Here is a 55,373-nt window from a genome sequence, read left to right as displayed (position 1 = left end):
TCCAGGACTCCACCGTGCCGCAGACCTCGCCCACCCATGAGCTCCGCAGCTACCCGCGCGACCTCCTCTCCACGCCGCGTGGAGACACCACGGCGCGGTTCACCGCGCTCCAGGGCGGCCGGACGGCGGGCGCCCCGCCCGGCAGCACTCCGGAGGCGGGACTCGGCGACGGTCTCACCGGCCGCGTCGAAGCACTGTCGCAGCACCTCACGTCGATGGCCGGGGCCCGCGACCTCACCCTCCCGATCGGCCTGCTGGCCGTACTGCTCTCCCTCGTCCTGGGCGCGGGTCACGCGCTGCTGCCCGGCCACGGCAAGACGGTGATGGCGGCCTACCTCGCGGGCCGCCGCGGCAGCGTACGGGACGCGGTCACCGTCGGAGCGACCGTGACCGTCACCCACACCGCGGGCGTCATCGTCATCGGCCTCTGTCTCACCACCTTCTCTTCCCTGGCCGGCGACACGGTCCTGAACTGGCTCGGAGTCATCAGCGGCGCACTCGTCGCTCTGGTCGGCGCCACGCTCCTCACCGACGCCGTCCGCCGCACCCGCCGCATCCGCCGCAAGGCAGGCGCCGGCGCCGCACACCCGGCCGAGGTGTCCCCACTGGCACTGACCGGCGCGGGCACCCACGGCCATGGCCACGCCTCCACGACCACCGAGTCGCCCCACACCCACGACCACGCGAACCACGCGCACCCGCCGTACGAGCACCCCCATGAGCACGACGACAAACACGAACACGACCACGACCACGACCACGAAAAGCCCCACGGCCACGGCCTGTTCGGGCACCACACGCACGCACACACGCACGCACACGCACCGGCCGACGACGGCACACAGCCGTTCACCACCCGCGGCCTCATCGGCCTTGGCGTCGCCGGAGGCCTGGTGCCCAGCCCCTCCGCACTCGTCGTGCTCCTCGGCGCCATCGCGCTGGGCCGCACCGCCTTCGGCGCGGCACTCGTCCTCGCCTACGGCATCGGCATGGCCGCCACCCTCACCGCCGTCGGGGTCCTCCTCGTCAAGCTCGGCAACCGCGCCGAATCCCTCACCGCACGACCGGCGTTCGCACTCATCCGCAGGATCGCCCCCTGCACCGCCGTCCTGACCGCGGCACTCGTCCTCGTCGTCGGAATCAGCCTGGTGGCACGCAGCCTGCCCCTCGCCCTTTGACCGGTGGCCATGTAGCCATGTGGGCATGCCGGTATGAGCCCGGTGCCCGCAGGGTACGGATACGGCTGCTGCGTGGCCGTTCGGATCTGCAGGCGCCGGGACTCTGCGGCCGGGCGCCCCAGGGGGAGGCGAGCGGTGCGGGCTGATCAAGGAATTCTCGCGTTGATGGGCTCGGGCGAGACCAGCCCCACCATGGTCACGTTGCACCGGGAACTGGTCGCGCACCTGGGTGCCGATCCGGGGGCGGCGATCCTGGAGACGCCGTACGGGTTCCAGGTGAACCGTGACGACATCTCCTCACGTGCCAGGGACTACTTCCGGCGCAGCGTCGGTCTCGCCACCGCGGTCGTGTCCGACGCCGTCGCGGAGACCGTTTCGGAGGACGCGCTCGACGGCATACGCGATCAGGTCCGCAGGGCGGCCTGGGTGTTCTCCGGTCCGGGCAGCCCCTCCTACGCGCTGGGCCGGTGGCGGGAACAGGGACTGGGGCAGGTCCTGGCCGACCGGGTGCGCCGCGGCCACGGGGTGACGGTGATGGCCTCGGCGGCCGCGTGCACCGTCGGGTTCGCCGCGCTCCCCGTCTACGAGGTCTACAAGGCGGGCCACGCCCCGGTCTGGCTGGAGGGCCTGGATCTGCTCGGTGTCCTCGGCCTGCCGGTCGTGGTGATTCCGCACTACGACAACGCGGAGGGCGGCACGCACGACACCCGCTTCTGCTACCTCGGCGAAACCCGCCTGGCCTCCATGGAACGGCAGTTGCCGGACACGGCCGCCGTCCTGGGCATCGACGAGCACACCGCACTCGTCATCGACCTCGATGCCGCTGTCGCGCGGGTGTGGGGGCGCGGTGTGCTGACCATTCGCCGACGCGGCGTCAGCACCCTCGTCCCCTCGGGCACCACCCTGACGCTGGAACGGCTGCGCGCCCTCGTGGCCGGTACGGACGAGGGCGAGACCCCCGCCCCCCGGCAGCCGTCCGCCTGCCCCGGCGCGGCCGCGCGTCCCACCGGTCAACCGGTCACCCTCCAGGAAGCCGTGACCACCGCGGAAGCGCGCTTCGACGCCGCCCGCACCGCGCAGGACGCGGGAGCCATGGTCGACGCGGTCCTCGCCCTGGAGACGGTGATCGCCGCATGGGCCACGGACACCGAGGAGGATCTCGGCGCGGACTGGGCCCGTACCGTCCTGCGCGGCATGATCCGCCAGCTCACCCGGCCCGCTCAGCAAGGCATGCGGGAACCGGACTTGACCATCGGGCTCATCGCCGGCCCCCTGCTCGAACTGCGCCGGCGGCTCCGCACCCAGGGCGCCTACGATCTCGCCGACGTCGTGCGCGACGCCCTCGCCGCGGCCCGCGTCCACATCAGCGACACCCCCGACGGCAGCCGGTGGCACTTCACCCCGGGCGAAGCGCCCCGGCCGGCCGGCCCCGACGGCCCCGTCCCGCCGCAGGCGTAGCGGCGGGAACACACCGTGACCTCGACATGCAGGTGCGAACGAGTCGCAATAGGGTCGGCGAGATCCGGGCCAGAGCCCGCCCTGCCGACCTTGGAGCCGCCATATGGGTGCTGCCGCACATACCGCTCGTGGGGCACGCCCCTCCAGCCCCTGCGAAACGGGCAGCCCCTCGCGGTCGCGGGCGCAGGACGCACCCCCCACGACGGGACGCGACAGCGTGGATCCCGCGCGGGACGCCACGCCTCCGCCCGTCATGATCGAAGCGCTGCTCCTGCGGCACGACGCGGCCCACGGCTTCGCCTACCGCAGCCGGACCACACCGCTCGAACGGCACACGAACCCCGACCGCACGGCCCGCCGCCTCGCGGGCCTCGTGGATGACGACGATCGCCACCTCGTGCACTCGACCAGCTGGCGCGCCACCGAGGACGGCCACATCGTTCTGACCTACCTCGTCCACCCCGACCCCGATCCGGCACAGCCGGCACACCCGCTGGCGGATCCGCACGGCATCGCCCACGGCGCCCGGCCCGCCCACCCCGCGCCTGCCGCCCTCGCACTGGAGCACGTGGCGGCCCACGCGGTCAGGCACCTCGCGTTTCTCGGACGCACCGACCCCACCATCACCGCGTACCTCGCGGATCGACCCCACACCCAGCAGGCGCTCAGCGCCCTCCCGCCGCTCCCCGCAGGCCAGTTCCAGGAGGTTGTCCTCGCGTCGAGCGCCCGCGAGGCCTGAGGCCCGTCAGCGCCCGGTGCGGCGAACGCGGGAAGCCGGGGCCGCCGCCCCCGGGGCGGAAGGCCCCTCAGCCCCGGACGCGTGCGCGTCGCGAGACCGCCGCGCGCAGCACGCGCCGGCCCTCGGTCGACACGTCCATCACCTGGCGCAGCCCGGCTCCGGTGGGGGCCTCGTCCACGATCTCGGCCAGCATCTCCAGGATGCGGATCTGGCGCGCGGTCTCCCCGGCGAGCAGCGGTCCCGCCTCCCGCGGGTCGCCCGCCCGGCAGCGCTCGACCAGGTCCACCCGGTCGGCGCGTTCGGCGTCGTGCCCGAGGTGGACCTCCAGGGCGAGCCGTGAGCAGGCGTCGGCCCAGTCGCGCAGTTCCGCGCCCGCCCGGTCCGCGGGTGCCTCGCCGAGCAGCTTCCGGATTCGCTGGACGGCCGGCTCCTCGCCGGGCAGGGCGTCCAGCGCCGCGCGTGCCTCGGCGAGGCGGTCCGGCCAGGCCGACCCGTCCGCGCAGCCGGCCCAGAGCGGGCGCAGCGGATCGGGGCCGTCCCCCTCGGCGGGCTGCGGCAGGCAGCGGTCGAGGCAAGCGGCCCCGCTCGCGGTCAGTCCCCGCTCGTCAGCGGCGGCGATCAGTTCCAGCAGGCTCATCGGCTTCTCCCGTCGGCCCCCCCTCCCCATGCCAGGGCGCATGGGGACGCAGCGCTTCCTGTTACCGCGTTCAGCGCCGAATGGCCGAAAATCGTCACTGCGTGCGGCCGAAACCGCTTGCTGTCGACGGGCCCTAAGGCCGGGCGCCGAGCGGGTACGGGCCGAGGGCGGCCCGCTCGCCCTGCATCCGGGTCAGCTTGCGCACGAACAGGACCGCGAAGACCGCGGCCACGACATCGAGCAGGTCGGCCACCACCATCTGCGAGGCGGCGCTCGCGATCTCCTGCGCCGACTCGGCCCGGTCGTACTTGCCGGAGGCGTACCGGCCGACCAGCAGCGAGAGCAGCCAGGCGCCCCACCACAGGTTCATCGGGGTCCGGGAGACGTCGCGCCAGGTGCCGTCGGCGTTGGTCCCGCCACTCGCGGCCCAGATGCCGCCCGCGATCCGGCGGGGCAGCCACAGTCCGGCGACCGGCACGAACCAGCCACCGATGGTCCAGCCGGGCCGCATCGGCTGGACGCTCGCGTCGAAGATCTCGGCGTTCGCCCGGACCCGCCAGAACCACATGAGGAACGCGACGGCCGTGGCGACGGTCGTGAGGATCTGGAGGACGCCGGCGCCCGCGTAGAACATGTCGGCGCGGTCGGCCTCCGCCTCCTCGACCGCCACGAAGCCCTTGTCGGGAACGCCGTCGAACAGGCTTCGGATGTTGAGGTCCGCGGCCACCGCCAGCAGGTCCGCCACGGCGACGACCGCCAGCAGGACGACGACGGTCTTCGCGAGCGTGTCGGGCGAACGCAGCCACTGCTGCGGAGCGGTGAAGGCCGGGGCATGCGGTGCCGGGGCCCCGGCCGGTCCGGCCGACTGCGCGCAGAGCGCGCAGCGTCCGTCGGCGGTGACCGGTGGTCTCGTACGGCAGATGGAGCACAGCATGAAGGAACCCCCCAGGGTTATGGGCGCGAAGTCATTCCGGGCGCGGATGAGAGAAAGCCGCGCGCTCCTCCCCAGGGGCGCGCGGCATCCGGAACATAGCCCCAGGTCACCGCCCTGTCCACAGCGATTTCCGGGGCTCCCCCGGGTGCGGGCCGCCGTGCGGTGCTCAGCCCTTGTCGATCTCTCCCGCCAGCTTCCGGAAACCGTCCCAGCTCAGCTTCGGCTTCCCCGGGTCCCACAGCTTCTGGGACGTCGCCCGCAGCGGCATCCGGATGCCCTGCGCCACCTGCGCCGTGGTCTGGGCCTGCGGCAGGTCGCCCCAGACGGCGAACCGGCCGCCGAGGATCTGGTCGGAGTAGCGCGCCGGTACGGGGGTGGCGCCGCGCAGGACGAGAGGGGTCCACTGCTCGTAGATGCGCTTGCCGGTGGGGTAGACGAAGTCGTTGGGCTGGCCGAGCACGTAGTAGAGGAACTCGTCGTTGAGGTTCATCAGCTTGCGGCCCTCGTTCAGGTACTCCTCCGGCTGCCGGGCCCCGTACTCCTTGCCCGTCCAGTACTCGACCTGGATGTCCTTGTCCGCCTTGACGATGCCGTCGCGGAAGAGGCCGTCGTTCCACGCCTTGGGCTGTTTGCCGTGCGGGCGGACCACCGCCACGCGGTCGTTGAGCCAGCCGGTGGCGAGGTCGCCGATCCCGGCCTGCGGCCCGTACTTCTGTACGGCGGCGCGCTGGAGCTGGGGATAGGAGGCGGCGGGGTCCCGGGCCATCAGCGCGAGGTACTCGTCGGCGCCCAGTTGCCAGTACGTGCCGGGGAAGAGCTCCGTGAACTCGCCGAGGAGTTCGTCGATGAGTTTCGCCGAGCCGGGCTTGGAGATGTCGATCGATCCGGCCGAGGCCACGCCCGACACATTGCGCAGCTGGAGGTCGGTGTGGGCGCGCAGGACCGCGCCGAGGTGGCCCGGGGAGTCGATCTCCGGCACGATCTGGATGTGCAGCCGGTCGGCCAGGGCGATGATCCGCCGCACCTGCGCCTTGGTCAGGTGCTCGGGCGACACCACCTCGGGGTGGGTGTCGGACTGGATGCGGAAGGCCTGGTCGTCGGAGAAGTGCAGGCCGAACTGGTTGAGCTTGAGGTCGGCCATGTCGCGCAGCCGGTCCTCGATCCAGGCGACGCTGTAGAACTTGCGCGCGATGTCGAGGTTGAACCCGCGCTGCGGGCGGTCGGGGCGGTCGCGCACCTCGCCCTCGGGCATGACGCCGTCGACCCGTACCGACTGCTTGAGGGTGCGGGTCCCGTAGAAGACTCCCGCCTCGCCGGGTCCGCTGATCGTGACGCGGCCGTCGCGGGCCTTGAGGGTGTACGACTCGGGCCCGCCCCTGGCCGTCGGGGTCAGGGCCAGCTCGACGTCGCCGGCGCGGGCGGGCACCTCACCCCGGTAGCCGATCTTCAGCTCGCCCGCGAGCAGCCGCCCCTCGTCGGCGAGTCCCTCGCTGCCCTCGGCGATCACCACCGCGCTGTCCTTGCCCGGCCGCCAGCCGGGGCCGTGGGCGGCGGTGTGTTCGCGTACGGCGGGGATGGTGCGGGGCGTCGTCGAGAGCGGGTAGCTCCTGGTCGGGGACGGTGTGGGGGCGGCGGACGAGGCACCGGGCGAGGTCTGGGCCCCGGACCGGCGTGCGGAGTCGGAGCTGTCGGGCCACAGGACGACGGTGAGCGTCACCGCGGCAGCCGCGGTGACGGCCGCTCCGGCCGCGAGGGCGCCGCGTGAGAGCGACATCGGTCAGAAACCTCCGGTTTTCAGCGGGAAAGAGAGCAGAAGCAAGGAGATAGCCGGGCATTCTCCTCGCAATTTCGTCCGTCAGTCATCCCGAAACTCTCCCGTCCGGGTGAAATTCGCGCATCCGTCGGACGGCCGTTGCCCGGCCTCGCTAGCTTTGAGGCACATTCGTCTCTCCCTTCACTCTGCATCCACCTGGTCTCTCCGGTTTCCCCCCACTCCAGGTTCACAGATGCCGCTGATTCGAGGAGCCAACGCTGTCCAGGTCCAGCGAGTCCCACGCCGGCCTCCCCGAGCAACCGCACCGGTCCGTCCGGCAGACCGCCGTGCCTTTGCAGAACTGCGGAACCGTACCCGACCGGACCGGTCCGCACGGCTTCGGCCTGCACCGTCTCAACACCGCGGCCGCCGCCGACGTCGAGGCCGCGTTGCTGGACTGCTTCGGCAGCCACCGCTGGGCCCAGCGGCTGACCGCCCACCGCCCCTACCCGGATCTGGACGCGCTGCTCGCCGCCGCCGACGAGGCGGGCTACGACCTCTCCCTCACCGACCGCGCGGAGGCGCTCGCCGCCGAGGTCTCCCCGGTGCTGCCGCCCGACGCGGCTCCCTCCGCGCACCTCGCGCTGGCCGCCGCGCATGCCGCGTACGAGTCGAAGTTCGGGCATGTCTTCGTCATCTGCCTCGACGGTGTCCGGCCCGCCGAGCACCCCGACGAGGTGCTGGCCGGCATCCGGGCCAGGCTGGGCCACGACCCCGACCAGGAGCGGGTGGTGACGGCCGACGAGATGCGGCGACTCGCCCGGGGCCGCATCACCGGGCTGGTCTCGAGTCAGTAACGGGTTACCGCCGGGTCGGGAGGGCCCCGGCCCTCCGGCAACGCCGCGAGCGTGCGTGCCCAGCCCCGTGACGCCGCGGGACAGCCCGATACCGGCCCTAGTCCGTCCGTGCCTGATTGATTGCCACTTTGATCACACCAGAGGCCCCGGCGCGAACGAACCGACAAACCGTCGCTACGATGGCCGGGGCCGGTGGACCGTACCTGGCCGGGTCAGACCGACAGTCAAGCCGGCCGACCCCAATCCCCGCTCCCGGAGGGTTCTTCCGTGCCGGCTGGAACGCTGTACCGCGGCCGGGAAGGCATGTGGTCCTGGGTGGCTCATCGAGTCACCGGTGTCCTCATTTTCTTCTTCCTGTTCGTACACGTCCTGGACACCGCTCTCGTCCGTGTCTCCCCCGAGGCCTACGACGAAGTCGTGGCCACGTACAAGACATGGCCTGTCGCGCTCCTCGAATACGGCCTCGTGGCCGCGATTCTCTTTCACGCGCTGAACGGTCTCCGCATCATCGCTGTGGACTTCTGGGCCAAGGGCCCGCGTCTCCAGAAGCAGATGCTCTGGACCGTGCTGGGCATCTGGATCGTGCTCATGGTCGGGGCCCTGTACCCCGTCCTCGGCCACGCCGTCCGTTCCATCTTCGGGAGCTGAGGCCCATGTCCACCGAGACTTCCGCGATCGGCGCAGTCGAAGGCGTCAGCCTGTACGACGCCGACAATCCGGCCCCCGTGATCGAGCCCCCGCGTACGCGGACCGGCAAGACCCCCAAGGGTTCGCGCACCAACTTCGAGATGTACGCCTGGCTCTTCATGCGCCTGTCGGGCGTCGTGCTGGTCGTCCTGGTCATCGGCCACCTGCTGATCCAGCTGGTGCTGGACGGCGGCGTGTCCAAGGTCGGCTTCGCCTTCGTGGCCGGCCGCTGGGCCTCACCGTTCTGGCAGATGTGGGACCTGGCGATGCTGTGGCTCGCCATGCTGCACGGCGCCAACGGTCTCCGTACGGTCATCAACGACTACGCCGAACGGGACAACACCCGCTTCTGGCTGAAGATGCTGCTGTACACCGCCACGGTGTTCACCGTCCTGCTGGGCACGCTGGTGATCTTCACCTTCGACCCGAACATCCGCTAGGCGCCGGGCCCGAGGGACCAGAGGTAAACCATGCAGATCCACAAGTACGACACCGTCATCGTCGGCGCCGGCGGCGCCGGCATGCGCGCGGCCATCGAGTCGACCAAGCGCAGCCGCACCGCCGTGCTGACCAAGCTCTACCCCACCCGCTCCCACACGGGCGCCGCGCAGGGCGGCATGGCCGCCGCGCTCGCCAACGTGGAAGAGGACAACTGGGAGTGGCACACCTTCGACACGATCAAGGGCGGCGACTACCTGGTCGACCAGGACGCCGCCGAGATCCTGGCGAAGGAGGCCATCGACTCCGTTCTCGACCTGGAGAAGATGGGCCTGCCGTTCAACCGCACGCCCGAGGGCAAGATCGACCAGCGACGCTTCGGCGGGCACAGCCGTAACCACGGCGAGGCCCCCGTCCGCCGGTCCTGCTACGCCTCGGACCGCACCGGCCACATGATCCTCCAGACGCTGTACCAGAACTGCGTCAAGGAGGGTGTGGAGTTCTTCAACGAGTTCTACGTCCTGGACCTGCTGCTCCAGGAGGACCCCGAGACCGGGGTCAAGAAGTCCGCGGGCGTCGTCGCGTACGAGCTGGCGACCGGCGAGATCCACGTCTTCCAGGCGAAGGCGATCATCTTCGCCTCCGGCGGCACCGGCAAGTTCTTCAAGGTGACGTCGAACGCGCACACCCTGACCGGTGACGGCCAGGCCGCCGCGTACCGCCGCGGTCTGCCGCTGGAGGACATGGAGTTCTTCCAGTTCCACCCGACGGGCATCTGGCGCATGGGCATCCTGCTGACGGAGGGCGCCCGCGGTGAGGGCGGCATCCTCCGCAACAAGGACGGCGAGCGCTTCATGGAGAAGTACGCGCCCGTCATGAAGGACCTCGCGTCCCGTGACGTCGTCTCCCGCTCCATCTACACGGAGATCCGCGAGGGCCGCGGCTGCGGCCCCGAGGGCGACCACGTCTACCTGGACCTGACGCACCTGCCGCCGGAGCAGCTGGACGCCAAGCTCCCGGACATCACGGAGTTCGCGCGTACGTACCTCGGCATCGAGCCCTACACGGACCCGATCCCGATCCAGCCGACCGCGCACTACGCCATGGGCGGCATCCCGACGAACGTCCAGGGCGAGGTGCTGGCCGACAACACCACCGTCGTCCCCGGCCTGTACGCCGCGGGCGAGGTCGCCTGTGTCTCCGTGCACGGCGCCAACCGCCTCGGCACCAACTCGCTGCTCGACATCAACGTCTTCGGCAAGCGGTCGGGCATCGCCGCCGCCGAGTACTCCGCGAAGAACGACTACGTCGAGCTTCCCGAGAACCCGGCGCAGCTGGTCATCGACCAGGTCGAGCGGCTGCGCAACTCCACCGGCACCGAGCGGGTCTCGGCGATCCGTCTGGAGCTGCAGGAGTGCATGGACGCCAACGTGATGGTGTTCCGCACCGAGCAGACGATCAAGACGGCGGTCGACAAGATCGCGGAGCTGCGCAAGCGGTACCTCGACGTGTCCATCCAGGACAAGGGCAAGCGGTTCAACACGGATCTGCTCGAAGCGGTCGAGCTGGGCAACCTGCTCGACCTCGCCGAGGTCATGGCGACCTCCGCGCTGGCCCGCAAGGAGTCCCGCGGCGGTCACTACCGCGAGGACTACCCGACCCGCGACGACGTCAACTTCATGCGCCACACCATGGCGTACCGCGAGGTCGCCGACGACGGCACCGAGTCGATCCGGCTGGACTACAAGCCGGTCGTCCAGACCCGCTACCAGCCGATGGAGCGTAAGTACTGATGGCTACCCCCACGATGGAAAAGGCCGACCAGGTCCCGGAGCCCGAGGCCGGCTTCGCCGACTCCCCGTACATCACCGCCACGTTCCGGATCCGCCGGTTCAACCCGGAGGTCTCCGAGGAGTCCCAGTGGCAGGACTTCCAGATCGAGATCGACCCGAAGGAGCGTGTCCTCGACGCCCTTCACAAGATCAAGTGGGAGACCGACGGAACGCTGACCTTCCGCCGCTCCTGCGCGCACGGCATCTGCGGCTCCGACGCGATGCGGATCAACGGCAAGAACAGGCTCGCCTGCAAGACGCTGATCAAGGACCTGAGCCCGGAGAAGCCGATCACGGTCGAGGCCATCAAGGGCCTCACGGTCCTCAAGGACCTCGTGGTCGACATGGACCCGTTCTTCCAGGCCTACCGCGACGTCATGCCCTTCCTCATCACCAAGGGGAACGAGCCGACCCGCGAGCGTCTTCAGTCCGCGGAGGACCGCGAGCGCTTCGACGACACCACCAAGTGCATCCTGTGCGCCGCGTGCACGTCCTCGTGCCCGGTGTTCTGGAACGACGGGCAGTACTTCGGCCCGGCGGCGATCGTCAACGCGCACCGCTTCATCTTCGACTCGCGCGACGAGGGCGGCGAGCAGCGGCTGGAGATCCTCAACGACCGTGACGGGGTGTGGCGTTGCCGCACCACCTTCAACTGCACGGACGCCTGCCCGCGTGGCATCGAGGTCACCAAGGCGATCCAGGAGGTCAAGCGCGCGCTGATCACGCGTCGCTTCTGATCCGTCCGGCGTAGACCTCAGGGGCCCCGGCCCGCGCGAACACCGCGCGGACCGGGGCCCCTTGCCGTACGCCCCGCTCCGCCGGTCCGCCGGTCCGCCGGTCCCTCAGTCCCAGGCCGCGCCGCCCCGGTCCTCCGCGACCACCATGATGCGCCGCAGCATGGAGTTGAGCAGCTCGCGCTCGTCCTTGCCCAGGACGCCGAGCAGCCGCTCCTCCTCGTTGCCGAGGACGTCCATCGCGCCGAGCCACGTCGAGCGGCCCCGGTCGGTCAACTCCACGTCCACGCGCCGCCGGTCGGTGACGGAGGGCGTACGGCGGACGAATCCGCGCCGCTCCAGCGCGTCCAGCCGGCCGGTGACGGAGGCGGGCGCGAGGTCGAGGTCGGCGGCCAGATCGGACGGGGCCGCCTCGCCGCCGCGGCCGGCGAGCTTGTGCAGGGTGTCGAACTCCTGGCGGTCCAGGTCGAAGTCGACCAGGGACTGTTCACGCACCCGGCGCAGATGGACGGAGAGCTTCTTCATCCGGGTCACCGCACCCTCGACGTCCGGGTCGAGTTCCGGAAGCACCGGCTTCCACCGCTCCACGTGTCCGTCGGTCCAGTCCCGTTGCTCCATGGCCCTCAGCCTACGCCGAAGCCGCGACTTGAACATGTTCAAAGTCAGGTCTACAGTCCATGACAACAGCATTTGAACGCGTTCAAGGGAGGGTGGGGCATGGACCTCACTGTTGTCGCGTACGTCATCTACCTGCTCATCAGCGTGGCGCTCACCATCTGGGTGGCCCGCACGCTCAGCCGCAACGGCAGGGTGTTCATCGCCGATGTGCTGCACGGGAACGAGAAGCTCGCCGATGCCGTCAACCACCTGCTGGTGGTCGGCTTCTACCTGGTCAACCTGGGCTTCGTGACGCTCTATCTGAAGAACTCCGACAAGGTCACCGACGCCCGCGAGCTCTTCGACGCACTCTCGGTGAAGATCGGTGTGGTGCTGCTCGTCCTCGGGATCATGCACCTGGGCAACGTCTATGTGCTCAACAAGATGCGCCGCCGGGGTCTGATGGAGCGTGAGCAGACCCCGCCCGTACCGCCGCAGGGCTGGACGGGTCCGGGCGCCGGTCCGTGGGCCCCGCCCGCCACCAAGGCGTGAGGGCCGGCCATGGCGGCCCGGACCGGTGGGCGGCGGCTGTCCGTCGAACGGCTCACCGTGCTCTACGACGCACAGTGCTCGCTCTGCGTCCACCTGCGGCAGTGGCTGATGAGGCAGCGTCAGCTGGTCCCGCTCGACCTCGTCCCGGCGGACTCCGCGGAGGCGCACCGCCGCTTCCCCGGTCTCGACCACTCGGGCACCCTGGAGGAGATCACGGTGATCGGTGACGGGGGCCAGGTCTACCGGGGCACGTCCGCGTGGATCGTCTGCCTCTGGGCGCTGGCCGAGCACCGGCCCCGGGCCCACTGGCTGACGACGCCGGCCGGCCGGCCGTTCGCCAGGGCGACCGTCCTCGCCGCCGCGAAGTACCGCTCGCTGACTGCGGCGCCCTGCCGGGCGGACGGGGACGGGGAGTGCGCGGTGCGGGGGCCGGAGCCCGGCACGCGGTGATCCCGGATACCCTCGGGACCGTGGTGAAGGAAGAGAAGGACGTGAAGGAAGTCAAGGCTCCCAAGAGCGAGCAGACCCGAACGGTCATCCTCGAAACCGCGCTCCGGCTCTTCCAGGAACGCGGTTACGACAAGACGACGATGCGGGCCATCGCCCAGGAGGCCGGGGTCTCCGTAGGGAACGCGTACTACTACTTCTCGTCCAAGGAACACCTCGTCCAGGGCTTCTACGACCGGATCGCCGCCGAGCACGAGGCGGCGGTCCAGCCGGTTCTGGCCGGCGACAAGGACCTCGCGGTACGCATCCGCGGGGTCCTGCTCTGCTGGCTGGACGTGGCGGAGCCGTACCACCGCTTCGCCGCCCAGTTCTTCAAGAACGCCGCCGATCCGGAGAGCCCGCTCAGCCCCTTCTCGAAGGACTCCGTCGCGGCCCGCGACGCGGCGATCTCCATCCACGAGCGCTGCCTGGCGGGCGCTGGCACCAAGGTCGACCCCGAGCTGGCCGAGCTGCTGCCGCAGTTGATGTGGCTGAACCAGATGGGCCTGGTCCTGTACTGGGTGTACGACCGGACGGACGACGCCGAACGCAGCCGCCGGCTCGTCGAGCGCACCGCCCCGATCGTCGCGCGGGCCATCGCCCTGTCCCGGTTCCGGGTGCTGCGGCCGCTCGTGCGCCAGGTCCACGGGGTGCTGGAGGAGTTCCTGCCCGGAGCGGCGGGGCGCGCGGCGGACCGGCCGGGCCCGCGCGCCGCCGAGTAACGGCGTACTGAACCGAGGAGCGGCCGCCCCGTTGACGCCGGGACGGCCGCTCCTTGGTGTCACCGCGCCACTGGTCCGTGGCGGCCGGTCAGATCCAGCCGAGTTCCCACAGCCGCCAGATGCCGGTGCCGTCCGAGAGGTACTGCGAACCGGCCACGTCGGGCTTGGCGACGACGTAGTCCTTCTTCTGCCACAGCGGCACCAGCGGCACGTCCTCGCCCACCAGCTTCTGGAGCTCCTTGAAGTCGGCCGAGGTGCGGCTGCGGTCGCTGAACTGGAGCGTGTTGCTGATCAGCGAGTCCATCTTCTTGCTGCTGTAGCCGTTGTGGAGGCTGGTGTCACGGCCGACGAGCGGCTGGCTGAAGGTGTCGGGGTCCGGGTAGTCGGGGAGCCAGCCGACGGTGTACGCGTCGTACTGACCGGCCGCGTAGCCCTTCTGGAACGCCTGCCACTCCACGGCCTTCACCGTGACCTTGAACAGCCCGTCCTCCTCCAGCTGACGCCGGAGCTCCCGGGTCTCCTTCGTGTACGCGTCGTCGTCGCGGTAGGCGAAGGTGATGTGGAGCGGCAGCTGGACGCCCGCTTCCTCCATGAGCTTCTTGGCGCGCTTGGGATCGGGCGCGGGGTACTCGTCGAAGAACGGGGTGCTGTGCCCGATGTAGCCCTGCGGGATCAGCGAGTAGAGCGGTTCGACGGTGCCCTTGTAGACGTCGGTCACCAGCGGCGCGCGGTCGATGATCGACGCGATGGCCTGCCGGACCCGCTTGTCGGCGAGCGGTGCCCCGTCACGGACGTTGAAGACGAGGTTGCGGATCTCGGCGCTGTCCGCCTCGGTGATCCGCTGGTCCGCGTCGCCGGGGTTCAGCTCGGCGAGCGTGGACGGCGGGAGCTGCCGGTGCGTGACGTCGACCTTCCCCGACTTCCAGGCCGCCAGCAGTTCGTCCGACTGCTTGTAGTAGCGCACGGTGACCGGCCCGCCGGTCTTGTTCAGCGCACCCTTGTACCTGGTGTTCGGCACCAGTTCGGCGCTGACGCCCGGCTTGTACGACTTCAGCACGTACGGCCCCGAGCCGCTGACCTTGTCGTCGTCGCGCAGCTTGTGCTCCGAGTAGGCCTCGCTGTCGACGATCGACCCGGCCCCGGTGGCGAGCTTCTGCGGGAAGGTCGCATCGCGCGAGGAGAGGTTGAACGTGATCGTCCGGCCCTCGGCCACCACGCTCTTGAGACTCGGGTACAGCACCGACGGACCGACGTCCGTCTTGATGTTGATCATGCGATCGAAGGAGTACTTGACGTCCTTGGCGGTGATCTTCCGGCCGTTGGAGAACGACAGGTCGTCACGGAGCTTGCACTGGTACGTCTGGAGCTTCCCGCCGATGAAGCCGCAGCTCTCGGCCGCGTCCGGCTCGGGGACGATCGCCCCGGACTTGAACGTCATCAGCGACTGGTAGATGTTGCTGTACATCGCCCAGGAGCCGGCGTCGTAGGCTCCGGCCGGGTCGAGCGAGGTCACCTCGTCGGTCGTGCCGACGGTGACAGGGTCGTCCTTCGCTCCGTCCGAGGGAAGCAACTGCCAGGCGCCGACGCCTGCGATGACCAAAACCGCGAGAATCGCGAGAATCCGTAGTCGGATCGACCGCATTGCCGTGCTCTCCCTTAACAGCCCCACCTCGGCGTCGCGCTCAGATACGCAGATCGCCGCACGTTCGGGCTCAGCCAATCACACGATTTTCACATCTGGAAGAGGAAATCAGAGACACATAGCCTTTTGTTCGTTACTTGAAACCTTGGGCGGATAGGCCGAATACAGAGGGTTGGTAACCGGTCACCGAATTCGCCGTGGACCGGCCCGGGAGCGTGCCGGAAGGGCTACGCACGCGTGGAGGCGAGTTCGACGACGGTGATGTCCGAAGGGGCGCCGACCCGCACCGGCGGACCCCACGCCCCCGCGCCGCGTGTGACGTACAACTGGGTGTCGCCGTAGCGTTCGAGCCCGGCGACCGTGGGGTTGGACAGCTCCGCGACGTAGTTGCCCGGCCAGAGCTGTCCGCCGTGGGTGTGCCCGGAGAGCTGCAGGTCCACGCCGTGCGCGACGGCGTCGTCGATGACGACGGGCTGATGGGCCATGAGGACGGCGGCCCTTGACCGGTCCCGGTCGCCCAGGGCGCGGCCGAAGTCCGGGCCCTGCCCCTCGCTCTCGCCCCCGATGTCATTGACCCCGGCCAGATCGAAGCCGTCGATCTCCACCCGGGCATTCTCCAGCGGGTGCAGTCCCAATTCCCTTACGTGATCCACCCATTGGGCCGCGCCGGAGTAGTACTCGTGGTTGCCGGTGACAAAGAACGCGCCGTGCCGGGAGCGGAGTCCCGCGAGCGGTTCCGCGGCCGGACCGAGATCGGCGACCGATCCGTCGACCAGGTCCCCGACGACCGCGATCAGATCGGGCTGGGTCCGGTTGACCGTGTCGACGATCCGCTGGGTGTGCGCCCGTCCCAGGATCGGGCCGAGGTGGATATCGCTCACGACTGCGATCCGGAAACCGTGCGCGGAGCGGGGCAGCCGGGCCAGCGGGACGGTGACGCGCTTGACCCGCGGGCCGCGCAGCACCCCGTAGGTGCCGTACCCGACCGTGCCCAGTCCGGCGACGGCCGCGGCGCCCCCGACGGCCCGCGCGACGAACAGCCGGCGCGAGGAGGAGTCGGCGGCGGGAGCGGGAGCCGGCGGGGCTGCCGTTCTGGCCTCCGTGGCGGAAGCGGCAGATGCGGTGGAGGCGGTGGATGCGCCGGTCGTGGCGGATGTCGTGGGTGCGCCGGTCGTGATCTCTCCCGCATCCCCCGCATCCCCCGTCTCCGTCGCCCGGCGCGCGAGCACCCGGCGGAGCAGGGGCCGTACCGCCTCACCGACCAGCAGAGCCAGCGTCAGGTACAGCAGGGCCGCCAGCCACAGATAGCCCGGCCAGGCCAGCACCTGCTGGAGCCAGAAGGGCGCGCCCGTACGGCCGGAGACCAGTGCGCCGACGCTCAGCAGCGGCAGGACGTACGCCGCCACCGTGCCCGCCCGGCGCAGCGGGCTGCCCGCGGCTGTCGTGTCGCCGACGAAGCGGCGCCACACATAACGGTGGACGGCGACGAGCAGCGCGAGGACCACGATCGCCGCCAGAGCGAATCCCATGACTGCCACGTGCACTGCCCCGCCCTGTTTGTCCGTATCCGGTCCGTACGAGGTGCCGAGTGGCTACGCGGTCCGCTCGCGCGAGGCCCTGACGCCACGGAACCCGATCACGCCAACCGCCGTCCCCAGAAGAAAGGACGTGATGGCGAGCAGCAGATGCACCCAGAAGTACGCAGTAGGGTCACCCGCGTCGTCGAAGGCGAGACCGCTGCCGTCCTTCCACAGGTTCTTGACGAAAGTGATCCAGATGAACCAGCTCCACACCCCGAATGCGAGCAGGAACCAGGAGACGGGGCGGCTGAGCTTCATGGACTCAGTATCTCCGCCTCGCTCGGACCGGCTCGCCCGGGGTGGGCTGTCCTGGCGGAACGCGCGGCGGGTCATACCGTCGGTGTCCATTTTCACATCAACTGCATGTACGTTTTCGACCGTGCCAGCTCTCAAAAAGACCGCGATGGCGGTCACCTCTGCCGCCCTGCTGTCCGCTTTTGTCGTAAATCCCGCCTCGGCGGTCGCCAAGGACGCCTCCGACAACGAGCCGAAGCCGCCCGCCGGTATGTCGAGGATCGGTGGCGAACAGCTGGGCCTGTCCGGCACCCAGGTCAATCTCGGTCCCGGCGCCCCGGTCCTGCCCAAGGATCTGACCGGCAGGTCCTGGATGGTCGCGGACGCCGAGAGCGGAGAGGTGCTGGCCTCGCACAATCCGCACTGGCGGCTGCCCCCGGCCTCCACGCTGAAGATGCTCTTCGCGGACACCGTGATGCCGGCGCCGGCCCTCCAGCCGAAGACCCGGAAGTACACGGTGAAGGACGAGGACCTCGCCGACATGGGCGAGGGCAGCAGTCTGGTGGGCGTGAAGGAGGACCTCAGCTACACGGTGCACGACCTGTGGCTCGGGGTCTTCCTGCGTTCGGGCAACGACGCGGTGCACGTGCTGGCCGCGATGTACGGGGGCGTCCCCAAGACCGTCCAGGACATGCAGACGCACGCCGAGGAGTTGCAGGCCCTCGACACCACGGTCGTCTCGCCCGACGGCTACGACTCCCCCGAACAGGTGTCGAGCGCGTACGACCTGACGCTGTTCGCCCGCAGCGGGCTGCAGAACGCGGACTTCCGCGAGTACTGCTCGACCGCGGAGGCGGAGTTCCCCGGCGAGCAGAAGAAGGGCAAGAAGCGCGAGAGCTTCGGCATCCAGAACACCAACCGGCTGCTCACCGGAGCCGACGGCGTCACTCCGTACAAGGGCATCGCGGGCGTCAAGAACGGCTACACGACGCACGCGGGCAACACCTTCACCGGTGTCGCCGAGCGCAACGGCAAGGTGCTGCTCGTCACCGTCATGAACCCGTCGTCCAACGAGACGCACGCCGTCTACAACGAGGCGGCGAGCCTCCTCGACTGGGGCTTCAGCGCCGGCGGCAAGGTCACACCGGTCGGCGAGCTGGTCCCCCCGAAGTCCGCGGAGACCGGCAACGCGACGGGCAAGGGCGCAGAGGCCGACGGATCCGCCGCGGCCAAGGACAAGCACAGCCCGGCGAAGACCACGAAGGCCGCTGCCGCGGGCGGCTCCGGCGGGGTCGGGATCGCGCTGGGCATCGTCGGCGGGGTGCTGGTGCTGCTGGCCGGGGCCGCGTTCCTGGTCAACCGGCGCTGGCCGCTGCCGGACCTGGTGCGCCGCCGCCCTCGCCCCTGACCCGGCCGCCCGGGGCACTCCCGCCCCGGGCGAGATCGCTCCGGGTACTCCCGCTCCCGGCCCTGCTGTCGTCCGCGCTGCCGTCCTCCGCCTCGTCGCCCTCGACGGGCAGGGGCTCCGCTGCGTCCTTGCTGGGCGTCGCCGTCCAGGCGGCGCAGAACAGCAGCAGCTTCGCGGTGAAGTTGATCCACAGCAGCAGGGCGATCGGCACGCCGAACGCGCCGTACATGCTCTTCGACGCGACGCCCTGCATATAGCTGCCGAGCAGCAGTTTCAGCAGCTCGAAGCCGACCGCGCCGAGCAGGGCGGCGACCACCAGCCGGTGCCGCCGCGGCTCCACACCGGGCAGCAGCGTCAGCAGATAGAGCAACAGCAGGAAGTCGGCGCACACGGCCACCAGCAGGGCGGCGATCCGCAGCAGCACACCGCCCGCACCGTTCTCCGGAATGTTGAGCAGATCGGCGACCCGGCCGACGGCGACGGAGCCGACCGAGGAGATCGCCAGCGTCACCAGGGCCGCACCGCCCAGGCCGAGCAGCACCCCGCCGTCCTTGAGTTTGCGGATGACCGGGTTGCCCTGGTCCAGATCGTCCCTCTCCCACACCGCGCGCAGGCAGTCCCGCATCGAGCCGACCCAGCCGATACCGGTGAAGAGCAGCAGCGCACCCGCCACCAGCCCGACCGTGCCCGCGTGGGCCACCAGGTTGTCGATGCCCAGCTGGTCGGAGATGCCGGGCACCTGCTCGGCGACCTTGCCCTCGATCTTGTCCAGCTGCTCGGTGGAGAGCAGCGCCGCACCGATCGCCGCACCGACCGCGATCAGCGGGAAGAGCGCCAGGAAGCTGATGAACGTGATCGCCGCGGCAAGCCTCGCCCAGTGGACCCGTACCAGCGTCTCGTAACTGCGCCAGGCGTGCGTCTCCATCAGCCGGGAGACGAGCGGCCCGATGACGGGGAGTTTTTTCAGCCAGTCCATGACGTACGACTACCCTCCCCGGCACCGAAAACCGATGCCCGTCGTGGAGCGTGGGCGATGACGCCCCCTCAATCACCCATTTCGGTGAGTGTTGTAACAAATCCCTCAAAGGTGTTTTCTCGGGCGATACGGTCACCCCTATGTCTGTCGACACCGTGTCCCTGACCGGCTGGGGCCGTACCGCCCCGACGACCGCGCTGCGCTTCCGCCCCCGTAGTGACGAGGAGGCGGCGGCGACGGTACGCGGCTGCGGGCCCCGTGGCTCGATCGCCCGCGGCCTGGGCCGGGCGCACGGCGACGCGGCGCAGAACGCGGGGGGTTCCGTCCTCGACATGACGGCGCTGAACCGGATTCGCGCCTTCGACGCCGGGACGGGTGTGGTGGTGTGCGAGGCGGGGGTGAGCCTGCACCGGCTGATGGAGGTGCTGCTTCCGCTGGGCTGGTTCCCGCCGGTGACGCCCGGCAGCCGGTACGTCACGGTGGGCGGCGCGATCGGCGCCGACGCCCACGGCGACAGCCACCTCGCCGCGGGCTCGTTCTCCCGCCACGTCACGGAGTTCGAACTGCTCACCGCCGACGGCGAGATCCGCACGGTCCGCCCCGGCACCCCGCTCTTCGACGCGACGGCGGGCGGCATGGGCCTGACCGGGGTGATCCTCTCGGCCACGCTCCGGCTCCACCCCGTCGAGACGTCCCTGATGTCGGTCGGCACCGAACGGGCCGCCGACCTGGACGACCTGATGGGCCGTCTCGCCACGGGCGGCCACCACCGCCACGCGTCCGCCTGGGTCGACCTGACGGCCCGCGGCCGGGCGACGGGCCGGGGCGTCCTGACCCTGGGGGAGCACGCACCCCTGGACGCGCTCCCGGCGCACGCCCGGCGCGCGCCACTCTCCTTCCGCCCCGCCCCACTCCCCTCCGCCCCACTCCCCGCCTCCCACGCGCTCGTACCCGACCTCGTCGGCCTCGCCCCCGGCGGGCTGCTCGGCCGTACCTCCGCGGCCGTCCTGGCCCAGCTCCGGTACCGCCGGGCGCCCAGGTCCCGCACCGGCGAGCTCCAGCGGATCTCGTCCTTCTTCCACCCGCTGGACGCCGTGCCGCACTGGAACCGGATCCACGGGCGCGGCGGCTTCGTGCACTACGAGTTCGCCGTCGGCCACGGCCAGGAGGAGACGCTGCACCGGATCGTCCGGCAGATCGCGCAGCGCCGGTGCCCGTCGTTCCTCGCCGCGCTCGGACGGCTCGGCGAGAGCGGTCCCGGCTGGCTGTCGTTCCCGGTGCCCGGCTGGGCCCTCTCCCTCGACCTGCCGGCCGCCCTGCCGGGGCTGGGCCGCTTCCTCGACGGCCTGGACGAGGAGGTGGCGGCCGCGGGCGGCCGGGTCTCCCTGACGAACGATTCCCGGCTGCGCCCGGACGTGCTGGCCGCGATGTACCCGCGGCTCGGTGAATTCCGGGCGCTGCGCGCCGAGTCGGACCCGGACGGCGCGTTCAGGTCGGACCTCTCGCGCCGGCTGTCGCTCTGACCGACGCCTCGGCCGTCGCGACGGCTGCGGCTGCCGCTCTTTCCTGCTCCCCCGCCCTCCGCCTTCCGCCTTCCTTAAGGAGCGTTTCCGTGAAGGATGCCTTCGGTGCCCCGCAGTCCCTGCTCGTCCTCGGCGGTACCTCGGAGATCGGGCTCGCCACCGCACGCCGCCTGATCGCCTGCCGTACCCGCACGGTCTGGCTCGCCGGGCGCCCCTCCCCCGCCCTGGAGTCCGCCGCGGCCGAGCTGCGCGGGCGCGGGGCCTACGTCCGTACCGTCGACTTCGACGCCCTGGACACCGAGTCCCACGAGACCGCTCTCGGCAAGATCTTCACCGAGGGCGACATCGACATGGTGCTGCTCGCCTTCGGCATCCCCGGCGACCAGGAACGCGACGAGGAGGAGCCGCTCTCCGCGGTCCGGGTCGCCCAGACGAACTACACGGGGGCCGTCTCCGCCGGGCTGGTGTGCGCGGGCGCACTCCAGGCGCAGGGGCACGGCTCGCTGGTGGTGCTGTCCTCGGTGGCAGGAGAGCGCGCCCGGCGTGCGGACTTCATCTACGGGTCGAGCAAGGCGGGCCTGGACGCGTTCGCCCAGGGGCTCGGGGACGCGCTGCACGGTACGGGCGTGCACGTGATGGTCGTGCGCCCCGGTCCCGTACAGCCGGCCGGTACGGCGGCCGAGGGCCCGCTCGCGACGATCCCGTTCCTCCGGACGCCCCTGGTGACCACGCCGGACGCGGTCGCGGCGGCGATCGTGACGGGTCTGCGCCGGCGCTCGGAGACGGTGTGGGTGCCCGGGGCGCTACGGGCCGTGATGTCGGCGCTGCGGCATGTGCCGCGGCCGCTGTTCCGGCGCCTGCCGGTCTGACGCCGGCCGGACCGGGTCAGGGGTGGAGGGAGGGCGCGTCCACGGAGCTGCCGCTCTGCGCGGGGAGGGCGGGGGCGCCACCGCCCGCCTCGAACGGGAACTCGTTGATCTTGCGCCAGACACTGTCCGGGCCCTGCTCGTACAGCGCGAAGGAACCGCAGGTCCAGGCGGCCTCGTAGTCGCCGAGCTCCGCGTACGCCCGGTCCATCGCCTCTTCGGAGATGTCGTGCGCCACGGTCACGTGCGGGTGGTACGGGAACTGGAGCTCGCGCACCAGCGGACCGGAGGCGTCCCGGACGCGCTTCTGCAGCCAGGAGCACGCCGAGGCGCCCTCGACGACCTGGACGAAGACGACCGGCGAGAGCGGGCGGAAGGTGCCCGTCCCGGACAGCCGCATCGGGAAGGGACGGCCACCGGACGCGATCGCGGCGAGGTGCGCCTCGATCGCGGGCAGGGTGGCCGCCTCCGCCTGGGTCGGCGGAAGGAGGGTGACGTGGGTGGGAATGCCATGTGCGGCAGGGTCCCCGAAGCTCGCGCGCCGCTGCTGGAGCAGGCTGCCGTAGGGCTCCGGGACCGCGATCGAAACGCCGAGCGTTACGGTCCCCACGTCGTTCTCCTCAATCCTCGATGGTCTGTTTTCAGCCACTGCCGGCCGCAAACTTCACGCCGCCAGTGTGCCGCCTGTGGAGGGGGTACCGCCAGGGTCCTTGGACTCAGTGCTTGGCGGGCAGAAGACCCATGCGGTCGTAGGTCCGCGCCAGGGTCTCGGCGGCGACGGCGCGGGCCTTCTCCGCTCCCTTGGCCAGGATGGAGTCCAGCGTCTCGGTGTCGTCGAGATATTCCTGGGTGCGGGTCCGGAACGGTGTGACGAACTCGACCATGACCTCGGCGAGGTCGGTCTTCAACGCACCGTAGCCCTTGCCCTCGTACTTCTGCTCCAGATCCGGGACAGAAGTGTCGGTAAGGGTGGAATAGATACTCAGAAGGTTGCTGATACCGGGCTTCTCCGCCGGGTCGAAGCGAATCACCGTGTCGGTGTCGGTGACCGCGCTCTTCACCTTCTTGGCGGTGGCCTTCGGCTCGTCGAGGAGGTTGATCAGACCCTTGGGGTTCGCCGTCGACTTGCTCATCTTCGCGGACGGGTCCTGAAGGTCGTAGATCTTCCCCGTCTCCTTGAGGATGTACGGGTCCGGCACGGTGAAGGTGTCGCCGTAGGTGCCGTTGAACCGCTCGGCGAGATTCCGGGTCAGCTCCAGGTGCTGGCGCTGGTCCTCGCCCACCGGGACCTGGTCGGCCTGGTAGAGCAGGATGTCCGCGACCATCAGCATCGGATAGGTGAAGAGCCCGACCGTGGTGCGGTCGGTGCCCTGCTTGCCCGACTTGTCCTTGAACTGCGTCATCCGGGACGCCTCACCGAAGCCGGCCAGGCAGTTCATCACCCAGCCGAGCTGGGCGTGCTCGGGAACATGGCTCTGGACGAACAGCGTGCAGCGGTCCGGGTCGACCCCGGCGGCGAGCAGCTGGGCGACGGCGAGCCGGGTGTTGGAGCGCAGTGCCGCGGGGTCCTGCGGGACGGTGATCGCGTGCAGGTCGACAACCATGTAAAAGGCGTCGTGGGACTCCTGCAGGGCCACCCACTGGCGGACCGCGCCGAGGTAGTTGCCGAGGTGGAACGAGCCTGCGGTGGGCTGGATTCCGGAGAGCACACGGGGACGTTCAGAGGCCATAGAAATCATTGTCTCAGGTACGGAACGGATCTCGGGCAGCCGGTGTATGAAAGGTGTGAGGACGCGGAGGGGGCTCCGGCAGCGGGAATCGCGGGCGCGCCGTGCGGTGCAGGTTTCCTCACGGGTGATCCGACCGACGATACAAGTGGGCACACCAACCCGACCCGCACGACGAACGGAGATCCCGTGTCGACCACGGAAAACGCCATCGCCTCCGCCGAGGCGCACAGCGCGCACAACTACCATCCGCTGCCCGTCGTCGTCGCGACGGCGGAGGGTGCCTGGATGACCGACGTCGAGGGGCGGCGCTATCTCGACATGCTCGCCGGTTACTCGGCGCTCAACTTCGGTCACGGCAACCGCCGCCTGATCGACGCGGCCAGGGCACAGCTGGAGCGGGTGACCCTCACCTCACGGGCCTTCCACCACGACCGGTTCGCCGACTTCTGTACGCGGCTCGCGGAGTTGTGCGGCATGGAGATGGTGCTGCCGATGAACACCGGCGCGGAGGCCGTGGAGACCGCGGTGAAGACCGCCCGCAAATGGGGATACCGGGTCAAGGGCGTACCGGACGGCATGGCGAAGATCATCGTCGCTTCGGACAACTTCCACGGCCGGACGACGACGATCATCAGCTTCTCCACGGACCACGAGGCCCGCGCGGACTTCGGCCCGTACACGCCGGGGTTCGAGATCGTGCCCTACGGAGACCTGACCGCGCTGCGGGAAGCGATGACGGAGAACACCGTCGCGGTGCTGCTGGAGCCGATCCAGGGCGAGGCGGGGGTGCTGGTGCCGCCGCCCGGCTACCTCCCGGGGGTCCGGGAGCTGACCCGCGAGCGGAACGTGCTGTTCATCGCGGACGAGATCCAGTCGGGGCTCGGCCGGACCGGGAAGACGTTCGCGTGCGAGCACGAGGGCGTCGTACCGGACATGTACGTGCTCGGCAAGGCGCTGGGAGGCGGCGTCGTGCCGGTGTCGGCCGTGGTGTCCTCGGCCGCGGTGCTGGGGGTGTACCGGCCCGGGGAGCACGGTTCGACGTTCGGCGGGAATCCGCTGGCGTGCGCGGTCGCGCTGGAGGTCATCGCGATGCTGCGCACCGGTGAGTTCCAGGAGCGGGCGACGGAGCTGGGCGACCACCTCCACCAGGAGCTGGGGCTGCTGGTGGGCGGGGGCGCGGTGGACACGGTGCGGGGGCGCGGGCTGTGGGCCGGTGTCGACATCGCCCCCGGCCACGGCACGGGCCGGGAGATCTCCGAGAAGCTGATGGAGCGCCGGGTCCTGGTGAAGGACACCCACGGCTCCACGATCCGCATCGCCCCGCCCCTGGTGATCAGCAAGGAGGACCTGGACTGGGGCCTGGAGCAGCTCCGCGAGGTCCTGCGCGGCTGACCGCGTCCGGTTCGGTACCCGGCGCCCGGCGCTGGGCGGCCCCACCCGCCCAGTAGAGTCCCCGTGTGCTCCTGGGGATGATCTGCGCGCTCGGTTCAGCGGTCTGCTTCGGCACGGCCTCCGTCCTTCAGGCCGTCGCCGCGCGGGCCGCCGCCGAGCCCGGGGCCGGTGGCGCGGGGGTCGATCCGGCGCTGCTCCTGCGAGCCGTACGGCAGTGGCGTTACGTCGCCGGGCTCGCGCTCGACGGCCTCGGCTTCGTCCTCCAGATCATCGCCCTGCGCTCCCTGCCCATCTACGCGGTCGGCGCGGCCCTGGCCGCGAGTCTCGCCGTCACCGCCGTCGTCGCCGCCCGCCTGCTCCAGGTGCGGCTGAGCTCCACCGAGTGGACGGCCGTCGCCGTGGTCTGCGCGGGCCTGGGCATGCTGGGGCTCGCTTCCGGCGGCGAGGGGCACCTGACCGGCTCGGACGCGCTGCGCTGGTCGATGCTCGGTATCGCCGTCGCCATCCTGCTGATCGGCACGACGGCGGGCCGGCTGCCCGAGCGGGCCCGCGCCCTGGTCCTGGGACTCGGCGCGGGCTGCGGTTTCGGCGTGGTGGAGGTCGCCGTCCGGCTCATCGACGACGTCTCACCGTCCGCGCTGCTGACCAACCCCGCCGTGTACGCGCTGCTGGTCGGCGGCGGCTCGGCGTTCCTGCTGCTCACCTCGGCGCTGCAACGCGGCTCGGTGACGACGGCGACCGCCGGGATGGTCCTGGGCGAGACGATCGGCCCCGCGCTGGTGGGCGTCATCTGGCTCGGGGACCGCACCCGCGAGGGCCTCGGCTGGCTGGCGATCACCGGCTTCGCGGTGGCCGTGGCGGGCGCCCTGGCCCTGGCCCGCTTCGGCGAGGCCCCGGCGGAGGGCGTGGACGGCTCCGTGGTGAGCCCGAGGTAGGGGCGCGGCCGAGGTAGGGGCGCGGCCGAGCAAGGCCTGGTTTCCGTGGGAGTTGCCGACGCACCCGCTGGCTCAAAGCGCTGCCGTGGGCCGGCCCTGGTCCCGCCACGCCTTGGGCGAGACGCCGTAGGCCCGCTTGAACACCTTGCTGAAGTGGGTCGCGTCCACGAAGCCCCAGCGCCGTCCTATCGCCGCGATGGTCCGGGACCGGCGCTCCGGGCAGGTCAGCTCCCGGCGGCATTCCTCCAGGCGGCGTGAGCGGATCCAGTCCCCCAGGCTGACACCGGACTGGGCAAGTACTGCGTAGAGACGGCGGACCGAGATGCCGTGTGCGGCGGCGATCCGCGCGGCTGACAGGTCGCGATCAGCCAGGTGGGCTCGGACGTACTGCATGATCCGCAGACTCAGCGTCGCCTCCAACGGTGCGCGGGCCAGGTCCGAGTCGCCGAGCTGGGACGCCACGACCGCACGGACCAGTTCGATGCTGGGCTCCACGACCGCGTCGGCGTACTGCCCCTGACGCATCCTTTCGCTGGTGGACAGGCGGGAGAAGTACGTGGAGGCGAGAGCGGCGATGGGGTTGTCGGATCCGAGGGTCACAGCCGTGATCTCGTTCAGCGACCGGCCAGGCAGCGCGAGCGCCCTGCGGGGGAAGCGCAGAAAGTGCTGGTCGACACCCGCGTCGAAAAGAAGTGTGTAGGGAACGGTCGTGTCGTAGAGCGCGAAGTCCCCTGGTCTCAGCAGCGCCTGGCGGTCGTTCTGTACCACCATGCTGGTGCCTGTCATCTGGAGACCGAGGAAGACGGCCGGCTCCGCTTCCTCCCGTGCCAGCCGTTGCGTCCGGCGTATCGTCAGCGCGCTCGCCCGCGCCGTGCACACGCTGATGTGCCCGATGGTGTTCAGCTCGATACGGACCGACAGTGCCTTGGGCGGAAGGTGGTGGTCGATGTCGATCCGCACGACGGACTCCCAGACGGCCTGCCGGACCGTCTCCTCCCGATCCTGTGGTGCCACGGACGTGGTGTCCAGGGCCGCGCTCACGCTCATGGGGCTCCCCTTCGCTGCCTTCGGCCGCACGGCCCAGTCGTGTTCCTTCCGGGCGACACGGTCAGGGCCTCGCGCCCCGCGCCGGGTGTGTGGCCCGACTGGAGGGAAGGAGGGGGCCGGCCGGGAAGGTGCCGACCCGGACGATCGTGATACTTCGGCCGTGCGGCACAGGCCGGGCAGCGTCGGCGCACTCCACCAGGCCCGACAACTTCACGATGGTGTCGCTCCCCCACCACGCCGCCTCTCAGACAGGTCGGTCCGAACGTCAGAGTGACAGGACCACGTCATGTCGCGCAATGTCGCCACCCGCCACGTTCTGGAACACCGGGCGTTCGCCGTGGCCACCGCCGGGGCGACGGGGCGGGAGAGCGACACGTGAGACACCCGGACCGGCAAGGAAAGTGTCCGGCACCTCAACAAGTCGGCGAAGAAGCCTCGTTGGCCTGCGATCGAGCCGTGCCCGACCTGCCTCACGCGCTGGTCGAGTGGGTCGCCACACCCATCGCCACCCGCGCGGGTGGCCGCCGCCGCAAGCCCCCGCCGCACCACACGCGCTCGTCCGGCAGGCCGTAGCGCTTCGCACCGGGGGGTACCCCACAGCTCAGGACCTGGCGCCGGCCTCCGCCGACCCGCCTGAGCCCGTGCACACCTGACCAAGAACGGTGCACGCACGACACATCCGCAATGAATCGAACTGTCTAGAGTAATTGCGCAGCGATCGTTCCTTTCATTGCATATCGAATCTCCCTGAGGAGCAGTATGCGTAAAGTGGCTTCCCTGTTGACCGCCGTTGCCCTCGCCGCTGGGTTCGGCATAGCGGGTTCGGCATCCGCCGCAGCCGCCAGTTACGACGGCAGCTGCGGCGCCGACAACGGCGGAGAAATCTGTCTCTACCGGGACGCCGGCTACACCGGCGGGATCTACGACACGATCCACTCCCTCAGTAACTACACCAGTTACTACACGTATCACGGCACTTCCATACAGCTCAACAACAGCGTCTCGTCGGCGTGGAACCGTGACCCCGACACCGGCGCCCGCATCTTCGCGAACACCGGATACAGCGGCCCGCAGGTGTACCTGAGCGGGAACGGATACGTCTACAACATGGCGGAAGCCGGGCTCAACGACGTGGCCTCCTCACACTGCTTCACCAACGTGAGCGGCTGCAGCTGAGATATCGCGCGTCGATTCCCCGAGAAATATGTCGGGCAACCAAGCGTGATGAATTCGAGTAAATGATTCCCCGGTCGATCGACCGGTGCGGTACGCAGATCACCTCATGCCGGGACCTATTTCCCGGCACATGCCGTCCGGCCCCGGAAAACTGGGGCCGGACGGCGTGCACACCGAATGCGAGGGGGAGGGGGAGGGGCCGTGAGAGCAGAGGTGCGCACAGCGTGTTCGATATTCCTGTCGGTGATTCTTCTGACTGCCTGCCAGGCCACGGACCACGCCCGAAGTGATCACGGCACGGCGGACTCGGAGTCTGCGCCCCGCCCGGTCGACGCGGGCGGCAGCGACGCGTTCAGGACCGTCGCCGGTGCGCCCGTGCCGGTCCTTCCCCTGGGGCAGTACCAAATGACGCCCCAGGAGGAACGCGAAGTGGAACGGGGAGTCGAAATCCTGGCCGAGAAGTGCATGCGGAAAATCGGGCTGACCTGGCCCGTCGAACCGCCCTCGCCAGGAGTGGCGCACTCCCCGGACGAGCGACGGTACGGGATCGTCGATCCCGTCACCGCTGCTGTGTACGGATACCAGCTGCCACCGGCAGTTGGGGCGACCCAGGCGCAGGAGAGGGCCGGCGAGAAACAGGAAGAACGCCGCGAGAAGTCGATCTCCGCCGCCGCGAGAAAAGCCTATACGGGCGAGGTCAGCCCGACGAGGCCAGGCAGCGGAAACGGCGGATGCCGCGGCGAGGCACGCGAAGCACTCGGGCTCCCCGCCCGGAACGACCAGTCCCGCGGCAGAGCCGTCTGGGCCGCCCAGACAGAGGCGTGGTCCAGAACCACGACCGACAGCCGGGCCGAGAAGGCCGACACCGACTGGCGCGCGTGCATGAAGAAATCGGGTCACTCCTACGCCACACCGCACGTAGCAGCCGCTGACCCCCGGTGGTGGAAAGCGGGCGGCCCAGGCGCTTCCTCCGGCGCGCGCATCGTTTCCAAGGAACAGATAGCCGTGGCAGTCGCCGATGTCGCCTGCAAGCGACAGGTGCACTACACGAAGACGTGGCAGTCGGTCGAGGCCGAGTACCAGCGGCAGAGCATCCAGAAGCGTCTGCAAGCACTCGAATCCGAGCAGGCCGAAATGCGGGTTCTGCTGGCCCGGGTGAGAGGGCTGACGGCCCAGCCAGTGCTCTGACCGGGCCATCAGGACGAGCGCCCGCGACGCCTACGCGTGGTCGAGGCCGACGAGTGCTGAGGATGTCGGGCGCACCCGGACCGAGTCCTCAGGCGGCGCCGAACCCTCCGGCCTTCACGCCCGCCACGAGCGAGACGAACGAGCCGGGGGCGACGCGCAGGACCGGGCCACTCGCGTTCTTCGAATCACGGACCGGCACGACGCCATGCGCGGCGACGAGATTGACGGCGACCTCGACGCAGTCGCCGCCGTTGTCACTGTAGGAGGACGTGAACCATTGAGGGAGAACGGTCGTGGTCGTCACGAGGTGTCCTTTCCTAACCGCTCAGCCGTGACCCCACCATGACGCGCACGGTAGGGCCCCTGCCTCTGCCTGTCAGATACCGCCGAACTCTCCGGCCTTCACGCCCGCCACGAACGAGACGAAGGAATCTGCGGGGACGCTCAGAACCGGGCCGCTCATGCTCTTCGAGTCACGGACCGGCACGACGCCGTGTGCGGCAACGAGGTTGACGGCGACCTCGACGCAGTCACCGCCGTTGGAGCTGTACGAGGACTTGAACCAACGAAGGGATTCGGTCGTCATGGAGTGCCCTTTCGTACCTCATTGATCATGGCTACGGAGTCCGCTTGAGACAGCGATGCGGCCTGCAGTTGATGGTAGCCCGTGAGCAGAGGCAGAACAGCGGTGCTCTCACGGTCGACGTGCCCCTGAGCATGAGACTCGGCGTACGCGACCATGGATCGGTCAGGCAGAGTAAGGAGGTTGACCGGAAGGTTGAACGGTCGACGTTCACCTATGTCGAAGGGTGCCACCTGCAGCACGCTGTTCGGCAACTCGGCAAAATGGGCCAACTGTTGCAACTGGACGTCCATCACTTCGTCGCCTCCGATCGGGCGGCGGATACAACTTTCGTCCATCACCACGAGAACCATGGGCGGACGATCCCGCACCAGCGCCGATTGCCGTTCCCCCAGGAACGCGACGCGCTCGGCTGCCTGCTCGGCCGTGATGCTGCCGCGTCGCACGTCGCCATCTGCCAGAGCCTGCGCGTACTCCGTGGTCTGCAACAGCCCTGGGACGATCCCCATCTGAAACAACCGGATCTCCACGGCCCGGCCCTCATAGCCCACGTACTCCGGGAAGCCCTCCAGCAAGTTGCCGTGCTTGAACTCCCGCCATTCACGCTCGAACGAATCGGTGGCGCCGACCGTACCCAGCGCAGCGTCAGCTCGTCGCGAGAACGGCAGGGTTGGCGATTTGCGACCAGTTTCGATTGCCGAAATATGCCTGCCCGTACAGCCAACCAGCGTGCCCAGGTGATCCTGGGTCCAGCCACGCTCCTCGCGCAGTCTGCGCAGACGTGCGCCGAAAGCCGCCTGGGCGCTTGCTTCGGGGTTCAACTCTTTGCGGTTTACCAATGTGCTCTCCCCTGGAGCCACGTTGAAGACAATCTCATCCTAAGCCACGCTGAACTCCCTTGGTAGTGAAACGACTACAGAGAGGAGTGGCGATGCCTGAGCAGAAGCACGCCCAACTCCCGCCCGCCGGAACGCTCATGGTGGACAGCGCCCGTAACGACCGCATCGGGGAGTTCCGAGGAGCCTCCGGCCCCTACCGGTCTCTTCGGCCGATCGGCGGGGGTCCCGAGTGGGAAGCCGTCCCCGAGCACGTCCGGCTCGCCACCACCGATGAGCGCCTCTGCGCGCGTACCGCGTACGAGAACGCCAGGAGCCGGGGGGAAGTGGCATGACCGGCCACAGCACCGCCGAGCCTTCCGAAACCGCCGAGTGCCGGGACTGCCAGGAACTCGACCTGGCCGAGGCCGTGGCCCGGGGCGAGAGGGACGAGAGCCGGGCGACCGACTGCCGGGTGCTGCGCAGGCGGCACCTCGCCGCCGAGCACGGAGAACACGGAAAGCACGGAGACCGCTGCGGAGAACACCCGGAGCACGAGGAACTGACGTGACGCGCGCCCCTGATCACGCCGGCGAACTGCCCCCGGCGTGGAATCGCTTGACCGGCGTGGGCTACGCGGCGGAGATCACCGTGACCGACGGGCAGCGGGCCGTTTCGCTGGGCGAGGTCGTGGTGCGCAACCGCCGGCTCGCGCTGCGCTGGCTGCGGCGGCGGGCGGTCCGGCTCGCGGAGGTGCCGGGTGCTCGGGCGGGCTCGCGGCGTTCCGGAGGGACGGGCGTGCGGGCGGCCGTCCTGCGGAGCCGCACCGTGCTGAACGGGCTCCGGGGCTGGGCCGAGGACCATGCTCAGCAGGACGAGGCGATGGCGCGGCTGGAATCGGGGTGCCCCGACGCGTTCACCGTGGTCGACCCCGCCGCCGGGCTGCTGGTGACACTCGCCGTGCGGCGCGTCCGGTCGGGCCGGGCACCGGCGGCGCCGGGTGGGGCCGCCACGTACCGCACCTCACGGCAGCACCCGTACGAGCGCGTCCAGTGTGCCGGCCCAGGCGCTGTCGGTCGGGGTTCCGTAGCCGATGACCAGGGCCTCCCGGCGTATCTCCGCGTCCGGGTGGCGGAAGGAGGACAGCCCTTCCACCGCCAGCCCCTGCCAGGCCGCGGAGCGGACCACGTCCGCCTCGCTTCCCGCCGGGAGTTCGAGTACGGCGTGCATCCCTGCGGCGATCCCGCTGATCCTGATGGACGGGGCCCGTTCCGCCAGCGCCGCGACAAGCTGGTCGCGGCGGTTGCGGTAGCGCAGCCGCATCGAGCGCACGTGCCGGTCGTACGCGCCGGAGGCGATGAACTCCGCGAGCGTCAGCTGGTCCAGCGCACTGGACGCCCAGTCGCTCAGCCCCTTGGCCGCGGTCACCTCGCCCACCAGCGCCTGCGGGACGACCATCCAGCCCAGCCGCAGCCCCGGTGCCAGGGACTTGCTGGCGGTGCCCAGGTACACGACGTGTTCGGGGTCCAGTCCCTGGAGTGCGCCGACCGGCTGGCGGTCGTAGCGGAACTCTCCGTCGTAATCGTCCTCCAGTATCAGGCCGCCGGTGCTCCGGGCCCAGTCGACGGCGGCGGCCCGCCGGTCGGGGTGGAGCGGCACCCCGGTCGGGAACTGGTGCGCGGGTGTCAGCAGCACCGCGCCCGCGCCCCGCAGCCGGGGCAGTTCGCCGGTCACGGAGCCGAGTCCGTCGAGCGGCAGGCAGGGGATGCGCAGCCCGGCCTCGGTGAGGAGGCTGGTGTGCACGTCGAGTCCGTACGACTCGACGGCCACCTCCCGCACCCGGCGCTCCCGCAGCACCTTTCCCATCAGCATCAGTCCGTGGACGAAGCCGGAGCAGACCACGATGCGTTCGGGGTCCGCGTACACGCCGCGGGCCCGTGACAGATAGCCGGCGAGCACCGTGCGCAGTTCGACGCGGCCGCGCGGATCGCCGTATCCGAGGGCCTCGTTGGGCGCCGCGGCGAGGGCGCGCCGGGCCGCCTTGAGCCACTCGGCGCGCGGGAACGTCGACAGGTCGGGCGAGCCGGGCATCAGGCTGTAGGCCGGACTGGTGCGCGGCGGCCGGGAGCGCGGCGCCCTGGCCGCCGCCCGGCGCGGCTCGGCGCGCTGCGCGACGCGGGTGCCGGAGCCCTGGCGGGCGGTGAGCCAGCCCTCCGCGACCAGTTCCGCGTAGGCGTCGGCGACCGTGTTGCGGGCGATGCCGAGGTCGGCCGCGAGGGTGCGGGACGACGGCAGCCGGGTCCCCGGTGCCAGCCGGCCCGTCCGGGCCGCCTCGCGCAGGGCGTCCATGAGACCGGCCCGCAGTCCGGTGGCGCCGTTCGGGTCAATGTGCAGGTCGGCGCCGAGAGTGGCCCACGGATCTGTCATGAAAATGGACCATACCGCTGCGCCACCCCACGCGTAACGTCGGCTGCATGACGACGAACGAGCACAGCCACGCAACGTCCGAGTACGCCACCGAGCACACGCCCCGCATGCAGTGGGCCGAGCACGCTCCCGACGTCTACAAGGCGATGGCCCGCCTGGAGGCCTCGTCCCGCAAGGGGCTCGACCCGGTCGTGGCCGAGCTGGTGAAGATCCGGTCCTCGCAGCTCAACCACTGCGCGTTCTGCCTCGACATGCACACCAAGGACGCGCTCGCGGCGGGTGAGTCCGTCCAGCGGATCGTGCAGCTCAGCGCGTGGGAGGAGTCGCAGCACTTCTACACCCCGAAGGAGATCGCGGCGATCGAGCTGACCGAGGCGGTGACCGTCCTGACCGACGGTTTCGTGCCGGACGAGGTGTACGCGAAGGCCGCGAAGCACTTCGACGAGACGGAGCTCGCCCACCTCGTCGCCGCGATCATCACGATCAACGCCTGGAACCGGTTCGCCGTGACCACCCGGATGGTCCCGGGCCACTACACCCCCGGCGACCACCGCTGATCCGCTCACCCCGTACCCCCGATCCGACTCAGGAGCCACCGCGATGACCGCGTCCGACCTCCGCGCGCTGCACCGCGGCCGCACCGCCGGCGATCCCCTGGTCCTGCCCGGCCCGTGGGACGCCGCGAGCGCCCGTGTCTTCGCCGACGCGGGATTCCCGGCCCTGGCCACGCCGAGCGCGGGCGTCGCGGCGTCGCTCGGTTACGAGGACGGCCGGACGCCCGCGGCCGAGATGTTCGCCGCGGTGACGCGGATCGCCCGCGCCGTCGCCGTCCCCGTGTCGGCCGACATCGAGGCGGGGTACGGACTCGCGCCGGAGGAGCTGGTGGAACGGCTGCTCGCCACCGGGGTCGTCGGCTGCAACCTGGAGGACTCGGAGGACGGTGTCCTGAGGGACGCGGACCGGCAGGCGGAGCGGCTCGCGGAGGTGCGGGCGGCGGCCGGGGACCGGCTCTTCGTCAACGCCCGCGTCGACACCTACGTCCACGGCGTCCCGGCGGGCACGGACCAGGAGGCGGAGACCGTGCGCCGGGCCCTGCTGTACGTGGCCGCGGGCGCGGACTGCGTCTACCCGATCGGCGCCCCGGCCGAGGCGCTCCCCCGCCTGGCCGCCGCCGTACCCGTACCGCTCAACGCGCTGGCCCGGCCGGACGGTCCGGGCCCGCGCCGGCTCGGGGAACTGGGCGCCGCCCGGATCACCTTCGGCCCCGGCCTCCAGCACCGGGCGATGGCCGCGGTACGCGGGATCGCCGACGGGCTGCGGAAGGCCTGAGCCCGCACCCAGGACCCGGGCCCGCGCACAAGAAAACGCGAACGCCCCCGGCAGCGGCTGAACGCTGCGCCGGGGGCGTCGACGTACCCGCGAACGGGCGGTGGATCACCTGCGGACCGGGTCAGGATCCGCCGGGGATCAGATGAGGCCGAGCTCGCGGACCGCGTCGCGCTCCTCGGTGAGCTCCTTCACCGACGCGTCGATGCGCGCACGGGAGAACGCGTTGATGTCCAGACCCTGGACGATCTTGTACGTGCCGTTCTCGGTGGTGACCGGGAAGGACGAGATGATGCCCTCGGGAACGCCGTAGGAGCCGTCCGACGGGATACCCATGGAGGTCCAGTCGCCGGCGGCGGTGCCGTTGACCCAGGTGTGCACGTGGTCGATGGCGGCGTTCGCGGCGGAGGCGGCCGAGGACGCGCCACGGGCCTCGATGATCGCGGCGCCGCGCTTGGCGACGGTCGGGATGAAGGTGTCGCCCAGCCAGGCCTCGTCGTTGACGAGCTCGGCGGCGTTCTTGCCGGCGATCTCCGCGTGGAAGATGTCCGGGTACTGGGTGGCCGAGTGGTTGCCCCAGATCGTCAGCTTCTTGATGTCGGAGACGGCGGCACCGGTCTTGGCGGCCAGCTGCGAGATCGCGCGGTTGTGGTCCAGCCGGGTCATCGCGGTGAAGCGCTCGGCCGGTACGTCCGGGGCGGCGGCCTGCGCGATGAGCGCGTTGGTGTTGGCCGGGTTGCCGACGACGAGGACCTTGATGTCGTCCGCGGCGTTGTCGTTGATCGCCTTGCCCTGCGGCTTGAAGATGCCGCCGTTGGCGGAGAGCAGGTCGCCGCGCTCCATGCCCTTGGTGCGCGGGCGGGCGCCGACGAGCAGGGCGACGTTCGCGCCGGCGAAGCCGACGTTGGCGTCGTCGGTGATCTCGATGTTGCGCAGCAGCGGGAAGGCGCAGTCGTCGAGCTCCATCGCGGTGCCCTCGGCGGCCTTCAGACCCTGCGGGATCTCCAGGAGACGCAGGTTGACCGGCACGTCCGGGCCGAGCAGGTGGCCGGAGGCGATGCGGAAGAGCAGCGCGTAGCCGATCTGGCCGGCTGCGCCGGTCACGGTGACATTCACGGGAGTGCGGGTCATGGCGATCTCCGTTAGACAGCTGGCGGTGGGGGCTCCTGGCCCCTGGTGCTGGGCATCCCTGAATCTTGATGTGAAGAGATATCCAGCGATCAGGCTATCCGACCCGGAACCCCGTGGCCGCCCGGCCCCCCGTGGCACCGCACACAACCGGTCACTCCCCGCTCACCGGCTCGCTGACGGCACCCCGCTTCCCCGCTCACCCGGACGCTTCGCCCGTGCACCCCTTCGTACCGGTGGCGAGGGTCGCGCACGCCTTGATGTCGGCGACCCGCTTCACGGCGACCATCGGGGTGTACGTGTCCGCGGCGGCGGACACCGTGCCGTCCTGGCCGGTGCCGCCCGCGCTGATCCGTACGGTGTCGCCGGTGGCCGCCTTGGTGATCCGGGCCCACGCCGCCCCGCACGTCTTGCTGTACCGCACCTCGACGACGCTTGTGCCGACGGTGGCGCTGGAGACAGTACGGACGTACTCGCCGCCGCAGCCCATGTCCTCGGGGTCCTGCCCGGCGCAGTCGGAGCCGCTGCACCCGACCCCGGCCGGCAGTTCCGGCGCGCTGCTCGTCGGTGACGGGGAAGGCGCGGCGGCCTTGCCGGCGTCGGGGTCACCGCCCGAACCGGTCAGCAGGACGACTCCGGTCACCGCCAGCAGCACGGCCACCGCGGCTACGGCGACCACGAGCTGTTTGCGGCGGCCGCGGTCACGGCGACGTTCACCGCCGGTGCCGCGGCGTGCGGGCGGCTGGCCGGGCCCCGGGTCCATCTGCTGGTCCGGCCAGGCGTACGGCTGCTGAGGGACCTGCGGAACGGTCCCTCGCTGGACCGGTACGGACGGCGTGCGGCCCCCGTCGCCCATACCCGCCGCCGGACCCCCGGCCGTGCCGACGGCACCGGAGGGGCGGCTCCTGCCGTGCCCGCGCGACGGCTGCTCGGTCTCGCCGAGCGCGGCCCGCGCCTGGATGATCCGCATGCCTTCCATCGTCATGTCGTGGCGCATCTCGGCACGACTCCAGGCCCGTTCCGTCAGCTCCCACATGGTGTTCAGATGTGCGTGGTTGGCGCCCGTCACCTCGGCGAGCGCAACGATCGCGCCCCTGGGGGCGAGCAGCCGCCCGTTCAGGTACCGCTCCCACGACGTCCTGCTGTAGCCCGTGCGGTCGGCCACCGTCGCGAGGCTCAGACCGCTGCGGTCGACGAGCCTGCGCAGCTGACCGGCAAACTCCCGTACCTGTGGGTCGAGATCCTCCGGCAGTGCCTTCCAACGAGGCATTACTTCCCCCTGCTTCCCACTTCACATCGTGTCGGCTTCCGCTGCCCCCGGACGCGCCCGGCGCATCACACACCGCTCCCCCTGTCCGGAACCGGTGGTCTTCCGCTCCGGACTGCCCAGGGGGATGCGCGAACGCGGGCCGCCAGTTCCTGGAGCGAGAGCGCACGGTTGCACCCGGAAGTCCGGTACGCACCCTCGCGCGCCCCTGCCTCGCCCGGTTCGCCCGCTGCCTGCCGGGCCAGTCTGCCATCGTTGCCTGACGATCACACCGTGGCGGAATGGTCACTTCCGTGCCACAGGCCACAGTCATCCCTTGAACAGACCTCCCCCAACCACAAGGCTGGAGTCAGGACGGGGCAAGGCCGCTCAACTCGCCACATTCCGGAGCTTTTCGCTCCGGGCGTGCCCCGTCCCGCCTCCGGCGTCCGTCCCTTCTCGGGGGAGGGGACGGGCACCGGACCACGGCCCGGGGCGGCCGCACGGATTCAGCGGATCGTGAAGTGGACCGCGTTCTCCAGGAACGGGATGTCCAGCCACGGCTTGGGCTGCGCCATCAGCGAGAGCATCACGATGAGGACGCCCAGCAGTCCGTACGTCACCAGGTCGGTGAAGCGGGAGCGCACCGCGAGCATGCCCACCGAGGGGATCACCATGCGGAGCACCGCGCCCCCGATGAGCGCCACGCCGATCAGTATCGTGCCGATCCGGAAGGCCTCCTCGAAGGGGGCGGAGGCCACGATCAGCAGGCCGATCGCGGCCGTGCCGAGCACCGCGAGCAACGGCCACTGACGGGCGGGGGCCGGGGCGTCCCGGCCCGCCGCCCGGCCGCCGCCCTCGGGACGCGCGGTGTCCAGCGTGAGCGACGCCGCCGGCCGTGACCGGCCCGCCGCGGGACCGGGTGCCAGGTGGCTGCCGGTGCGGGTGTCCGAGCCTTCACCCGGGGCCGCTGTCGCCCCCTCGTCGCCCGCTGTCGCCCCCTCGTCGCCCGAAGCCGCGGGCTCCTCGGCGGCCGGGGCATCGGCAGCGCCCTCGGCCAGGGCGTCGGCCTGCGCCTCTGGCCGCTCGGCGACCGGCCCGTCCGCGGCGGCGGCCCGGTCGGCCGGACTCGTACCAGCACCCATGGGGTTCCTTCCGGTTCGGATCAGCTCGCGGACGGGACGGAGTCGCGCTCGGCCGCCTCGACCACGTTGACGAGCAACTGGGCGCGGGTCATCGGGCCGACACCGCCCGGGTTCGGCGAGATCCACGCGGCGACCTCGGCGACGCCCGGGTGGACATCGCCGACGATCTTGCCGTTCTCGTCCCGGCTGACGCCGACGTCGAGCACGGCCGCGCCCGGCTTCACGTCCTCGGGCTTGATGATGTGCGGCACACCGGCGGCCGCGACGATGATGTCGGCCTGCCGCAGGTGGGCGGAGAGGTCACGGGTACCGGTGTGGCACTGGGTGACCGTGGCGTTCTCCGACTTGCGGGTCAGCAGCAGCGGGATCGACCGGCCGATGGTGACACCGCGTCCGACGACCACGACATGTGCCCCGTTGATCTCCACACCGTGGTGGCGGAGCAACTGCACGACACCCTGCGGGGTGCAGGGCAGCGGTCCCGCCTCGTTGAGCACGAGCCGGCCGAGGCTCATCGGGTGGAGGCCGTCGGCGTCCTTGGCCGGATCCATCAGTTCCAGAACGCGGTTGGTGTCGATCCCCTTGGGCAGGGGGAGCTGCACGATGTAACCCGTGCACTCGGGATCGGCGTTGAGTTCCCGTACGACGTCCTCGATCTCCTCCTGGGTGGCGGTGTCGGGGAGTTCGCGCTGGATGGAGCCGATGCCGACCTGCGCGCAGTCGCGGTGCTTGCCGTTCACGTACCACCTGCTGCCCGGGTCGTCCCCCACCAGCAGGGTTCCCAGGCCGGGGGTGACACCCCGGGCCCTGAGGGCCGCCACGCGGGCGGTGAGATCGGACTTGATCACGGCTGCGGTGGCTTTGCCATCGAGAATCTGGGCAGTCATGCGGGCATTCTCGCGGATGACCCGCCCGGGGACCAAGTACAGGTACCGACCGTGGACACAAGGTTGCACTTGGACAACTTCTCGCACTGCGGCTGGACAAACTTACATACCGCTTATAACGATGAAGGCCGCAGTGCCGCAGATGTACCCGGGGGGCGGACCGCTGATGTTTTCTTTCCTCCGCGCGGCCGCATTCGTCCCCGTATGTCCGTTGGAGGAAACGCCCAGATGAGCTTCGGCGACCCGAACCCGAACAACCCCTACGGCGAGCAGCCGGGCCAGCAGCCCGGTCAGCCGCCGCAGGGCCAGCCGCCGCAGGGCCAGCCCGGATACGGCTACCCGCAGCAGGCCCCGCAGGGCGTCCCGCCGCAGGGGCAGCCCGGTTACGGCTACCCGCAGCAGCAGCCCGGCGTCCCGCCGCAGGGCCAGCCCGGCTACGGCTACCCGCCCCAGGCCCCCGGCACGCTCCAGGCCAACAGCGGCTACATCAACATCCCGACGCTCGGCACGGTCGAGGTCGCCTCGATGGGCCGCCGCCTCGGCGCCCGTTGCATAGACGGCGTCGTCATCGGTGTGCTCTACGGCATCCTCAGCGCGATCGGCCTGGCGAGCGCCATGGGCCTCGCGAAGAGCACCGACGACTGCGGCAACTCCCTGGACCCGGGCTACCAGTCCTGTGTGAACGACGCGAGCGTCAGCATCATCGCCACCATGTTCGGCGTGCTGGCCCTCTTCATCCTGATCACGCTGCTCTACGAGTGGCTGCTGATCTCGCTGATCGGCGCCACGCTGGGCAAGAAGGCGCTCGGGCTGAAGGTCGTCAAGGAGAACACGGGCCTGGCCCCGGGTCTCGGTGCCGGCTTCATCCGCTGGATCATCCCGATCGTCGGCGCGTTCCTCTGCTACATCGGCGCCATCCTCACGTACCTGTCCCCGTTCTTCGACAACTCCGGGAAGCTTCAGGGCTGGCACGACCGTGCCGCCGGCACCCTGGTGATCAAGCAGTAACGCGGACCGCACCACGACGAAGGGCCGGTCTCCCCGAACTCGTTCGGGGAGACCGGCCCTTCGCGTGGTGCGGAGCGTCCGGGCTCAGTGGAAGAAGTGGCGGGTGCCGGTGAAGTACATCGTCACGCCCGCCTTCTTCGCGGCCTCGACCACCAGCTCGTCGCGGACCGAACCGCCCGGCTGGGCCACGGCCTTGATACCGGCCGCCGTCAGGATCTCCAGCCCGTCGGGGAAGGGGAAGAAGGCGTCGGAGGCCGCGTACGCGCCCCGCGCCCGCTCCTCGCCCGCCCGCTCGACGGCGAGCTTCGCGGAGTCGACGCGGTTGACCTGGCCCATGCCGACGCCGACGGAGGCGCCGTCCCTGGCGAGCAGGATCGCGTTGGACTTGACCGCGCGGCACGCCTTCCAGGCGAAGGAGAGCTCCCTGAGCTCATCGGCGGAGAGCGCCTCGCCGGTGGCGAGCGTCCAGTTGGCCGGGTCGTCGCCGTCGGCCTGGAGGCGGTCGGTGACCTGGAGCAGCGCACCGCCGTCGATCGGCTTGACCTCGACCTCGGCGGACGGGGCCTCGGGACAGCGCAGCACGCGGATGTTCTTCTTGCGGGACAGGACCTCGACCGCGCCGTCCTCGTACGCCGGGGCGACGATGACCTCGGTGAAGATCTCCGCGACCTGCTCGGCCATCGCGACGGTCACCGGACGGTTGACGGCGATGACACCGCCGTACGCCGACAGCGGGTCGCAGGCGTGCGCGTTGCGGTGCGCCTCCGCGACGTCGTCGGCGATCGCGATGCCGCACGGGTTGGCGTGCTTGATGATCGCGACGCACGGCTCGGCGTGGTCGTACGCGGCCCGGCGCGCGGCGTCGGTGTCCGTGTAGTTGTTGTACGACATCTCCTTGCCGTGCAACTGCTCGGCACCGGCCAGGCCGCCGGCGCCGGAGGTGTAGAGCGCGGCGGGCTGGTGCGGGTTCTCGCCGTAGCGCAGGACGTTCTGGCGCTCGTACGTCGTACCGAAGAAGTCCGGGAAGCCCGAGTCGTCGTCGGCGGCGTAGTCGGCGGCGAACCAGGAGGCGACGGCCACGTCGTACGCGGCGGTGTGCTGGAAGGCCTCGGCGGCGAGCCGCTTGCGGGCCGTCAGGTCGAAGCCGCCGGCCTCGACGGCGGCGAGCACGTCGGCGTACCGCTCGGGGCTGGTGACGACGGCCACCGACGGGTGGTTCTTGGCGGCGGCGCGGACCATCGAGGGGCCGCCGATGTCGATCTGCTCCACGCACTCGTCAGCCGAGGCGCCGGAGGCGACGGTCTCCTTGAACGGGTAGAGGTTGACGACCACCAGGTCGAACGGCTCCACGCCCAGCTCGGCGAGCTGCTCGCGGTGGGCGTCGAGGCGGAGGTCGGCCAGGATGCCGGCGTGGACGCGGGGGTGCAGCGTCTTGACGCGGCCGTCGAGGCACTCGGGGAAACCGGTGAGCTCCTCGACCTTGGTGACCGGCACTCCGACGGCCGCGATCCTCCCGGCGGTGGAACCGGTGGAGACCAGCTCGACACCGGCCTCGTGCAGACCGCGGGCGAGGTCTTCGAGCCCGGTCTTGTCGTAGACGCTGACCAGGGCGCGGCGGATGGGCTTATTCACCGACATGATCGAGATGAACCTTTCGTCCCTCAATGCGATAGCCGTCACGGGCGAGCCGCCCCACGGCCTCGACGAGCAGCTTGCGCTCGACTTCCTTGATGCGTTCATGGAGAGCTGCTTCGCCCTCCGGGGTGTCCTCTTCGGTCACCTCGACCACGCCCTGCGCGATGATCGGACCGGTGTCGACGCCGTCGTCGACGAAGTGGACGGTGCACCCGGTGACCTTCACGCCGTACGCGAGCGCGTCACGCACGCCGTGGGCACCGGGAAAGCTCGGGAGCAGGGCGGGGTGGGTGTTGATGAACCGGCCGCCGAACCCGGCGAGAAACTCCTTGCCCACGATCTTCATGAACCCCGCGGACACGACGAGGTCCGGGCGGTGCGCGGCGGTGGCCGCGGCGAGCGCGGCATCCCACTGCGCGCGGGACGCGTGGTCCTTGACCCGGCACACGAAAGTGGGGATTCCGGCTTGTCCGGCCCGCTCCAGGCCGGCGATGCCGTCGCGGTCCGCACCGACCGCGACGACCTGCGCGCCGTACCCCTCGGGGTCGTCACCGATCGCGTCGAGCAGGGCTTGGAGGTTCGTACCGGAACCGGAGACCAGCACGACCAGTCGGGCCGGGGCGGCGGAGGAGAGCGGGGAGGCCACGGCTGGGCCCTTTCTCGCGTGTGGAGCAGTTCGAAGCGGCCGCACCGCCAGCCGCATTGCGGGAGGTGCGGCACGGCGGCCATGCTGTTTGTACGGTCATACGAAAGAAGCACGCCCCCCGATACGGGGAACTCTACGAACGAGTCGACCGTCAGCAACGATACCGGCACCTCACGAGGCCCCCGCGTGACGGGGGTGAGGGACCGGTGGCGCTCCGCCTCGTGCGGGAGCGGGCGCTCCGGGCGGCGGCTGTGGGCCACCGCGCGTGCACGCCCAGCTTTCGGCCCCTCCTCGCCGGGAGGTAGCGTCAGGTGACAGCGAACCGTCCACAGGGCGGAAATGACGAGATGGGGAAGACGTTCACCATATGCCGGACCGACGCCGCCGCACCGCCTTCCGCCACCCGCTGCCCGAGCGGAGCTCACTGCTGATGCGGGAGCGCCAGTCCCCCACGCCGGGCTCCTCCTCTTCTCCCTCTTCCTCTTCTCCCTCCTCCTCGTCTTCCTCCTCCTCGCCGTCGGGGTCCTCCGGGTCCTCCGGGTCCCGTCCCGAGGACGACAACCCCTTCGCACCGCCGCCGGAGGACCGCCCCGACCAGCCGTGGCAGCCGCGCCACCCGGTCAACGGCGGTACCCACGGAAACGGCGAGAACAACGGCGACGGCGGGGACGCCCCCGAGGGCGGCTCCCCCGACAACCGGCCCGTCTGGGGCAGCCAGTGGAGCAGCCAACAGCCCGGACGCCAGAGCGGCGACTTCGGCGGGCGGCCCGCCGGACCCGCCGGGCCGAACGGACAGGGTGGCGGCCGGAACGGCCAGGAGGGCAAGCCCGGCGGGATGCGCTGGGACCCGACCGACCCGGTCCAGCGCCGGGCGCGCTACTCACTGCTCGCCGGCATGTGGGCGTTCTTCTTCGCGATCTTCGATCTGCCGGAGATCGCCCTGCTGCTGGGTGCGCTCGCGACCTACTGGTCCATCAGCGCGCTCCGGGCCAAGCCGAAGGAACCGTCGACGGCAGGCGAGACGTCGGCCGGATCGTCCTCGGGCGCGTCCGCCGGAACGCCTGCCGACGCCCAGGGCGCCGGGACCGGCAGCGGTGCCGCCACGGCGGGGGCCGCGGCAACACCGGGGACCGCAGCAGCACCGGGTGCATCTGGCACCGCGTTCGCTCAGCGCGGCAGCCGGCAGCAGACGACGGCCGCGGTCAGCGGTCTGGTGACGGCGCTGATCGCCCTGGCGATCGTCGCGACGTCGTTCACCGTGCAGCTGGTCTACCGGGACTACTACACCTGCGTGAACGACGCCCTCACCAAGTCGGGCCAGGTGTCCTGCAACGATCTGCTGCCGAAGCCGCTGGAACCCCTCTTCGGCGTCAAGAAGTAGCCTCCGGCGGGTGGGCCGGTCCGGCATCCGCCGGCCGGTCCACCCGTTCGTCGGCCGCCCTCGCGTGCCAGGGATCGGTGGGCAGGAAGTCGTACAGCTCCCCGTCCGCGTCACCCTGCTCACCGAGGCCGCCCACACCGGTCCCGCCAGAGGCGCCCGATCCGGGTGCGGACGGGGATGCGGCCAGGGACGGGGATACGGCCGGGGACGGGGACGGGGACGGAGATACGGACAGGGACGCGGGCACGCGTGCCGGTGCGGGCGTGGCTGCCGGAGCGTGGCCGGGTACGGGGCCCGCCCCGGCCTCCGTGCCGTCCGGTTCCGGGTCCGGGTCCGGGTCCGCCTTTCGGCGGCCCCACCATCTGCGTCCGATCGGCGCGGCTGCCTCTTCTGCCGCTTCGGCCGTTGTGGTGTCTGTGGCCGCTGTGGCTACTTCCGCCGTGTTCGTTGTATTCGTTGTGTTCGCTCCGGTCGTCGCCTCTGCCGTCGGCTCCTCGGGGGCGGTGCGTACGCGCAGCCGCCAGGCCCGCAGCAACAGCGCCATCGGGACACCGAGGGCCACCGTCCACGCGAGGGCCGCCGCCCCGGTGAGCCACCACACGGGACCGAACTCCGCCAGTGCCCGGGTCCCGAGCCGCCCCCCGGCCGCCGCCGCCAGCAGCGCGGCGCCGATCCCGCAGCCCAGCGCTCCCAGCGCGGCGGTGAACGCGGTCTCCCCCGGGCTCCACGCGTCCTCGCGCGCACCGTCGACGGGCACCGCCCGCCGTACGGTGAACCAGGCGACCGTCAGCGCCGCCGCGACCGGGACCGCCGCGGTCGCCCAGTTCAGCGGCGTCCCCGCGCCCTCGGCCGGCATCGCGGCCAGCAGCGGGAAGTCCGGCACCGCGGGGCGGCCCACGAAGGCGACCGGGGCGACCGTGGACGCCGTACCGAGCGCGAACCCCGGCCCGAGCCCGTACGCGGCGCCCCACACCGCCGCGTTCGGCACCAGCAGCAGCGCGAGGAACAGCACCGCGCACCGCCCGGCCCAGTCGCCGGACAGCCGCAGGAACGAGTCCTGGACCGGATCCGCGTGCCACACCAGCGCCGCCGCGACGACGAGCGCACCACCACCCAGCAGGACCATCACCCCGGCCGCCGCGGACCGGCCCACCACCTCTGCCCGCCGGACGAACCTGGAGCGCGCCATCGCCTCGTGCAGCCGTACCGGCGCCCAGGAGGGCGGCGGTCCGAGCGGGCGCCCGGAGGCCGTCCACACCCCGGCCGCCGCCGCTCCCGCCACCACGACGGCCGAGGGGAACAGCAGGGACAGCGGCTCGACGGACAGCGAGGCGCCCCGCACATAGAGCGCGACCACCGCCCCGACCAGCAGATAACCGCCCGTCACCAGGGCGAACGCGCCTGCGGGCGAGGGGGCCCCGCGGCCCTCCTCGGGCTCCAGCACATCCCTGGCCGCGCGGTGCACCAGCCAGACCGGCATGGCGGCGAACAGAAGGGGGACGACCCCGACGGGGGCCGGGGACCCGGTCAGGGTGTCCGTTCTGATCAGTTCGGCGCCATGGGCCAGCAGCCACAGGCCGGCAGCCGTGTGGACGGCCTCGCCGGGACCACTGCCGGAGGCCGGGGAGCTGATCCACAGCACCATGACGAGCGCGGCGACAGAGCCCAGTCCGAGCCCTGCGGCAAGCGCCCCGCGCAGCAGCGCGGAGGCCAGTACGGCGGGCCGTCCGTGCTCTGCCGACAACAACGGGCTGCGTTCGGTCACTTGGGTCACACCGCAATGCTGCCAACGACACGCGCTTAATCCATGTAACGGGCGAATGACCGCTGTGTCGCTCAATATACGTTTATGTACTTTTTCACCCCGCGCAGGCCGGGCGGAGAGCCCTCATGACACAGAGCACGACCGGCACGGCAGCCGCCTACCCGCTCCCGTCGCCCAAGGAGCGTCGCAGGCTGCGGGAGGCGAAGTCGCTGAGTGAGGAGCAGGTCGCGGCGGCCGTGGGCGTCACCCGGGCCACGGTCCGGGCCTGGGAGACGGGCCGCACCAGCCCGCGCGGGCGCAAGCGCGAGGCGTACGCCCGGCTCATCGGAACGGGTGACACTCCGCCCACGCCACCCGCCGATGCCGTCAAACCGGCCGCACCGGACATGTGGTCGAAGGATGCCGGGGGCGGGGCCGGTGCTGCCGCTGCCGCTGCCGCTGCCGCTGCCGCTGCCAAGAGTGAGGCTGCGGCTGAGGTCGTTGGGGTGCCTGAGGCCCATGAGGCCGTTGATTTGCCCGAAGCCCCTGATCCTGTCGAACTTCCTGAGATCTCTGAGGTCCCTGAGGTCCTTGAGGTCCCTGAGGTCCCTGAGGCAGTCGCCGCGGCCGCTTCCAGCGGCGGTGAGAGTGGTTCAGAGACCGGGGCCGGAGCCGGGACCGGGACCGAGGCCGAGGCCGGGCCCTCGCCCGCCGAGGCGTTCGACGCCCTGTACCGGCACACCGCCGCCGCGCTGTTCCGCCAGACCTATCTGCTGACCGGCCGCCGCGGTCTCTCCCGCGAGGCAGTCCGCAAGGCCTTCGACCTCGCCTGGCAGCGCTGGCCCGAGGTCGCCGTGGACCGGGACCCGGCGGGATGGGTACGGGCGGCCGCCCACGAGCACGCGATGTCGCCGTGGCACCGGCTGCGCCGCGAGCACCGGCGCCCCGATCCGCCGCCCGAGGCGCCCGGCCCCCGTGCGCTGCTCGACGCGCTGCTGGCCCTGCCGCCCTCGTACCGTCGCACGCTGCTGCTCCACGACGGGGTCGGGCTGGGGCTGCCGGAGACGGCGGCGGAGACGGAGGCGAGCACCCCGGCGGCGGCGGGACGGCTGATGACCGCGCGGGCGGCCGTCGGCAAGAAGGTGCCCGAGCTCGCGGCGCCGTCGACACCGGACGAGCAGTCCGCGCTGCTGCGCGAGCACCTCGGGGCGCTCGCCCTCGCCCAGTCCACGTCCTCGCTGCCGGTCCCGGAACTGATCCGTACGGGCAGCGAGCGCAAGGCGCAGCTCTGGGCGCGGGCGGCTGTCGCGTTCACCGTGCTGCTGATCGGCCTGACGCTGATCACCCTGGCCACCGCCCCCCGGAAGTACGAGACGCCCCAGTCGCCCGCGCAGCGGGTCGGCGGGGTGCCGCCGCTCGGCGGTCCGCAGAAGCTCACGCCGCAGGACAAGAAGCTCCAGAAGAAGCTCGGCGGCGAGCTGGTGCACGGTCCGGCCCGGCTGGTTCCCGGAGTGGGCTGAGCCCGGAGCCGTGAGCGCAGCGAAGCGGGCCCGTACCCCCGGCCGGGGGTACGGGCCCGCTTCGCTGCTTGCGGTGACGCGGTCCTGCGGTGGTGCTCCGACGCGGTGAGGCGTCAGGCGCCGAGGATCTCGCGCGCCAGCTTGGCGGTCTCGGTCGGCGTCTTGCCGACCTTGACGCCGGCGGCCTCAAGGGCCTCCTTCTTCGCCTGCGCGGTGCCGGAGGAACCGGAGACGATGGCGCCGGCGTGGCCCATGGTCTTGCCCTCGGGGGCGGTGAAGCCCGCGACGTAACCGACGACCGGCTTGGTGACGCTCGATGCGATGAAGTCCGCCGCACGCTCCTCGGCGTCGCCGCCGATCTCGCCGATCATGACGATGAGGTCGGTCTCGGGGTCGGCCTCGAACGCCGCGAGGGCGTCGATGTGCGTCGTACCGATGACCGGGTCGCCACCGATGCCGACGGCGGTCGAGAAGCCGATGTCACGGAGCTCGTACATCATCTGGTAGGTCAGCGTGCCCGACTTCGACACGAGACCGATGCGGCCGGGCTTGGTGATGTCGCCCGGGATGATGCCGGCGTTCGACTGGCCGGGGGTGATCAGGCCGGGGCAGTTCGGACCGATGATCCGGGTCTTGTTGCCCTTCGCGCCGGCGTACGCCCAGAAGGCGGCCGAGTCGTGAACGGCGATGCCCTCGGTGATCACGACGGCGAGGGGGATCTCGGCGTCGATCGCCTCGACGACGGCGGCCTTGGAGAAGGCCGGCGGCACGAAGAGGACGGACACGTTCGCGCCGGTCTTCTCCATCGCTTCCTTGACGGAACCGAAGACCGGGATCTCGCTGCCGTCGAAGTCGACGGAGGTGCCGGCCTTGCGCGGGTTCACGCCGCCGACGATGTTGGTGCCGTCGGCGAGCATGAGCTTGGTGTGCTTCATGCCCGTCGCGCCGGTCATCCCCTGGACGATGACCTTGCTGTCCTTGGTGAGGAAGATAGCCATGGTGGTCTGAGTCCCTCTTCCTTACTTCGCAGCCGCGGCGAGCTCGGCGGCCTTGTCGGCCGCGCCGTCCATGGTGTCCACGCGCTGGACCAGCGGGTGGTTGGCGTCGGAAAGGATCTTGCGACCCAGTTCCGCGTTGTTGCCGTCGAGACGCACGACGAGCGGCTTGGTGACCGCTTCGCCCTTGGTCTTGAGCAGCTCGAGCGCCTGGACGATGCCGTTGGCGACCTCGTCGCAGGCGGTGATGCCGCCGAAGACGTTGACGAACACGGACTTGACGTCCGGGTCGCCGAGGATGATCTCCAGGCCGTTCGCCATGACCTCTGCGGAGGCGCCGCCACCGATGTCGAGGAAGTTGGCGGGCTTCACGTTGCCGTGGTTCTCACCGGCGTACGCGACGACGTCCAGGGTCGACATGACCAGACCGGCACCGTTTCCGATGATGCCGACCTCGCCGTCGAGCTTGACGTAGTTGAGGTTCTTGGCCTTGGCGGCGGCCTCGAGCGGGTTGGCCGCGTCCTTGTCCTCGAGCGCCTCGTGGCCGGGCTGGCGGAAGTCGGCGTTCTCGTCGAGAGACACCTTTCCGTCCAGGGCCAGGATTCGCCCGTCCTTGGTCTTCACCAGCGGGTTGACCTCGACGAGGAGTGCGTCCTCGGCGACGAAGGTGTCCCACAGGGTCACCAGGGCCTCGGCGACACCCTCGGCCACGTCGGCCGGGAACTTCGCCTGGGCCACGATCTCGCGGGCCTTGACGATGTCGACCCCGTCGACAGCGTTGACCGGAACCTTCGCGAGGGCCTCGGGAGACTTCTCCGCGACCTCCTCGATGTCCATGCCGCCCTGCACCGAGGCCATGGCCAGGAAGGTGCGGTTGGTCCGGTCGAGGAGGTAAGAGACGTAGTACTCCGCCTCGATCTCCGGGGACAGCTCGGCGATCATCACCTTGTGGACCGTGTGGCCCTTGATGTCCATGCCGAGGATGTCGGTCGCGCGAGCGACCGCCTCGTCGGGGTTGGCGGCCAGCTTGACGCCGCCGGCCTTGCCTCGGCCACCGACCTTCACCTGTGCCTTGACGACCGACTTGCCGCCCAGCCGCTCGGTCGCCTCGCGGGCTGCCTCAGGCGTGTCGATCACTTCACCGGCCAGCACCGGTACACCGTGCTTGGCGAAGAGGTCCCTCGCCTGGTACTCGAACAGGTCCACGCGCGTCCGTCCCTTATCAAATGGTCTCGCGGTTGGTTTTCTGCGTGGGCGTGCCGCGAGGGGCAACGTGACTGCTCTGTCACCAGGAAGGCGCACACGGTGACCGGATACGCGGCATGTCCATCTCGCAGGTTATCCCCGCGCCCCGCAGGACCCTAAATCGCAGATCCCCCCTGGGCGGTGATTACGGTCACAGATCGCGCTGGTGGCCGGGTCGCAGTGGACAAATCGGCGCGGGCACGGCGGCCCGGCGGCGGCCCGTCACCCATGGGCCTCCCTGTCCGGCACGGGCAGTGGCCGCTTCTCGATCGCCGCGGCCATCACCTCGGGAAAGAGGTCCGGCGTGCAGGCGAAAGCGGGGGCGCCGAGCGCGGAGAGTGCCGTCGCGTGGTCGCGGTCGTAGGCGGGTGCACCCTCGTCGGAGAGGGCGAGCAGGGTCACGAACTGCACTCCGGACGCCTTCATCGCGGCGACCCGTTTCAGCATCTCGTTGCGGATGCCGCCCTCGTACAGATCGCTGATGAGCACGACGACGGTGTCCGCGGGGCGGGTGATCCTGGACTGGCAGTAGGCGAGCGCCCGGTTGATGTCGGTGCCGCCGCCGAGCTGGGTGCCGAAGAGCACGTCCACCGGGTCGTCGAGCTGGTCAGTGAGGTCGACGACCGCCGTGTCGAAGACGACGAGTCTGGTCCGCAGGGCGCGCATGGAGGCGAGCACGGCGCCGAAGACCGACGCGTACACCACGGAGGCCGCCATCGAGCCGGACTGGTCGATGCAGAGGATGACGTCCTTCTTCACGGACTGCGCCGCGCGCCCGTGGCCGATGAGCCGCTCCGGCACGATCGTGCCGGCCCCGTCCTCGCCGGGGAGCGTCAGATAGTTCTTGAGGTTGGCCCGGATGGTCCGGTTCCAGTCGATGTCGTGGTGCCGCGGCCGGCTGACCTTCGCCGAGCGGTCCAGCGCACCGGTGAGCGCCGCCCGGGTGCGGGTGGTGAGCCGGCTCTCCAGCTTCTCCACGACCTTGCGGACGACGGCTCTCGCGGTCTCCTTCGTCGTCTCCGGCATGACCTTGTTGAGCGAGAGCAGGGTGCCGACGAGATGGACGTCCGCCTCGACGGCCTCCAGCATCTCCGGTTCGAGCAGGAGCGCGGAGAGGCCGAGCCGGTCGATGGCGTCGCGCTGCATGACCTGGACGACGGAGCTGGGGAAGTACGTACGGATGTCCCCGAGCCAGCGGGCCACGGAGGGCGCGGAGGCGCCCAGTCCGGCCGAACGCCCGCCGCCGCCCCGGCCGCCGGGCTGTCTGCCCCCGCTCTCGTACAGCGCGGCCAGCGCGCCGTCCATCGCGGCGTCGCGTCCGGTGAGGGTGCAGCCCGTGCTCTGCGCACTGTCCGCGCCCAGCACCATGCGCCAGCGCCGCAGCCGTTCACCACTGTCCGCGCCGTGCGCCCGAGGGGTCTCGTCCGGCCCGGCCGTCTTCTCCGTCTCCGTCACCGTCCCCGCCGAGTTGGCGGCCCTGTCCGTCGTCATCCCGTTGCTCCCAGCGGTTCCTCGGTGGTGTCGTGTCTCTCCGCGTCCGCGTCCAGGCCCAGCAGCAGGCGCAGCACCGGCAGCACCGCGTCCGCCCGCGGCCCGTCGAGTACGGGGCCGAATCCGGGTGCCGTCGCCCCGCCGCCCGGGACCCCGCCCGTGCCTGCGGCCGTTCTCGCGGCGGCCGGGCCGCGCCGGACGAGCTCGCCCAGCGTGCGCCGGACGCCGGATTCGTACGCCGAGAAGGTGCGGCGCAGCAGCGGCAGCACGTCGGTGAAGGTGTCCGGGGAGACCCCGCTCAGCCAGGAGTCGACCAGGGCGAGCAGCCTCTCGTCGTGGACCAGGAGCATGCCGCCGCCGGCCGCCCCGCCGACGAAGCCCTCGATCCACGCGGCGGCGTCGGCGGGCGGTGTGCCGGGCGACAGGGCCAGGCCCATCAGCCGGGCCGCGTCGTCCTGTTCGAGGTGGCCGTCGTCGAGGAGCAGCCGGGCGGCCCGGCCCCGGATGACGCCTGCGACGGTGTCCCGGGCGGCGAGCTTGTGCAGCACCGCCCTCCAGCGTTCGCGCAGCCCGTCCGCGTTCGCCGGTACGGCGCCGGCGAGCAGGCCGATCGCGGTGTGGACGCCGTCGACCTGGCGGCGCAGTGCGGCGGCCCCGTCGGCGTCGAGTCCGGTGCAGGCGGGGGGCAGTCCGACGCAGATCCGCTCGGCGAGCCCGGCCGCGACCTCGCCGAGCGCCGCGGTGTCCGTGGACCGGACGTCTCCGTAGCGCAGCGTCCGGGCCAGGGACGGCAGGGCGTCGGCGAGGTGGCCGACGTCCGTGTCGAGGGCGGCGCGGTCGGCGAGCACGCGCATCACGACGGGCAGCGCCTCGGGCAGTTCGGCCAGCAGGCACCGTTCCGCGAGCGCGGTGACCTCGGCGAGCGTGGTGGCCGCGAGGGCGTCCGACTCGGCGCGGGCGGTCGCGGCGGAGAGCACGGTGGTGCCCCATACGCCCGCCTCCGCGACGCGTACGTACAACTCCGGCTCCCAGTGCAGCCGCCAGCTCTCCCGGAAGGTGCCGGTGCTCCCCCGGCCCGCTGCGGGTTCGCCCCAGCCGACGCCGAGGATCCGCAGCCGGTGCAGCAGCCTGCTGCGGGCGGCGTCGGTGTCCTTGCGGAGGTCGAGCTCCACGTCCCTTTCCGACGCCTCCGGTTTGAGCCGCAGGGTGCGCTGCCGGCGGGTGAGGTCGCGCTGGAGCGGCACGGCGGGGGCGGTGTCCGGTACCTCTCCGAGTGTCCCGCCGACGATCAGCCGGTCCCGGACGAGGGCCAGCGGTACGTCGGAGCCCTCGCACATCACGGCCCGGACGGCGTCGGTCGCCTCGCTCAGGCCGGCGAGTGGCCGGCCGCGCATGGCGGCGAGGGTCGCGGCGAGCCGGACGGCCTCGATGACATGGGCCGAGGAGACGAACCGGTCCTCGTCGCGCAGGAGTCCGGCGACCTTCGTCATCCACCGTTCGACCGGGCGGTCCTGGGAGGCGAAGAGGTGCGCGTACCAGCCGGGTGAGTCGATCCCGGCCCCGTATCCGCTGTGCCGGGCGAGCCGGTGGTGGGTCCAGGGCACCCATGTCAGCTCGGCCTTGACCTTGGGCAGCCCCTTGAGGAGGGCCCGGTCGGCGGCGAGTGTGGTCCTCGCCCGGAGCGCGGGCACGTGCCAGGCACCGCAGACGACGGCGAAGTCGTCACCGAACTCCTTGCGCGCCGTGCGCACCTGGATCCGCATGTACGCCTCGCGGACCGCGTCCCTGGGGTGGCCGCCGTCCCCGTACACCTCGCGCAACGCGGTCATCGCCTCGCCCAGCGCGGCGAAGGCCGCCAACGGGTCGCCGGGGCCGCCGTCGTGGGCGCGGTGTTCGACGACGTCCTCCCACCAGCGCTCGGGATCGTCGTAGCCCGCGGTCTCGGCCAGCACCCCGATGGGGTCGACCGGGGCGGGCGGGGGCTCCGCCTCCCCGGCCTGTTCCGCCGGGTCGCGGCGCTCCTCTTCCTCCGCCATGGCCAGCGAGTGGGCGGCCGGCAGGTCGATGAAGCGGACCGGGACGCCGTGTGCGAGGGCCCAGCGGATCGCGACCCACTCGGGCGAGAACTCGGCGAGCGGCCAGAACGCGGCCCGTCCGGGGTCGCCCACCGCGTGGGCGAGCAGGGCGACGGGCGGCCGCATCTGCTCGTCGGCGGCGAGCGGCAGCAGCGCGTCGCCCTCGGGCGGGCCCTCGATGAGCACCGCTCGCGGGCGGGCGGCCTCCAGTGCGGCGCCGACTGCGCGGGCCGAGCCGGGGCCGTGGTGCCGCACCCCCAGCAGCAGCGGCCCGCCGGGGCGCGGGACGCCGGTCATACGGAGGCCTCACGGCAGGCGCGGTAGAAGTCCTTCCAGCCGTCCCGCTCGCGCACCACGGTCTCCAGGTACTCCTGCCAGACCACCCGGTCGGCGGCCGGGTCCCGGACGACCGCGCCGAGGATGCCGGCCGCGACGTCCCCCGCGCGCAGCACCCCGTCGCCGAAGTGGGCGGCCAGTGCGAGGCCGTTGGTGACGACGGAGATGGCCTCGGCCGTGGACAGCGTCCCCGAGGGCGACTTGAGCTTGGTGCGGCCGTCGGTGGTGACTCCGTCACGCAGTTCACGGAAGACCGTGACCACGCGGCGGATCTCCGCGAGGCCGTCGGGCGCGGGAGGCAGGTCGAGCGAGCGGCCGACCTGGTCGACGCGCCGGGAGACGATGTCGACCTCCGCCTCCGGGGTGGCGGGCAGTGGCAGGACCACCGTGTTGAACCGGCGGCGCAGGGCGCTGGACAGCTCGTTGACCCCGCGGTCGCGGTCGTTGGCCGTGGCGATCACGTTGAAGCCGCGGACCGCCTGGACCTCCTGGCCCAGCTCGGGCAGCGGCAGGGTCTTCTCGGACAGGATGGTGATCAGTGAGTCCTGCACATCGGCGGGGATGCGGGTGAGCTCCTCGATCCGCGCGGTCATGCCCTCGGACATGGCGCGCATCAGCGGGCTGGGCACCAGCGCGGCGCGGCTGGGGCCGTGCGCGAGCAGCTCCGCGTAGTTCCACCCGTAGCGGACCGCTTCCTCGGGTGTGCCCGCCGTGCCCTGGACGAGGAGCGTCGAGTCTCCGCTGACTGCGGCCGCGAGGTGCTCGGACACCCAGGTCTTGGCGGTGCCGGGCACGCCGAGGAGCAGCAGCGCCCGGTCGGTGGCGAGCGTGGTGACGGCGACCTCCACGAGGCGGCGCGGGCCCACGTACTTGGGTGTGATCACCGTGCCGTCGGACAGGGTGCCACCCAGCAGGTATGTGGCGACGGCCCAGGGCGACAGCCGCCAACGGGCGGGGCGCGGGCGGTCGTCGGCGGCCGCGAGCGCCTTCAGCTCGTCGGCGAAGGCGTCCTCGGCGTGCGGGCGCAGCGCCTCGGCGCCCACGGCTGTGGTGGTTTCTGACACGGTCATGGATCCCCCTCCAGATCGGTCGACCCGATGTGGTTCCCACGGTGCACCATGGCACTGACAATCGGCTTTCCCACAGGTCGGAGCGGTTGTCAGTGGTGCGGCCTACCGTCGTACCCATGCTGCTGACTGACGGGGGAGAACCCTTGAGCGCCGCCGCTCCGGCGGTGCGCTGGACGGTGGAGCAGGTCCTGGCCCTGGCTCCTGACGACGCTTCACGCAAGGCGGGGAACAAGCTCGGTTCTGCCGGGCCGTGGTCGGACACCGGGTGGGACGGACCGGGTGCGGTGTGGGGGCTGTGCAGGGGGAGCGGGAGCAAGCCGTACCGCACGGTGGTCGACACCACCGGGCCCGCGTACAAGTGCAGTTGCCCCAGCCGGAAGTTCCCCTGCAAGCACGCGCTGGGCCTGTTGCTGCTCCGGGCGTCCGACGAGGGGGCCCTGCCCGCGGCCGATCCGCCGGACTGGGCCGGTGAGTGGCTGGAGGGCCGGCGCCGGCGCGCGGAGGCCGCGGAGGTGAGGGAGCGGTCGGAGGGGGCCGAGGGCCCTGCGGCCGGTCCCGCCGATCCCGCGGCCGCCCTGCGGCGGGCCGAGCGCCGGGCGGGGCGGATCGGGGGCGGGGTGCAGGAGCTGGAACGGCGCCTGACCGACCTGGTGCGCGGCGGTCTGGCCGCGGCCGAGCAGTCGGGATACGGGATGTGGGAGGAGACGGCGGCCCGCATGGTCGACGCCCAGGCACCCGGCCTGGCAGGCCGGGTAAGGGAGTTGGGAGCGATCCCGGCGTCCGGGCCGGGCTGGCCGGTGCGGCTGCTGGAGGAGTGCGCCCTGCTGCATATGCTGGACACGGGCTGGCTGGGCATCGACCGGCTGCCGCCGGCGCTGGCGGCCACGGTCCGTACCCGGGTCGGGCTGCCGGTCACCGCCGAGGAGGTGCCGGTCCGTGACCACTGGCTGGTCCTCGCCCAGTACGACACCCCCGAGGGCAAGATCGTCGCCCGTCGCATCTGGCTCTACGGGAGGGAGTCGGGCCGGACGGCGCTGCTGCTGTCCTTCGGTGCCGCCGGCCGCTCCCCCGCTCATGCCCTGCCGGTGGGCGCCACGCTGGATGCCGAGCTCACGCCCTGTCGGGGCTCGGGACAGCTACGGGCCGAGCCCGGACCGCAGTTCGGGGCACCGGCGCCCACCGGCCCGCCGCCACCAGGTGTCACGGTCGCCGGGGCGATCGCCGCCTACGGACGGGCCCTGGGCGAGGACCCCTGGCTGGACTCGTGGCCGGTGACGCTGCGCGACGTCATACCCGTGCCGTCCGGGGACGGCTGGCAACTGGCGGACGCGCACGGGGACTCGGCCCTGCCCGTCGCTCCGGCCGCGCT

Annotated in this window: 54 protein-coding genes and 1 pseudogene (2 of these 55 cut by a window edge); 27 read left to right on the top strand and 28 right to left on the bottom strand. The window is 71.2% G+C overall.

Annotation, left to right across the window (positions count from 1 at the left end):
* From ACIO3R_RS25985 to ACIO3R_RS25975, 3 genes are all read left to right on the top strand, one after another.
* Positions 1-1,178: the 3' portion of a nickel/cobalt transporter gene (locus ACIO3R_RS25985; protein WP_402109083.1), read on the top strand. It extends 547 nt beyond the left edge of the window; the window shows 1,178 of its 1,725 coding nt (coding positions 548-1,725); its start codon lies beyond the left edge, outside the window; it ends in the stop codon at positions 1,176-1,178.
* 165 nt (positions 1,179-1,343) lie between these two features.
* Positions 1,344-2,636 (top strand): hypothetical protein, encoded by a 1,293-nt coding sequence (locus ACIO3R_RS25980; RefSeq protein ID WP_402109081.1) that lies wholly within the window; start codon positions 1,344-1,346, stop codon positions 2,634-2,636.
* Between the two features lie 217 nt (positions 2,637-2,853).
* Positions 2,854-3,375, top strand: coding sequence for a hypothetical protein (locus ACIO3R_RS25975; protein WP_402109079.1), 522 nt, complete (start codon positions 2,854-2,856; stop codon positions 3,373-3,375).
* Positions 3,376-3,442: 67 nt separating this feature from the next.
* Here ACIO3R_RS25975 and ACIO3R_RS25970 read toward each other — a convergent pair whose 3' ends face one another.
* The 3 genes from ACIO3R_RS25970 to ACIO3R_RS25960 all read right to left on the bottom strand — a co-directional run bounded on the left by ACIO3R_RS25970 (position 3,443) and on the right by ACIO3R_RS25960 (position 6,720).
* Positions 3,443-4,012: a hypothetical protein gene (locus ACIO3R_RS25970; protein ID WP_402109077.1), complete on the bottom strand. Its 570-nt coding sequence runs from the start codon at positions 4,010-4,012 to the stop codon at positions 3,443-3,445.
* Positions 4,013-4,145: 133 nt separating this feature from the next.
* A complete protein-coding gene (locus ACIO3R_RS25965) occupies positions 4,146-4,946 on the bottom strand; it encodes a DUF4328 domain-containing protein (protein WP_402109074.1) in 801 nt (266 codons plus the stop codon).
* 166 nt (positions 4,947-5,112) lie between these two features.
* A complete protein-coding gene (locus ACIO3R_RS25960; protein ID WP_402109072.1) occupies positions 5,113-6,720 on the bottom strand; it encodes a glycoside hydrolase family 20 protein in 1,608 nt (535 codons plus the stop codon).
* A 326-nt stretch (positions 6,721-7,046) separates the two neighbouring features.
* Between ACIO3R_RS25960 and ACIO3R_RS25955 the strand changes: the two genes are divergently transcribed.
* The 5 genes from ACIO3R_RS25955 (at position 7,047) to ACIO3R_RS25935 (ending at position 11,250) form a co-directional block, all read left to right on the top strand.
* A complete protein-coding gene (locus ACIO3R_RS25955) occupies positions 7,047-7,556 on the top strand; it encodes a 2-oxo-4-hydroxy-4-carboxy-5-ureidoimidazoline decarboxylase (RefSeq protein ID WP_385034651.1) in 510 nt (169 codons plus the stop codon).
* 267 nt (positions 7,557-7,823) lie between these two features.
* Positions 7,824-8,204, top strand: a complete 381-nt coding sequence (sdhC, locus tag ACIO3R_RS25950; RefSeq protein ID WP_073732547.1) for a succinate dehydrogenase, cytochrome b556 subunit — start codon at positions 7,824-7,826, stop codon at positions 8,202-8,204.
* A 5-nt stretch (positions 8,205-8,209) separates the two neighbouring features.
* Entirely contained in the window at positions 8,210-8,683 is a 474-nt protein-coding gene (locus tag ACIO3R_RS25945) for a succinate dehydrogenase hydrophobic membrane anchor subunit (RefSeq protein ID WP_363022232.1), read from the top strand.
* 30 nt (positions 8,684-8,713) lie between these two features.
* Positions 8,714-10,474 (top strand): succinate dehydrogenase flavoprotein subunit, encoded by a 1,761-nt coding sequence (gene sdhA / locus ACIO3R_RS25940; RefSeq protein WP_385034654.1) that lies wholly within the window; start codon positions 8,714-8,716, stop codon positions 10,472-10,474.
* Positions 10,474-11,250 (top strand): succinate dehydrogenase iron-sulfur subunit, encoded by a 777-nt coding sequence (locus ACIO3R_RS25935; protein WP_362954064.1) that lies wholly within the window; start codon positions 10,474-10,476, stop codon positions 11,248-11,250. The genes sdhA and ACIO3R_RS25935 overlap by 1 nt, the downstream gene beginning before the upstream one ends.
* A 105-nt stretch (positions 11,251-11,355) precedes the next feature.
* Here ACIO3R_RS25935 and ACIO3R_RS25930 read toward each other — a convergent pair whose 3' ends face one another.
* Positions 11,356-11,865 (bottom strand): MarR family winged helix-turn-helix transcriptional regulator, encoded by a 510-nt coding sequence (locus ACIO3R_RS25930; RefSeq protein ID WP_385034656.1) that lies wholly within the window; start codon positions 11,863-11,865, stop codon positions 11,356-11,358.
* 99 nt (positions 11,866-11,964) lie between these two features.
* On the opposite strand from ACIO3R_RS25930, the gene ACIO3R_RS25925 reads away from it, so the two are divergent.
* From ACIO3R_RS25925 to ACIO3R_RS25915, 3 genes are read left to right on the top strand one after another with little or no spacing between them, the layout of a single operon-like run.
* Entirely contained in the window at positions 11,965-12,396 is a 432-nt protein-coding gene (locus ACIO3R_RS25925) for a hypothetical protein (protein ID WP_385034658.1), read from the top strand.
* Positions 12,397-12,405: 9 nt separating this feature from the next.
* The gene (locus tag ACIO3R_RS25920) at positions 12,406-12,846 is read left to right on the top strand and encodes a thiol-disulfide oxidoreductase DCC family protein (RefSeq protein ID WP_385352935.1); all 441 of its coding nucleotides are present in this window, start codon (positions 12,406-12,408) and stop codon (positions 12,844-12,846) included.
* A gap of 20 nt (positions 12,847-12,866) precedes the next feature.
* Positions 12,867-13,604 carry a TetR family transcriptional regulator gene (locus ACIO3R_RS25915; protein ID WP_402109067.1) on the top strand — a complete coding sequence of 246 codons (738 nt, stop codon included), beginning with the start codon at positions 12,867-12,869 and terminating at the stop codon, positions 13,602-13,604.
* A gap of 88 nt (positions 13,605-13,692) precedes the next feature.
* Here the strand turns inward: ACIO3R_RS25915 and ACIO3R_RS25910 are convergent, their stop codons facing one another.
* The 3 genes from ACIO3R_RS25910 to ACIO3R_RS25900 form a co-directional block, all read right to left on the bottom strand.
* A complete protein-coding gene (locus tag ACIO3R_RS25910; protein WP_385034664.1) occupies positions 13,693-15,246 on the bottom strand; it encodes an ABC transporter substrate-binding protein in 1,554 nt (517 codons plus the stop codon).
* Between the two features lie 227 nt (positions 15,247-15,473).
* On the bottom strand, positions 15,474-16,775 hold the full coding sequence (locus tag ACIO3R_RS25905) for a metallophosphoesterase (protein ID WP_402109065.1): 1,302 nt from the start codon (positions 16,773-16,775) through the stop codon (positions 15,474-15,476).
* Positions 16,776-16,838: 63 nt separating this feature from the next.
* Positions 16,839-17,084 (bottom strand): SCO4848 family membrane protein, encoded by a 246-nt coding sequence (locus tag ACIO3R_RS25900; RefSeq protein ID WP_385034668.1) that lies wholly within the window; start codon positions 17,082-17,084, stop codon positions 16,839-16,841.
* Positions 17,085-17,205: 121 nt separating this feature from the next.
* Between ACIO3R_RS25900 and ACIO3R_RS25895 the strand changes: the two genes are divergently transcribed.
* A complete protein-coding gene (locus ACIO3R_RS25895) occupies positions 17,206-18,468 on the top strand; it encodes a D-alanyl-D-alanine carboxypeptidase family protein (RefSeq protein ID WP_385034670.1) in 1,263 nt (420 codons plus the stop codon).
* Here the strand turns inward: ACIO3R_RS25895 and ACIO3R_RS25890 are convergent.
* Complete coding sequence (locus ACIO3R_RS25890) at positions 18,416-19,444, bottom strand: YihY/virulence factor BrkB family protein (RefSeq protein WP_402109062.1); 1,029 nt, start codon at positions 19,442-19,444, stop codon at positions 18,416-18,418. The two genes, ACIO3R_RS25895 and ACIO3R_RS25890, sit on opposite strands and share 53 nt — an antisense overlap.
* A 140-nt stretch (positions 19,445-19,584) precedes the next feature.
* Here ACIO3R_RS25890 and ACIO3R_RS25885 point away from each other — a divergent pair, with 140 nt between their 5' ends.
* The gene (locus tag ACIO3R_RS25885) at positions 19,585-20,967 is read left to right on the top strand and encodes an FAD-binding protein (protein WP_402109059.1); all 1,383 of its coding nucleotides are present in this window, start codon (positions 19,585-19,587) and stop codon (positions 20,965-20,967) included.
* An 89-nt stretch (positions 20,968-21,056) separates the two neighbouring features.
* Positions 21,057-21,836, top strand: a complete 780-nt coding sequence (locus ACIO3R_RS25880; RefSeq protein ID WP_385034676.1) for a decaprenylphospho-beta-D-erythro-pentofuranosid-2-ulose 2-reductase — start codon at positions 21,057-21,059, stop codon at positions 21,834-21,836.
* Between the two features lie 16 nt (positions 21,837-21,852).
* Here the strand turns inward: ACIO3R_RS25880 and ACIO3R_RS25875 are convergent, their stop codons facing one another.
* Positions 21,853-22,443, bottom strand: coding sequence for a 2'-5' RNA ligase family protein (locus tag ACIO3R_RS25875; RefSeq protein ID WP_385352948.1), 591 nt, complete (start codon positions 22,441-22,443; stop codon positions 21,853-21,855).
* A gap of 106 nt (positions 22,444-22,549) precedes the next feature.
* Positions 22,550-23,563 carry a tryptophan--tRNA ligase gene (gene trpS / locus ACIO3R_RS25870; RefSeq protein ID WP_402109056.1) on the bottom strand — a complete coding sequence of 338 codons (1,014 nt, stop codon included), beginning with the start codon at positions 23,561-23,563 and terminating at the stop codon, positions 22,550-22,552.
* 186 nt (positions 23,564-23,749) lie between these two features.
* On the opposite strand from trpS, the gene rocD reads away from it, so the two are divergent.
* Together rocD and ACIO3R_RS25860 are read left to right on the top strand one after the other, a co-directional pair.
* Complete coding sequence (rocD, locus tag ACIO3R_RS25865) at positions 23,750-24,955, top strand: ornithine--oxo-acid transaminase (protein ID WP_385352952.1); 1,206 nt, start codon at positions 23,750-23,752, stop codon at positions 24,953-24,955.
* A 77-nt stretch (positions 24,956-25,032) separates the two neighbouring features.
* Positions 25,033-25,890, top strand: coding sequence for a hypothetical protein (locus tag ACIO3R_RS25860; protein ID WP_385034712.1), 858 nt, complete (start codon positions 25,033-25,035; stop codon positions 25,888-25,890).
* Between the two features lie 72 nt (positions 25,891-25,962).
* On the opposite strand, the gene ACIO3R_RS25855 is transcribed toward ACIO3R_RS25860, so the two are convergent.
* Positions 25,963-26,931, bottom strand: a complete 969-nt coding sequence (locus ACIO3R_RS25855) for a helix-turn-helix domain-containing protein (RefSeq protein ID WP_402109280.1) — start codon at positions 26,929-26,931, stop codon at positions 25,963-25,965.
* 444 nt (positions 26,932-27,375) lie between these two features.
* Between ACIO3R_RS25855 and ACIO3R_RS25850 the strand changes: the two are divergent.
* The 3 genes and pseudogenes from ACIO3R_RS25850 to ACIO3R_RS25840 all read left to right on the top strand — a co-directional run.
* Positions 27,376-27,483: pseudogene (locus ACIO3R_RS25850) on the top strand (IS5/IS1182 family transposase); the annotation flags it as partial.
* 222 nt (positions 27,484-27,705) lie between these two features.
* Positions 27,706-28,113: a peptidase inhibitor family I36 protein gene (locus ACIO3R_RS25845; protein ID WP_402109053.1), complete on the top strand. Its 408-nt coding sequence runs from the start codon at positions 27,706-27,708 to the stop codon at positions 28,111-28,113.
* Positions 28,114-28,314: 201 nt separating this feature from the next.
* A complete protein-coding gene (locus tag ACIO3R_RS25840; protein WP_402109051.1) occupies positions 28,315-29,301 on the top strand; it encodes a hypothetical protein in 987 nt (328 codons plus the stop codon).
* An 88-nt stretch (positions 29,302-29,389) separates the two neighbouring features.
* On the opposite strand, the gene ACIO3R_RS25835 is transcribed toward ACIO3R_RS25840, so the two are convergent.
* The 3 genes from ACIO3R_RS25835 to ACIO3R_RS25825 all read right to left on the bottom strand — a co-directional run bounded on the left by ACIO3R_RS25835 (position 29,390) and on the right by ACIO3R_RS25825 (position 30,723).
* On the bottom strand, positions 29,390-29,605 hold the full coding sequence (locus ACIO3R_RS25835; protein WP_402109049.1) for a DUF397 domain-containing protein: 216 nt from the start codon (positions 29,603-29,605) through the stop codon (positions 29,390-29,392).
* Positions 29,606-29,677: 72 nt separating this feature from the next.
* On the bottom strand, positions 29,678-29,887 hold the full coding sequence (locus tag ACIO3R_RS25830; protein ID WP_402109046.1) for a DUF397 domain-containing protein: 210 nt from the start codon (positions 29,885-29,887) through the stop codon (positions 29,678-29,680).
* Complete coding sequence (locus ACIO3R_RS25825) at positions 29,884-30,723, bottom strand: Scr1 family TA system antitoxin-like transcriptional regulator (RefSeq protein WP_402109279.1); 840 nt, start codon at positions 30,721-30,723, stop codon at positions 29,884-29,886. Before ACIO3R_RS25825 ends, ACIO3R_RS25830 begins: the two co-directional genes overlap by 4 nt.
* 92 nt (positions 30,724-30,815) lie before the next feature.
* Between ACIO3R_RS25825 and ACIO3R_RS25820 the strand changes: the two genes are divergently transcribed.
* Complete coding sequence (locus ACIO3R_RS25820; protein ID WP_402109043.1) at positions 30,816-31,055, top strand: hypothetical protein; 240 nt, start codon at positions 30,816-30,818, stop codon at positions 31,053-31,055.
* A complete protein-coding gene (locus ACIO3R_RS25815; protein ID WP_402109042.1) occupies positions 31,052-31,270 on the top strand; it encodes a hypothetical protein in 219 nt (72 codons plus the stop codon). The genes ACIO3R_RS25820 and ACIO3R_RS25815 overlap by 4 nt, the downstream gene beginning before the upstream one ends.
* A 295-nt stretch (positions 31,271-31,565) precedes the next feature.
* Here ACIO3R_RS25815 and ACIO3R_RS25810 read toward each other — a convergent pair whose 3' ends face one another.
* Both ACIO3R_RS25810 and ACIO3R_RS25805 read right to left on the bottom strand, forming a co-directional pair.
* On the bottom strand, positions 31,566-31,712 hold the full coding sequence (locus ACIO3R_RS25810; protein WP_402109041.1) for a hypothetical protein: 147 nt from the start codon (positions 31,710-31,712) through the stop codon (positions 31,566-31,568).
* 10 nt (positions 31,713-31,722) lie between these two features.
* Positions 31,723-33,126, bottom strand: a complete 1,404-nt coding sequence (locus ACIO3R_RS25805) for a PLP-dependent aminotransferase family protein (RefSeq protein WP_402109039.1) — start codon at positions 33,124-33,126, stop codon at positions 31,723-31,725.
* Positions 33,127-33,173: 47 nt separating this feature from the next.
* Here ACIO3R_RS25805 and ACIO3R_RS25800 point away from each other — a divergent pair, with 47 nt between their 5' ends.
* A complete protein-coding gene (locus tag ACIO3R_RS25800) occupies positions 33,174-33,683 on the top strand; it encodes a carboxymuconolactone decarboxylase family protein (protein WP_402109036.1) in 510 nt (169 codons plus the stop codon).
* A gap of 43 nt (positions 33,684-33,726) precedes the next feature.
* Entirely contained in the window at positions 33,727-34,455 is a 729-nt protein-coding gene (locus tag ACIO3R_RS25795) for an isocitrate lyase/phosphoenolpyruvate mutase family protein (protein ID WP_402109034.1), read from the top strand.
* 138 nt (positions 34,456-34,593) lie between these two features.
* On the opposite strand, the gene ACIO3R_RS25790 is transcribed toward ACIO3R_RS25795, so the two are convergent.
* The 4 genes from ACIO3R_RS25790 to ACIO3R_RS25775 form a co-directional block, all read right to left on the bottom strand.
* On the bottom strand, positions 34,594-35,583 hold the full coding sequence (locus ACIO3R_RS25790; RefSeq protein ID WP_385034702.1) for a malate dehydrogenase: 990 nt from the start codon (positions 35,581-35,583) through the stop codon (positions 34,594-34,596).
* A gap of 196 nt (positions 35,584-35,779) precedes the next feature.
* Positions 35,780-36,850 carry a DUF2690 domain-containing protein gene (locus tag ACIO3R_RS25785; RefSeq protein ID WP_402109031.1) on the bottom strand — a complete coding sequence of 357 codons (1,071 nt, stop codon included), beginning with the start codon at positions 36,848-36,850 and terminating at the stop codon, positions 35,780-35,782.
* Positions 36,851-37,335: 485 nt separating this feature from the next.
* Positions 37,336-37,971: a DUF3017 domain-containing protein gene (locus ACIO3R_RS25780; protein WP_402109029.1), complete on the bottom strand. Its 636-nt coding sequence runs from the start codon at positions 37,969-37,971 to the stop codon at positions 37,336-37,338.
* Positions 37,972-37,991: 20 nt separating this feature from the next.
* The gene (locus tag ACIO3R_RS25775; RefSeq protein WP_385034708.1) at positions 37,992-38,858 is read right to left on the bottom strand and encodes a bifunctional methylenetetrahydrofolate dehydrogenase/methenyltetrahydrofolate cyclohydrolase; all 867 of its coding nucleotides are present in this window, start codon (positions 38,856-38,858) and stop codon (positions 37,992-37,994) included.
* 228 nt (positions 38,859-39,086) lie between these two features.
* On the opposite strand from ACIO3R_RS25775, the gene ACIO3R_RS25770 reads away from it, so the two are divergent.
* Entirely contained in the window at positions 39,087-39,866 is a 780-nt protein-coding gene (locus ACIO3R_RS25770; RefSeq protein WP_385352977.1) for an RDD family protein, read from the top strand.
* Between the two features lie 84 nt (positions 39,867-39,950).
* Here the strand turns inward: ACIO3R_RS25770 and purH are convergent, their stop codons facing one another.
* Together purH and purN are read right to left on the bottom strand one after the other, a co-directional pair.
* Positions 39,951-41,504 (bottom strand): bifunctional phosphoribosylaminoimidazolecarboxamide formyltransferase/IMP cyclohydrolase, encoded by a 1,554-nt coding sequence (gene purH, locus ACIO3R_RS25765; RefSeq protein WP_385041338.1) that lies wholly within the window; start codon positions 41,502-41,504, stop codon positions 39,951-39,953.
* Positions 41,491-42,147, bottom strand: a complete 657-nt coding sequence (purN, locus tag ACIO3R_RS25760) for a phosphoribosylglycinamide formyltransferase (RefSeq protein WP_385041335.1) — start codon at positions 42,145-42,147, stop codon at positions 41,491-41,493. The genes purH and purN overlap by 14 nt, the downstream gene beginning before the upstream one ends.
* 367 nt (positions 42,148-42,514) lie before the next feature.
* Here purN and ACIO3R_RS25755 point away from each other — a divergent pair, with 367 nt between their 5' ends.
* Positions 42,515-43,528 carry a hypothetical protein gene (locus ACIO3R_RS25755; protein WP_385041332.1) on the top strand — a complete coding sequence of 338 codons (1,014 nt, stop codon included), beginning with the start codon at positions 42,515-42,517 and terminating at the stop codon, positions 43,526-43,528.
* On the opposite strand, the gene ACIO3R_RS25750 is transcribed toward ACIO3R_RS25755, so the two are convergent.
* Positions 43,518-45,293 carry a DUF6350 family protein gene (locus ACIO3R_RS25750; protein ID WP_402109277.1) on the bottom strand — a complete coding sequence of 592 codons (1,776 nt, stop codon included), beginning with the start codon at positions 45,291-45,293 and terminating at the stop codon, positions 43,518-43,520. The genes ACIO3R_RS25755 and ACIO3R_RS25750 overlap by 11 nt on opposite strands.
* 125 nt (positions 45,294-45,418) lie before the next feature.
* On the opposite strand from ACIO3R_RS25750, the gene ACIO3R_RS25745 reads away from it, so the two are divergent.
* A complete protein-coding gene (locus ACIO3R_RS25745; protein ID WP_402109025.1) occupies positions 45,419-46,792 on the top strand; it encodes a helix-turn-helix domain-containing protein in 1,374 nt (457 codons plus the stop codon).
* Positions 46,793-46,905: 113 nt separating this feature from the next.
* Here the strand turns inward: ACIO3R_RS25745 and sucD are convergent, their stop codons facing one another.
* The 5 genes from sucD to ACIO3R_RS25720 all read right to left on the bottom strand — a co-directional run bounded on the left by sucD (position 46,906) and on the right by ACIO3R_RS25720 (position 54,004).
* Positions 46,906-47,790 (bottom strand): succinate--CoA ligase subunit alpha, encoded by an 885-nt coding sequence (gene sucD / locus ACIO3R_RS25740; protein ID WP_385034758.1) that lies wholly within the window; start codon positions 47,788-47,790, stop codon positions 46,906-46,908.
* Positions 47,791-47,811: 21 nt separating this feature from the next.
* Entirely contained in the window at positions 47,812-48,993 is a 1,182-nt protein-coding gene (gene sucC / locus ACIO3R_RS25735) for an ADP-forming succinate--CoA ligase subunit beta (protein WP_363022171.1), read from the bottom strand.
* Positions 48,994-49,254: 261 nt separating this feature from the next.
* Positions 49,255-50,400: a vWA domain-containing protein gene (locus ACIO3R_RS25730; RefSeq protein ID WP_402109274.1), complete on the bottom strand. Its 1,146-nt coding sequence runs from the start codon at positions 50,398-50,400 to the stop codon at positions 49,255-49,257.
* 119 nt (positions 50,401-50,519) lie between these two features.
* Positions 50,520-52,895, bottom strand: coding sequence for a DUF5682 family protein (locus ACIO3R_RS25725; RefSeq protein WP_402109021.1), 2,376 nt, complete (start codon positions 52,893-52,895; stop codon positions 50,520-50,522).
* A complete protein-coding gene (locus ACIO3R_RS25720) occupies positions 52,892-54,004 on the bottom strand; it encodes an AAA family ATPase (protein WP_385355108.1) in 1,113 nt (370 codons plus the stop codon). The genes ACIO3R_RS25725 and ACIO3R_RS25720 overlap by 4 nt, the downstream gene beginning before the upstream one ends.
* A gap of 116 nt (positions 54,005-54,120) precedes the next feature.
* On the opposite strand from ACIO3R_RS25720, the gene ACIO3R_RS25715 reads away from it, so the two are divergent.
* Positions 54,121-55,373: the 5' portion of an SWIM zinc finger family protein gene (locus tag ACIO3R_RS25715; RefSeq protein WP_402109018.1), read on the top strand. 187 nt of this gene lie beyond the right edge of the window; 1,253 of the gene's 1,440 nt are visible here — the first part of the coding sequence; its start codon is at positions 54,121-54,123; the stop codon falls past the right edge of the window.

This window comes from Streptomyces sp. NPDC087428, assembly GCF_044744085.1.
In the GTDB taxonomy this organism is placed as follows: domain Bacteria; phylum Actinomycetota; class Actinomycetes; order Streptomycetales; family Streptomycetaceae; genus Streptomyces.
This window is presented reverse-complemented; position numbering and strand designations above follow the sequence as displayed.

What these genes read in the sequence shown, in the direction of transcription:
- sucD (WP_385034758.1), bottom strand. Translation starts at nt 47,790, where the DNA reads ATGGCTATCTTCCTCACCAAGGACAGCAAGGTCATCGTCCAGGGGATG.
- ACIO3R_RS25815 (WP_402109042.1), top strand. Translation starts at nt 31,052, where the DNA reads ATGACCGGCCACAGCACCGCCGAGCCTTCCGAAACCGCCGAGTGCCGG.
- ACIO3R_RS25890 (WP_402109062.1), bottom strand. Translation starts at nt 19,444, where the DNA reads ATGGACTGGCTGAAAAAACTCCCCGTCATCGGGCCGCTCGTCTCCCGG.
- ACIO3R_RS25860 (WP_385034712.1), top strand. Translation starts at nt 25,033, where the DNA reads ATGATCTGCGCGCTCGGTTCAGCGGTCTGCTTCGGCACGGCCTCCGTC.
- ACIO3R_RS25905 (WP_402109065.1), bottom strand. Translation starts at nt 16,775, where the DNA reads ATGGGATTCGCTCTGGCGGCGATCGTGGTCCTCGCGCTGCTCGTCGCC.
- ACIO3R_RS25720 (WP_385355108.1), bottom strand. Translation starts at nt 54,004, where the DNA reads ATGACCGTGTCAGAAACCACCACAGCCGTGGGCGCCGAGGCGCTGCGC.
- ACIO3R_RS25795 (WP_402109034.1), top strand. Translation starts at nt 33,727, where the DNA reads ATGACCGCGTCCGACCTCCGCGCGCTGCACCGCGGCCGCACCGCCGGC.
- ACIO3R_RS25935 (WP_362954064.1), top strand. Translation starts at nt 10,474, where the DNA reads ATGGCTACCCCCACGATGGAAAAGGCCGACCAGGTCCCGGAGCCCGAG.
- sdhA (WP_385034654.1), top strand. Translation starts at nt 8,714, where the DNA reads ATGCAGATCCACAAGTACGACACCGTCATCGTCGGCGCCGGCGGCGCC.
- trpS (WP_402109056.1), bottom strand. Translation starts at nt 23,563, where the DNA reads ATGGCCTCTGAACGTCCCCGTGTGCTCTCCGGAATCCAGCCCACCGCA.
- ACIO3R_RS25910 (WP_385034664.1), bottom strand. Translation starts at nt 15,246, where the DNA reads ATGCGGTCGATCCGACTACGGATTCTCGCGATTCTCGCGGTTTTGGTC.
- ACIO3R_RS25745 (WP_402109025.1), top strand. Translation starts at nt 45,419, where the DNA reads ATGACACAGAGCACGACCGGCACGGCAGCCGCCTACCCGCTCCCGTCG.
- ACIO3R_RS25885 (WP_402109059.1), top strand. Translation starts at nt 19,585, where the DNA reads ATGTCTGTCGACACCGTGTCCCTGACCGGCTGGGGCCGTACCGCCCCG.
- ACIO3R_RS25970 (WP_402109077.1), bottom strand. Translation starts at nt 4,012, where the DNA reads ATGAGCCTGCTGGAACTGATCGCCGCCGCTGACGAGCGGGGACTGACC.
- ACIO3R_RS25785 (WP_402109031.1), bottom strand. Translation starts at nt 36,850, where the DNA reads ATGCCTCGTTGGAAGGCACTGCCGGAGGATCTCGACCCACAGGTACGG.
- ACIO3R_RS25960 (WP_402109072.1), bottom strand. Translation starts at nt 6,720, where the DNA reads ATGTCGCTCTCACGCGGCGCCCTCGCGGCCGGAGCGGCCGTCACCGCG.
- ACIO3R_RS25980 (WP_402109081.1), top strand. Translation starts at nt 1,344, where the DNA reads ATGGGCTCGGGCGAGACCAGCCCCACCATGGTCACGTTGCACCGGGAA.
- ACIO3R_RS25930 (WP_385034656.1), bottom strand. Translation starts at nt 11,865, where the DNA reads ATGGAGCAACGGGACTGGACCGACGGACACGTGGAGCGGTGGAAGCCG.
- ACIO3R_RS25820 (WP_402109043.1), top strand. Translation starts at nt 30,816, where the DNA reads ATGCCTGAGCAGAAGCACGCCCAACTCCCGCCCGCCGGAACGCTCATG.
- ACIO3R_RS25725 (WP_402109021.1), bottom strand. Translation starts at nt 52,895, where the DNA reads ATGACCGGCGTCCCGCGCCCCGGCGGGCCGCTGCTGCTGGGGGTGCGG.
- ACIO3R_RS25730 (WP_402109274.1), bottom strand. Translation starts at nt 50,400, where the DNA reads ATGGTGCTGGGCGCGGACAGTGCGCAGAGCACGGGCTGCACCCTCACC.
- purH (WP_385041338.1), bottom strand. Translation starts at nt 41,504, where the DNA reads ATGTCGGTGAATAAGCCCATCCGCCGCGCCCTGGTCAGCGTCTACGAC.
- ACIO3R_RS25755 (WP_385041332.1), top strand. Translation starts at nt 42,515, where the DNA reads ATGCCGGACCGACGCCGCCGCACCGCCTTCCGCCACCCGCTGCCCGAG.
- ACIO3R_RS25925 (WP_385034658.1), top strand. Translation starts at nt 11,965, where the DNA reads ATGGACCTCACTGTTGTCGCGTACGTCATCTACCTGCTCATCAGCGTG.
- ACIO3R_RS25770 (WP_385352977.1), top strand. Translation starts at nt 39,087, where the DNA reads ATGAGCTTCGGCGACCCGAACCCGAACAACCCCTACGGCGAGCAGCCG.
- ACIO3R_RS25780 (WP_402109029.1), bottom strand. Translation starts at nt 37,971, where the DNA reads ATGGGTGCTGGTACGAGTCCGGCCGACCGGGCCGCCGCCGCGGACGGG.
- ACIO3R_RS25965 (WP_402109074.1), bottom strand. Translation starts at nt 4,946, where the DNA reads ATGCTGTGCTCCATCTGCCGTACGAGACCACCGGTCACCGCCGACGGA.
- ACIO3R_RS25805 (WP_402109039.1), bottom strand. Translation starts at nt 33,126, where the DNA reads ATGACAGATCCGTGGGCCACTCTCGGCGCCGACCTGCACATTGACCCG.
- ACIO3R_RS25830 (WP_402109046.1), bottom strand. Translation starts at nt 29,887, where the DNA reads ATGACGACCGAATCCCTTCGTTGGTTCAAGTCCTCGTACAGCTCCAAC.
- ACIO3R_RS25900 (WP_385034668.1), bottom strand. Translation starts at nt 17,084, where the DNA reads ATGAAGCTCAGCCGCCCCGTCTCCTGGTTCCTGCTCGCATTCGGGGTG.
- ACIO3R_RS25800 (WP_402109036.1), top strand. Translation starts at nt 33,174, where the DNA reads ATGACGACGAACGAGCACAGCCACGCAACGTCCGAGTACGCCACCGAG.
- ACIO3R_RS25945 (WP_363022232.1), top strand. Translation starts at nt 8,210, where the DNA reads ATGTCCACCGAGACTTCCGCGATCGGCGCAGTCGAAGGCGTCAGCCTG.
- ACIO3R_RS25920 (WP_385352935.1), top strand. Translation starts at nt 12,406, where the DNA reads ATGGCGGCCCGGACCGGTGGGCGGCGGCTGTCCGTCGAACGGCTCACC.
- ACIO3R_RS25790 (WP_385034702.1), bottom strand. Translation starts at nt 35,583, where the DNA reads ATGACCCGCACTCCCGTGAATGTCACCGTGACCGGCGCAGCCGGCCAG.
- ACIO3R_RS25775 (WP_385034708.1), bottom strand. Translation starts at nt 38,858, where the DNA reads ATGACTGCCCAGATTCTCGATGGCAAAGCCACCGCAGCCGTGATCAAG.